The sequence below is a fragment of the Acinetobacter sp. SK-43 genome (genome assembly GCF_015351505.1).
GTDB lineage: Bacteria > Pseudomonadota > Gammaproteobacteria > Pseudomonadales > Moraxellaceae > Acinetobacter > Acinetobacter junii.
On record NZ_JADKPY010000077.1, the window covers coordinates 1 to 40443 of the forward strand.

Here is a 40443-nt window from a genome sequence, read left to right on the forward strand (position 1 = left end):
AATATAAATGCATAAGGCATTACTTTATCAGAAGTTCATTTCTTTTTTCTTTCTTTTTCTAAACCTTATAGTTTAGCTAGGAAATTACTTCATCAGCTAAACATAGTTACTTTAATCGAGCGAAACGATATATCGGTATACATTTCGTATGAAAATCAACAATCAATAAAATTCAGACTATTTAAAAGTATTACATTGATTGATATCACCTGTGGTGTATCCCAACTCAAACCATTGCATACGTTGTTCGCTTGTACCATGAGTAAAGCTATCTGGTACAACTTGACCTGTTGCTCTTCTTTGTAAGTAATCATCACCAATTTTTTCAGCAGCATCCATTGCCTCTGCGATATCACCCTGTTCGAGAAATTGTGTTCTTTGTTGATTTTGATTCGCCCAAATACCAGCGAAACAATCTGCTTGAAGTTCTAAGCGAACTGAAAGTTGATTTCCTTCTACTTGGCTGGATTGCGCACGAGCCTGCTGCACTTTTCCTGAGATACCAAGTAGGTTCTGAATATGATGTCCAACCTCATGTGCTATGACATAAGCTTGTGCAAAATCCCCAGCTTGATCTTGACGTGACAATTCTGTTTGATTTTGCTCACCAGAAATACCCATTTGTTGGCGCATATCTTTAAAGAAAGAAGTATCGATATAAACCTTTTGGTCTGCTGGGCAATAAAAGGGACCCATTGCCGATTGCGCAGTACCGCAACCTGACTTCACTACCCCACTAAATAAAACTAGTCGAGGTGGCTTATAAGTCATGCCTAATTGTTGAAAAATTGGCGTCCATGTATCTTCTGTATCAGCTAATACCGTACCCACAAACTCACTTGCTTCTTTTTGTTCTAAAGTCAGATTTTGCGGTGCTTCGGCTGTTGATGTTGTTTCAGTGGTAACAGCTTGTGTTGCTTGGTAAGCTTGCTGAGGATCAACACCAAAAAACTTCCAAGCAATAAATGCAACCACTAAACCGATGATACTAATACCACCAGCTTTAACACCGCCACCACCACGACGATCTTCCACATTGGTACTTACACGACGCCCTTTCCAACGCATGACTACCTCTCTTTATTATAATGATGACGGTTTCTTTTTATTTAGATGCTTTTGACCAAACTTTTTGTATTAGCCCGACAACAATTAATACAATAGCACCCGCGATAAATCCAATACCCAAGTTAATTAATGTTGGTGTTAATGCACCAATGATTGAACCAAAACTTGGGATTAACTCCAAATGATCAACAGTTTCTTCCGTAAAATGGTGTAATAAAGGAATCGTGTGTGTAATGATGCCACCACCGACTAAAAACATTGCTACTGTACCAACGACAGATAATGTTTTCATCAGAATCGGAGCAAAAGCCAGTAAACCACGACCTACTTTATTTTTAAATTCTGAAGCTTGTTGAGTTAAATACAACCCTAAATCATCAATTTTGACAATCATCGCTACAAAACCATAAACACCAATTGTCATGCCAATCGCAATAACACTCAATACAGATACTTTAGTCATAAATGCAGCTGTCGCAACAGTACCCAACGAAATCACAACAATTTCAGCAGATAGAATAAAATCTGTACGTATTGCACCTTTGACTTTTTCTTTTTCAAATTTTGCTAAATCAACCTCTATTGCTTCTAGATCAGCACTTGCTTCTTCAGCAGTTTTTGCTTTTTTGTGATGTAGCATGTGTACTACTTTTTCTACACCTTCATAACAAAGAAACAGACCACCAATCATCAATAATGGATTAATAAGCCAAGGTGCAACTACGCTAATTAACAATGCTAATGGAACAAGAATGAGTTTATTAACAAATGAGCCTTTTGCTACGCTCCATACAACTGGTAATTCTCGGTCAGAGCGAACACCACTCACCTGTTGAGCGTTTAAAGCTAAATCATCACCCAATACGCCAGCTGTTTTTTTTGCTGCCATTTTACTCATTACAGCAACGTCATCTAAAATCGTTGCAATATCATCAAGTAATAGTAATAAACCACTCGCCATTTTTATTTCCTAGTTTGTATTTATCTCGCTATTGTAGATTTACTCAATAAATTCACAACATTATTTTCATAAAAGTTTGTTCAATCGCTGACGAAATTTTTTTATTTCCCGTACAATAAGGTCAATTTTATATTTATGAAATCACTGAATCTTGGAACATATCATGAGTAATGCTGATCAACGTCCAATCATTTTGACTGGCGACCGCCCTACTGGACAACTTCATTTAGGTCATTTTGTCGGTTCATTGCGTTCTCGTGTTGGTTTACAAGACAGTCATCATCAACACTTATTACTTGCTGACGCTCAAGCTTTGACTGATAACGCAGATAATCCTGATAAAGTACGAAATAATATTCTTCAAGTTGCTTTAGATTATCTTGCCGTTGGAATTGATCCAACTAAAACAACGATTTGCGTTCAATCATGTTTACCAGCCCTTAATGAGCTGACCATGCTTTACCTCAACTTCGTTACGGTTGCTCGCTTAGAACGTAATCCAACAATTAAATCTGAAATTCAGATGCGCGGTTTTGAGCGTGATATTCCTGCTGGTTTTTTATGCTATCCAGTTGCTCAAGCAGCGGATATTACGGCATTTAAAGCAACGGTTGTACCAGTAGGTGAAGACCAAATTCCAATGATTGAACAAACCAATGAAATTGTTCGTCGTGTAAATCGTCAAATTGGACATGACCTCCTACCTGAATGCAAAGCATTATTATCGAACATGGGACGTTTACCTGGATTTGATGGTAAGGCAAAAATGTCAAAGTCTTTAGGTAATACTATTGTTTTAAATGCTTCTGATAAAGACATTAAAAAAGCTGTCAATGCGATGTACACCGATCCAAATCACTTGCGTATTGAAGATCCAGGTCAAGTTGAAGGAAATATCGTATTCACTTATTTAGATGCATTTGATCCAAACAAAGAAGAAGTTGAAGAATTAAAAGCACATTATCGTCGTGGTGGTTTAGGTGATGGTACAGTTAAAAAACGCTTAGAAGGTATTCTAAAGGAACTCATCACTCCAATACGTGAACGTCGTGCTGAACTTGAAAAAGATCCAGACTATATTATGGATATTCTTAAGCATGGTACTGACAAATGTCGAGATATCACGCAACAAACTTTAGATGAAGTAAAAAGTGGATTAGGTTTATTTAAATTCTAATTACAATACTTTTACCATAAAAACAGCCCATTTTTTGGGCTATTTTTATTTAAGCTTTTGATTTAAGTTTATTTTAGGAACTTTAACCCGAACCCAATAACTAACAAATTTTGTCACTTATTAACACTTGATAACACTCGTTAACACGAATACCTATGAACACAGTCAAGTTTTTTATTAGTATAGCCAAGTAGGTTAGATAACACTAATCTCATGACATTTCTCCTTTCAACCGAAACTGTTTTACAGATTCGTTGTTCAACGCAATGACAACCCCAATCATTGCGTTTTTTTTTGCTTTAAATATTTAGCTTGGAATTTGATTGAATTTTATGCTCGATACAATTAATCTTATAAATAATTAGTTTTTATAATTTTTTTAAAAAAATTTTTCCAAAAGAAAAAAGAGTATATACAAATGATATGGGATTTATTAATACACCCTTCCAACATTGTTTTTAGCGTTTCTTTATTGCTATGTCTATGTATAGGTGTATTGGAATTGATTTTATTAATGTTTGGGGGAAGCAGCAGCTTCATCGATCAATTTCTTCCCGATAGTTTGACTGACGTTGATCACGCTGATGTTTCAATGGATCATGCAGATAACCTTTTCACTCAGTTTTTAGAATGGCTGTATCTTGGAAAAGTACCTTTACTAGTTTGGTTGATTATTTTCCTAACTGTTTATGCACTCACTGGTTTAATTATTCAAGATGTTTTTTTCAATTTTACTGAACACTATCTATCTGCTTGGATCATTGCACCTGCCTGTCTTTTTCTATGTATGCCACTCGTTCGTGTTGCAGCAAAACTCATTTCCAAAATTATTCCTAAAGATGAAACAACTGCAATTCATAGTGATGATCTGATTGGTCGTACTGCCAAAATTATATTGGGTGAGGCAAAGCCTAATTCTCCTGCCCAAGCAAAAGTGAAAGATCAATTTGGACAAATGCACTATGTTTTAGTGGAACCAGAATTAGATGTTGTTTTTACTCAAGGTCAAGATGTGATTTTAACTCAAAGAACCAAAATTGGCTTTCAGGCTATTTCCGCTTAATTTTTCTTAATATAAATGATATGAGGGTGTTTTAATGTTCAATTCAGCATTGACTGAAATTTTAATTATTACAGGTGTAATTTTCGCAGCACTGATATTTATCGGTATCGTCATTGCTCGTTTATATACTCGTTCAAGCAAAGAAGTTTCATTCGTAAGAACTGGTTTCGGTGGAGAAAAAGTCATCTTGAATGGAGGTGCGATTGTGCTTCCTGTATTGCATGAAATCATCCCCGTCAATATGAACACATTGCGTCTAGAAGTAAAACGTGCAGCTGACCAAGCTTTGATTACACGTGACCGTATGCGTGTAGATGTAATGGCAGAATTCTACGTTCGCGTTAAACCTACAGGTGAATCCATTGCGACTGCAGCACAAACCTTAGGTCGGAAAACCATGTCTCCACAGGAGTTAAAAGATTTAGTCGAAGGTAAATTTGTCGACTCTTTACGTGCTGTAGCCGCGGAAATGGCAATGGAAGAACTACATGAGAAGCGTGTCGACTTTGTACAAAAAGTTCAACAGGTGGTTTCTGAAGATTTATCTAAAAACGGTTTAGAACTTGAAACCGTTTCATTGACAGGTTTAGATCAAACTGGTTTTGAATATTTCAATCCACAAAATGCTTTTGATGCTGAAGGCTTAACTAAACTTACAGAAACAATCGAAGACCGTCGTAAGAAGCGTAATGATATTGAACAGGATGCTGATTTAGCGATTCGTGCTAAAAATCTTGAAGCAGAGCGTGCGCGCCTTGAGATTTCTCGTGAAGAAGAATATGCAAAACTGCAACAAGAACGCGAAATTTCCATTCGTAAAGCAGAACAACATGCTGAAATTGCTTCTCAAGAAGCAGGTAAAAAGCGTGAAGCCGAAGAAGCTCGTATTGCTGCTGAACGTGAAGTTGAACTTAAACGTATCGCTTCTGCTCGTGATGTAGAAAACGAAAATATCCAAAAAGCTCAACTTATTCAAAAAGCACAAGTTGAACAGAAAAAAACTATCGAACTCGCAGAGCAAGATCGTGCAATTGCTATCGCTGAAAAATCACGTGCCGAATCTGAAGCTAAAGCTCAAGCTGACAAAGCCAGAGCTGAGGCTGTAAAAGCTGAAGAAGAAGTCGTCACGGTGCGAGAAACTCAAAGAGCAGAACGTCAAAAAGCTGTCGAGCTTGTAGCAGCCAAACAAACTGCTGAAAAAGAAGCGATTGCGATTACTGTGGCAGCTGATGCAGGTAAAAAAGCTGCAGCAGATGAAGCAGAAGCTGTTCGAATTGCTGCAGAAGCTGAAGCCGAAAAGATACGCTTAAAAGCAAAAGGTGAAGCTGATGCTAAGGTGCTTCTCGCACAAGCTCTCGAAAAGCAATATCAAGTAGATGCTGAAGGTACACGTGCAGTGAATGAGGCAGCCAATGTTCTTTCTGCAGAGCAAGTAGAGATGCAAGTTCGTTTAGCCTTACTCAAACATTTACCAGATATTATTCGTGAAAGCGTTAAACCAATGGAGAATATTGACGATATCAAGATTCTACAGGTGAATGGTTTAAATGGTTTTGCTGGTGGTCATGCATCTGGTGAAACCACTGAAAATGGTCAAACATCTTTGTCTGATCAGGTTGTGAATAGTGCCCTACGCTACCGTTCTCAAGCGCCTTTGATCGATAGCTTAATGAATGAATTAGGCCTACAAGGTGGTGATATTAACGGCCTTACCAACACTTTAAAATCTCAAAATAAATTAGATTGATAAGAACAGGTAAAAGATAAACGCGGTCTTGACCGCGTTTTTTATTGTTTTTCAGCCAGCTCAAAATTGGTTAACCTTCCTTCCTGATCATAATGCAGGGTGACATTCTTAGCATCTCTTAAGGCATTCATTTGTTCAGTATTTAACTCGAAACTCAGTGCTAATTGATCTACAGAAATATTTTTCGGAAAGGATCTTCTTTCTTTATTATAAAAACGAAACCAATTGTAGATCGCCCAAATAATTAAAGTCAGGATAAACAACATGATAGAAATAATTAAATAAAGGATATCAATCGATTGCTCTGGTATATTCATCACGAATAATTGTTCATATGCACTGAAACCTTGGAAAATCCATAATAATGCAGTGATTAATGGCATAAAAATCCATATCCAAAGCAACCAGCCTAAAAAAAACAATCCATATCCAGCCGTTTTGTTTCTGACATAACGAGGTTCATCAATGTACTCAGGAATTTCCAATTGTGTAAGGTCATAGACCATTTTAAAGTTTGACATGATCTTGCCCCTCTCTAAATCCACGATCAGGACTTACCCAACGTGCACGTTTTGGTTTTTTAAATATGGTTTTTGGCAATGCGATCGCGGTTGTGATGGTCATTAATACCCAGAAAAATAATGGATACCAGATAACCCAAAAATATGTCCGTAAGGTTCGACTATTGTCATATTGGCGATCGATCATCAAACTCACTAAAAACTGTATAAGGCAGGTCGTACCTAAAACAATCCCATACCAGTTAGGCAATACGGTAGTAACCGCCCATTGTTCAGGTAATTCTATAAATAATCCAATCACATAAAGAAGAATGATAGCAGTCATTACATAAACCCAAATCACGCTGATAATTGCTTCAAAAACGACTGGCCACATGCGTCTTAAACGCCATTTAAATAACTTCGGTACATAAGCAAATAAGACTTCGATACCACCTTGCGCCCAACGTAGGCGTTGTTGCCACAATCCTTTAAAGGTTTCAGGCATATAGATATAACAAAGTGCTTTTGGTACATACTGTAAGTCCCAATGATCGAACTGGAGCCGCCATGAGACATCAATATCTTCTGTGATCATGTCATCACGCCAATAACCAATTCGATCTAGTGCTGTTTTTCTAAAACCTGCAATCACCCCTGATACCGTAAAAATCCGCCCATAAGTACGTTGTGCACGTTTAATCAATCCAATGATTGAAGAGAACTCACCTACTTGAATTTTGCCCAATACACTGGAACGGTTAATAATGCGTGGATTACCTGTTACTGCACCGACTCTCGGATAGTGTGTTAGATGATTCATCATCCAAAAAACGGCATGAGGATGCAGTAAAGCATCGCCATCAATGCAAATTAGAAACTCATGCTGGCTGACCATCGCACCTGCTCTCAAGGCATATGCTTTGCCCTGATTTTCTGCCAAATGCACCACACGTAGTTTTGGATAGTGCAACGCAAGTTCATCTAAAATCTCTGCGGTTTTATCCGTACTTCCATCATTTATAGCAATCACCTCAAAATCAGGATATTGGCTTTGCATAGCGAACTTGATGGTTTCTCGAATTTGTTCTTCTTCATTAAAACAAGGAATGATAATGCTACAACTTTCTTGACTAGGTTCAGGGAAAACCGTTTGCCGAAATTCACGTTTGAAATAAAACCAAATTCCACCCGCCATCCAAAGCCAAGCCATTAATAAAGGAAATAAAAATGCAAATCCAAAAAATAAGTCGCTTAAAGAAATATCTGAAAAAAATTCCATAATTAGCGCCCTCCTTGTTTCAACACATAAGGATTGCGATAGCTGAGCGGACTACCATTTAAGCTCAACTCACGATAAAGATATTGATGAATCGTAGCCCCATAAGAAAGCTGATAATTATCTACACCAATTTTTTGAACACCTTGTCGTTTTAATTGCTGATAAATTTGCTGATATTTTTTCCAATCATATGAAGAAGCTTGATTATTGATCTGCAAACTAATGATCAAATGTTGTTTTTCACGTTCAGTTAAAGTCGATAAAACTTTATCTAGCTCATTTATATTATTTTTTGATTGATTCGAATCTAAAGCGATATACAGAAAATCAGCATGATCAGGAATCAACTGCAGTAACTTTTGTAGCCCACCCCACTGGGCTCCCTTGTAACTAAATTTTAGTGCTGTCTGATAATTTGTACTGACATTGACGTAATAATTTGCTTTCAATTTAGTCTTATTTTTGATCGCCAATACATCATCGATTTTCTTCTGACAAATGTGATCCCAATCTCGTTGACTAATTGCACAGTGTAATGTGTCATCTGTTTCAATCATCAAACCCGTGATGGAACTATTATTTTTGACTAAATCTGCAATTAACTCTGACAAGTCGTAACCTTGTTGAGTTTCTAAACTCAGAGGAAGTTCTGCATAAACTTTATTTGCAATCCGTGTACGTGCTTGCCAGACCACCCGATTTAATAAATCCGCTTTCATCGGTAAACTACGATTAGGAAAATAAGCAACATCAATTTTTCCATCATCATTCTGATCTTCAACAACGGTCAGCAATAAATTATTCGACTTAAAAGCTCCAACCTGATCCAATAATTGACCTAATCGCTGTTCAGAATTTCCATTATCTTTTACCAGTTCAGCTAAATTAAAACGCAGAAAACTCTTACGTTGCTTATAAGGTGCATGACGATCCAATACAAAATTTTGCATTTCAGCGTAAATTTGAGCTGGTATTGGATTATCAATGATCAAAGCACGTTGATAAGTCCCAAATAAATCTGCTGTGTTTAACTCACTACCTAGGCTAAATGACAACGGTAAACCCACCATACTCGCCAATTCCTCGGTTTCTTTGGTCACAGCTCCATATGGCCAAAAGATTGCGCGAGTATTAGTACCTAGCTCTTTATCTAAAATTTGCTTAGATTGTTGCAAGTCGTTCAAGACTCGACGTCTAAAGGCTTCATCAGTCTCATAACTTTCAGACTGCGGAAAATATTGCCGAGTAATTGCTGCAAACTCTAGATTTGTTTGAGGGTTTGCGGCAATACCGTAATGTAAATTGTCACTATGAGATCCAAACTCCACCAAGCCCGAAGCTTGCATTTCTCGCATTTGCTGCCATGTCATCAAATTACTTGTACCATATGCCTCAATAGCATCTTTGGTATTGCCGTTAATCCAACTGGTTGGTATTGCAAATACAGCAGGGATTTTATGTAGTTTTAATAATGGAAAAATATGTGTGTATGCACTCGATACACCATCATCAACGGTTAATAACAACGCTCTCTCAGGAAGAGCTTTTCCTGCATTACGCGCTTGCCAAACATCCTCTAATCGTATCGGTTGCCATTCATTATCTTTAATCCATTGTAACAATTGCGCAAAATTTTGACTGCTAATCGCATAATAATCACGATCACCTTTTGCTGCGACATCATCACGAACATCATGAAATGTCAGCGTCACAAATTGATTAGCTTTAGAGCTCGTTTGTGCGGATTCGGAAACTGCCTTATCGATAGGTTGTGCAAACAGATTGAATGACATTGCACTTATACACACCAATAAGCAGAAAGGAGATTTTATATTCATTAGAACCGTCCTTCGAAGCCCAAAATGGCATATGTTTTGTCTTCGTGCTCACCATCATAAGGATGGGATCCCCACCCTACGCCATAATTTAGATACCAAACACGTGAAATTCGCCAATCATGGCGATACAAAAAGTTATAAACGGGCTGATGAGCAAAATCTTTTTGCTTAAAAGTACCCAGAGTCAGCTCAAAATGCTGTTTAAAGTCACGCTCATATTCACGCCATGTCAACCAATCATGTTGCAGATTTAACTCGATGCTATGACTAGATACAGGGTTAAAATAATCAACTTGCACAGCTTTATTTCTTCCGTAATATCCAGTAACAGTCGCTTTGCTTGTGTGTTGTGGTGATTGAAAAAATTGCTGACTGAAATATGCCTGATACGCTTGTCGTAAATTTCCATCATCAATATCTATCGCTTGATATTGAATACCTGCTTTTCGAGACTCATTAGCTTGCCAATTCATCGCAGCTACATAAGATTGCCCTTTGTGCTTTTGGGCAATCGCTTGTAATGGTATATCAGCATCAGAATCGACTGAGAAGTTGTATGCCCAATGATCATTTAACCAATGCGACCAATCCAATCTAACACCAAGTCGATCTTGATCCATTCTTTCGGACAATAGAATATTGGCTGTTTTTCTATTTGAAGACCATTCCAGTCCCAGCCCTACCCGAGCATCGTCTAATTTCTTATTTTTATACCGTGCTTTTCGATATTGATGCTCAACAAAGATACGATAATAATCATTAAACCAAGGACTATTTAAACGCGTCCAGAAACTCTGTTCGTTTGATCCTCGTAAACTATTTAATAGACGATCATCGTTAGACTTATTCCTTGAAAAATAACTGTGATGTTCTACACTCCACCGATCACGATCCTTCAACTCTTTATAACTCAGTTGTACACCTGTATCGTCAGCAGCCGTTTGTAAAAGCTTTTTATTTAATTCTCTCCAATATGAAATATTTCCCAGAGCTTGCGCATTATTCATTTGGTTGATTTCCGTCATTTGGCTGACTTCATCCAAACCATTCCATTGTTCTAAACTTAGTTTCGCTGTTAATGGTTTTTGCCTCCAACGTTGAATCAAAGCCAGATTATTTTGATAACCAATATTACGTGGTGCGATTGAAACCAAATTTTCAAAATACTGTTCGGCTTTTTCTAGCTCATTCCGATAAGCAAGATTTAACCCTTTTAAACTTAAATATTGTTCCCAATCTTCATGAGTTGTACGATCTACACCTTTTACTTGGCTATATTGATAACGTCTTAATTGATGTTCCATTTCATCAATCAAGTTATTTGCTTCTTCAAATTTTTCTTGTTCTAAATACGCATAATATAAGGCTGAATAAACATCATAATCAGCATAGTTCTTTTCATTAAATAATGACAAATAAACTTGCTCTGCTTGTTCAGGTTGATTGGTCGCTAAATACGCATCTGCAATTGCATGACGTGTATAAGTTGGCCAAAGATCTAGTGGAATACTAATACTCTGTAAAGTAGTTAATATATCAGTGTAACGCTTACGTTTCGCTAAAGCATAGATGTAATCAGCATAAAAGCTTTTTTGCCAATGAGGATAACCATTTACTATGGGTTTATACGATTCCATTTCAGCAAGCACTTGGTCTAATTCAACATATGCATCTGCATATTTGCTTTCTTGTTGAGCAGTTTTATAAGCAAGTACTGCATTTTTGATTTGAGTGGCGAATTGACTGAGTTTAATTCTGATCACTAAATCAGGATGAGTATGAAATAAGACAGAACGCATTATATATTCATCTGCCACATTATAATTTCCGTTATCATTCAGTGCTAATAAATATTCCTCTTGAGAAAATTGATTTTTTTTCTTATCAAAAGCAGCATTTGCGGCTTGCAATGCTTGGATAGGGATTCCCACTAATCGATAGGTATACGATAACAGCACTAGTTCTTCTGCATTTAATTGCTGCATATCTACTTGTTTTAATATGGTTTGAGCTTCCTGATTTTGCTTTGTTTCAGCAGCTATCGTTGCTAACCATACGTTCCACCCCATTTGAGGATTATGAGCTCTAAACCCTGTAATCATCTTTTTAGCCAAAGAATATTGTCTGGCATCTCTTAAGGTTTTCACGACACTGGTCTGCGCATAAATTGGAAATACTTCTATTTGTATATTTTCTATACAGGTAATCAACTCAGTCGCATGAAGCGTATTTCTTCCATACGAAAGTACAAAATAATCCGCAATTAATTTTTGGTCTTTAGGATACAAAACTAATAATTTCTTTAAATCAAGTAACCCATGATCAACCTCTCCTTTCTGGATTAATTGAACAGCGTACTCCCTCTGTTGATCAATCGGATTTGAATAAACAGCGCTTCCACAACACAATAAAGCAAAAAGAGATACACAATGCACAGGAATAAATAATTTTATTTTAATCATATTATTCCTCATTATTTAATATTTATTATAAATAATAATTTAATAAAAAAATAACCACAACAATAAATTAAAAAATTTTACTCTAAATTAAATTTAAATATAAAATTATACCAAAGTTTAAAATAAAAATTAATATAAGCATATGTAATAATTAAACTTATTCAAAAACAATATAAAAATAAAATAAAATTTAATTTTCCATACGAAAAACTTAAAAAAACGAAAAACAATTTAGATAAACATTTTATTAAATAAAACTTAAAAAGAAAGAACGACCTGTATAATAAAGATCGTTCTGTATAAATTAAAAACAGATAATATTTAAAACTCATTTTTAATATTTTAATTAAGCTTTTTCAAAAAAATAAAACCTAAACATAATATGAAAAGTTATATTTTTATCTATTACAACCATTTAATTATATCCATCAGATTTATTTATATGATTTCTTCGGCATCTTGCACGTATTTTGTCACAATATTACACTCATAAAAAAACCCAATGTCACCATTGGGTTTTTTCAAGATAAATAAATCTAACGTATTACGCTAAACCTTTCTCTTTCAGCACTTGCATCATTGTTGAGCCAAGTTCAGCTGGGCTACGAGTGTAAGCCATACCTGCTTTTTCGAATGCAGCAAATTTCTCTTCTGCTGTACCTTTACCACCAGAGATAATCGCACCAGCATGACCCATACGTTTACCTTTAGGCGCAGTTACACCAGCGATGTAACCAACAACTGGCTTAGTTACATTCGATTGAATAAATTCAGCAGCTTCCTCTTCTGCAGTACCACCGATCTCACCAATCATGATGATTGCATCAGTATCAGGATCGTCTTGGAATAATTTCAATGCATCGATTTGGTTCATACCTGGGATTGGGTCACCACCGATACCGATACAAGTAGATTGACCTAAACCAAGCTTAGTTGTTTGAGCAACCGCTTCATAAGTCAATGTACCTGAACGCGAGATAATACCAATACGACCAGGTTGGTGGATGTGACCAGGCATAATACCGATCTTACATTCACCTGGAGTGATCACGCCTGGGCAGTTAGGACCAACTAAACGAGTACCATTACCGTTAGTTTCTAAATAGCGTTTTGCTTTAAGCATATCGATTGTTGGAACACCTTCAGTGATCACAACAATAAGACCAACGCCTGAATCAACCGCTTCAACAATAGAATCTAATACAAACGGAGCTGGAACATAAATAACAGATGCATCAGCACCAGTTTCACGTACAGCATCTTTCATTGTATTGAATACAGGAAGGTCAAGGTGTGTTGTTCCACCTTTACCTGGCGTAACACCACCAACAACTTTTGTACCGTAGTCTAAAGCTTGTGCAGAGTGGAAAGTACCGTTTTTACCAGTAAAACCTTGTACCAATACTTTAGTGTCTTTATTAATTAATACGCTCATGATTGATACTCCCCTTACGCTTTAACTGCAGCAACAATTTTTTCTGCAGCATCAGATAAACCGTTTGCAGAAATTAATTTCAAACCAGATTCATCAAGCAATTTCGCACCTAGCTCAGCATTGTTACCTTCTAAGCGAACAACAACTGGTACAGTTACGTTTACTTCTTGAACTGCTGCAATAATTGCTTCAGCAATCATGTCACAACGAACGATACCACCAAAGATGTTGATTAAAACACCTTGTACAGAAGTATCAGCAAGAATAATTTTGAATGCTTCGATTACACGCTCTTTAGTCGCACCGCCACCAACATCTAGGAAGTTAGCAGGTTGACCACCATAAAGCTTGATGATGTCCATCGTTGCCATTGCAAGACCAGCACCATTCACCATACAACCGATGTTACCTTCTAAAGCAACATAGTTAAGGTCAAATTCAGATGCTTTTAATTCACGCTCATTTTCTTGAGATTTATCACGCAAAGCTGCAACTTCTGGCAAACGATAAAGCGCGTTAGAGTCAATACCTACTTTCGCGTCTACACATAAAATTTCGCCATTTTCACGAACTGAAAGTGGGTTGATTTCAAATAAAGCAAAATCATTTTCTACAAATGCTTGGTAAGCAGCAGACATAATTTTAACAAATTGACCGATTTGTTTATCTTTCAAACCAAGAGCAAATGCAACTTCACGTGCTTGGAATGGTTGTAAACCTACTAATGGATCAACTTCAACTTTAATAATTTTTTCAGGTGTTTCTTCAGCAACTTTCTCGATTTCTACACCACCTTCGGTAGAAGCCATGAAAGTAATACGACGGCTAGAACGATCTACAACCGCGCCTAAGTAAAGCTCACGCTCAACTGGATAGACATCTTCTGCAACAATAATGCTGTTAACAGGCTGACCATTTGCATCTGTTTGATACGTTACAAGACGAGTACCAATAATATTGTTAGCAAATTCGATAACATCTTCTTTTGATTTTGCAACTTTTACGCCACCAGCCTTACCACGACCACCAGCATGTACTTGCGCTTTCATTACCGCGAATTTACCACCAAGCTGTTCAAACGCAGCTACTGCTTCATCTGCATTTGTTGCCAAAATACCTTCTTGTACTGGCATGCCATATTTTTTTAATAACGCTTTAGCTTGATACTCATGTAAGTTCATTTAATTACCTACTACGTTGTTTATTGTGACGCGACCTAGATATTCTTAACACTAGGACACTACATTATGAGACGACGACTGTCTTATAAACCAATCGTCTTCATTCAAAAAAGTGTGGCGAACCACACTTTTTGTTTTTATTTGCGCTTACGTTGAATCGCGTGGATTGCACGACCATCAACTGAAAGTGCAGCTTCATGTACAACTTCAGAGAACGTTGGATGACCAAAAGTCATCAACTGTAAATCTTCAACAGAAGAAACAAACTCAAGTGCGATCATACCCTGATGAACGATGTCTGATGCATTAGGACCGACAACGTGCATACCCAAAAGACGATCCGTTTTTGCGTCAGCAACAAATTTAACAAAACCAGCTGTATCACCAGCAGCTAATGCACGACCATTGACCGCAAACGGGAATTGGCCTGCTTTAACTTCGTGACCTTTTTCAGCAGCTTGTTCTTCAGTTAAACCAACCCAAGCAGCTTCTGGATGCGTGTAAATAACACTAATAATAGTGTCATAATTTACTTGAGCAGCATGACCATGGATACGCTCAACAGCCATCACGCCTTCTTCCATTGCTTTATGAGCAAGCATTGGACCACGAACTAAGTCACCGATTGCATAAACGCCTTCAACAGATGTTTGGCACTGATCATTTACATCAACTAAACCACGTTCAGTGAGTTTAATGCCTGAATCTTCTGCCAATAGACCTTCTGCATAAGCTTTACGACCTACACAAACGATTAATTTGTCAAATACTTGCTCTTTATCTTCACCAGCTTGGTTATATTTAACAGTCACTTCACGACCATTAACTTCTGTACCAGAAACTTTTGCACCAATACGAATATCTAAACCTTGTTTCTTCAAGATTTTTTGAAATTCTTTAGAAAGTGCTTTATCAGCCATTGGCAGGAAAGCATCTAATGCTTCAAATACAACAACTTCCGAACCAAGACGACGCCATACCGAGCCTAACTCTAAACCGATAACACCTGCACCAATAACACCAAGACGTTTTGGAACTTCTGGGAATTTCAATGCACCAGTTGAATCAACAATCAAATCTTCATCAACAGGAGCTACAGGGATATTTACAGGTACTGAACCAGTCGCAAGAATGACATACTTAGGTTCTAAAACTTGTACTTCACCTTCAAATGGCGTGAATTCAACTTTTTTACCAGCAAGTAATTTACCAGTACCTTGTAACCACTCGATACCATTACCTTTAAGTAATTGAGCAACACCACCAGTCAATTGATCAACAACTTTGTCTTTACGAGCTAACAAAGTATCCAAATCAAATTTAACTTCACCAGTCGTGATACCGTGTTCAGCAAGTTCATGAACTGTTGCTTCGTAACGATGAGAAGAGTCAAGCAACGCTTTAGAAGGGATACAACCTACGTTCAAACATGTACCACCCAAAGATGGTTTACCGTTATGAATACGTTTTTCGATACATGCAACTTTAAAACCTAGTTGCGCAGCACGGATTGCTGCTTCATAACCACCAGGTCCACCGCCAATAACAACAAGATCAAACTGTTGAGACATTTTTATCTCCAATCAATCTCCCTAAATCCCCTTTTGATTAAGGGGATTGAACTTTCTTAATTAAAGAAAAGTTAGGGATGATTTTTAAATAATAAGTTATAGGTCAAGAATAAGTTTAGCTGGCTCTTCTAACAATTCTTTAATTGTTACTAAGAAACCTACTGCTTCTTTACCATCAATTAGACGGTGGTCATATGAAAGCGCTAAGTACATCATTGGCAAGATTTCAACTTGTCCATTTACCGCCATAGGACGTTCTTGGATTTTATGCATACCAAGAATCGCTGTTTGTGGCTGGTTTAAAATAGGTGTTGAAAGTAATGAACCGAAAGTACCACCATTAGTAATAGTGAATGTACCACCAGTCATTTCTTCGATCGATAATTTTCCTTCACGTGCTTTAGCAGCATATGCAGCAATACCACCTTCTACTTCAGCATAGTTCATACGATCAGTATCACGAAGGATTGGCACAACTAAGCCACGATCAGAAGAAACTGCTACACCGATGTCATAGAAACCGTGATAAACAATATCATCACCATCAATCGACGCATTTACAGCTGGATAGCGTTTTAAAGCTTCTGTTGCTGCTTTAACAAAGAAAGACATGAAACCTAAACGAGCACCATGGCGTTTTTCGAAAGCATCTTTATATTGCTTACGCATTTCCATGATCGGCTTCATGTTAACTTCATTGAATGTTGTTAACATTGCAGTTTGTTGTGTAGCCGCCAATAAACGCTCAGCAACACGCTTACGTAAACGTGTCATTGGAACACGTTTCTCGATACGTTCACCTACAGCAACGCTTAACGGCTGAACTGAAGCAGCTGGTTTATGATTTGCAACGTCTTCTTTAGTGATACGACCACCACGACCAGTACCTTGTACGTCAGCAGCATTGATACCTGTTTCAGATAATGCTTTACGAACAGCAGGGGCTTGGTTTTGATCAACAGCTTGAGTTGATGCAGCCGCAGCTGGAGCAGATGCCACAGGAGCCGCAGCTACTGGTGCAGCAGCTTCAGGAGCAGCCGCAGATACAGCACCAGCTTCAAATTGAGCAATTACTTCATCAGAAAGAACTGTATCGCCTTCACCTTTGATGATCGCGACTAAGCTACCATCGGCTGGAGCAACCACTTCTAAAACAACTTTATCGGTTTCAATGTCACAGATCACTTCATCACGTGATACAGGTTCACCTACTTTTTTATGCCAAGTTGCGATCGTACCGTCAGCAACTGACTCTGGGAATACCGGTGCTTTAATTTCGGTTGCCATTATTTAGAATCTCCTGATTGTTCAGCTTCAATTGCAAGTGCGTCATTGACGAGCTGAGCTTGTTGTTTTGCATGCAAGTACGGTGAGCCACAAGCAGGTGCGGCAGATGCTTCACGTCCAGCATAGCTAATACGAATTTGTTTACCAGATTTAAGAACGTCTTCATACAAACGAGGAACGATAAATAACCAAGCGCCTTGGTTCTTAGGTTCTTCTTGCGCCCAAACAAGTTCCTGAATGTTTGGATATTGAGCCATAACTTCAGCTAGACGCTGTTCTGGATATGGATATAACTGTTCAATACGAACAATCGCAATATGGTTTAAACCAAGCTCACGACGTTTTTCGAGTAAATCGTAATAAACCTTACCACCACAAAGAACTAAACGAGTAACGTCAGCTTTGTTGATTTGATCGACTTCATCAATCACTGTTTGGAATGAACCATTTGCTAATTCATCTAAAGTTGAAGTCGCTAATTTATGACGTAGCAATGACTTTGGTGACATCACAATCATTGGCTTACGAATAGGACGAACCGCTTGACGACGTAAAGCATGGAAAATCTGTGCTGGTGTTGTAGGAGTCAATACTTGCATATTGTCTTCAGCACACAATTGTAAGAAACGCTCTAAACGTGCAGATGAATGCTCAGGACCCTGACCTTCATAACCATGTGGTAACAACATAGTTAAACCACATACGCGCTCCCACTTGGTTTCACCAGAAGCAATGAATTGGTCAATCACGACTTGCGCACAGTTTGCAAAGTCACCAAATTGTGCTTCCCAAACGATCAAGCTCTTCGGTAGAGTGGTTGCATAACCATATTCAAAAGCAAGTACAGCTTCTTCTGATAATAAAGAGTCATACACCGCAACACGTGGCTGATTTTCTTTAATGTGACACAATGGGATGTAAACAGAACCATCAACTTGGTTATGTAGTTTCGCATGGCGGTGAGAGAATGTACCACGACCAACGTCTTCACCCGTAATACGTACTAAAAAGCCATCGTCAAGCAAAGATGCATACGCTAATGTTTCAGCAGCACCCCAGTTCAGTGGCATTTCACCTGTTTGCATTTTAATACGATCATCAATAACTTTTTGTACTTGGCGTTGTAATACAAAACCTTCAGGTAATGTATTCATTGTTTTGCCAAGTTCTTTTAAGCGATCAATGTTAAAGCTCGTATCCCAAACATCTGTATATTCATGACCTAGATATGGTGTCCAATCCACAAACATTTTTTTGTTTGGTTCACGTACTAATGCATTAGCAACATGGTTGCCCGCTTCTAAATCAGAACGATAACCTTCAACCATTTGATCAGCGCTTGCACGATCAAGTACTTTCTCTTGAACCAATTGATCAGCATAAAGCGTACGTGTAGTCGCTTTTTTATTAATCACTTGATACATCAACGGTTGAGTTGCAGATGGTTCATCTGCTTCGTTATGACCACGACGACGGTAACAGAACAAATCGATCACAACGTCTTTGCGGAATTCATGACGGAAATCATGTGCAAGTTGTGTTGCAAAAATTACAGCTTCAGGATCATCACCATTCACATGGAAAATTGGTGACTGAATCATTTTTGCTACGTCAGTACAGTATTCTGTAGAACGTGTATCGCGCGGATCTGAAGTCGTGAAACCAACTTGGTTATTAATAACGATATGAACTGTACCGCCAACTGTATAACCACGTGTTTGTGACATTTGGAAGGTTTCTTGGTTAACACCTTGACCTGCAAATGCCGCATCACCGTGAACAATCACAGGAAGAACATCGTCACCACCAATATCTTTACGACGTACTTGACGAGCACGTACCGAACCTTCGACTACTGGTCCAACGATTTCTAAGTGCGATGGGTTAAACGCTAATGCTAAGTGAACCTCACCACCAGGCGTCATCACATTTGAAGAGAAACCTTGGTGATACTTAACATCACCAGAACCTTTTTTGTGTAGGCTCTTTCCTTCAAACTCACCAAATAAATCGGCTGGGTTTTTACCCATAATGTTGACTAAAACGTTGAGACGACCACGGTGTGGCATACCAATCACAACTTCTTTACAACCAACACTACCTGCACGCTGAATGATCTCATTCATCATTGGAATAAAAGACTCACCGCCTTCCACACCAAAACGCTTAGCACCTACGAATTTTGTACCTAAATACTTTTCTAAGCCTTCTGCTGCAGTCAAACGCTCTAAAAAGCCTTTTTTCTGATCAGCTGAGAAATTAAATTTCCCACGAGCACCTTCCAAACGCTGCTGAATCCAACGTTTTTCTTTAGTGTCGACGATATGCATGTATTCTGCACCGATTGAGGTACAGTAAATTGCTTCCATTGCCTCAATCATTTCCGACAATGTAGCTTCTGCTTTACCAATCGCGAGATTACCCGTATTAAATACAGTATCAAGATCAGATTTTGTTAAACCATGTGCAGATAAATCGAGGTCAGGAACGTCTTCACGTTTCGCAAGACCTAATGGATCGAGTTTAGCTTTTTGATGACCACGGTTACGATAAGCAGCAATGAGTTGTAGTACACCAATTTGACGACGCTCATGCTCTGTGCTCACAGCACTTTGAACTACAGGTTGAATTCGGCTTGAATTACGACCCAAAAGCAGGAATTGTTCACGCACACTACCGTGTGGTTGATCCCCTTTAGGATATTTGTCGAAATATTCACGCCAATCCTCTGACACTGAGGTTGGAGATGTTAGATACTGTTCGTAAAGCTCTTCAATATACGCTGCACTATCAGCGGAAAGTTCAGTGTCAAGACGCAGTGCGTCAGCAACTTCTTGCATTTTTGGACCCATTTCCTATTGCAAAAAATAATACAGGCTGCCTTTTAAGCAGACCCATGATTCATAGTATCGAATTGGTAACAAGACACTACTACCCAAGATCATCCAACCTTAGGACATTATCACTACACATCAGGAGTATTCCTTTTGATGTAACAAATCAGTCACGCACCCATAAACAAGGCGCGCAACTCATTCTTATACTCGACGACATCGAGCAATTTTTTGCAAATCATTTTAGAAAAATTAACTAAATTTTTAACTTTTCTAAATTGACTTTGACTGAATAATCTGCATAAATCTTTTGTGAATATCTCCTGTATAACTTAAGGAATATCCTAATTATTTGCTTTCAGTCGTTGGCAGAAATCCTAACATGTTATCAAGCTTGGATTGATTTTTTTGACACATACCATCCATAAATCAGCGAAATACACACATCAAATTATAATCTAATATAGCGCCCTTTCAAAAAAAGTTGCACTCTTATCGACCAAAGTTAAAGATTTTCTACAAATCTCGCACAAACTCTAAGCACAGTGCTCAAAAACGTATCAATGCAAAGCAATTGATCAACTTTTCTAATTCTTTTTATCTACATAAGTAATAAGCAGAACAACATCCTTGTAGCACAAAACATACTTTTATGATGCAAATAAAAAACGGAAGCTTTTTTCAAAACTTCCGTTTCTTCTACAGGAAAACCGAATTAACCAGCTTGATCCAATAGCATATTACGAATGTGGCCAATTGCCTTAGTTGGGTTTAACCCTTTTGGACATACAGACACACAGTTCATGATTCCTTTACAACGGAATAATGAGAATGGGTCATCCAAACGCGCCAAACGCTCTTGAGTAGCAGTATCACGCGAATCGATAATAAAACGATAAGCATTTAACAGTGCAGATGGTCCCAAGAACTTGTCAGGGTTCCACCAGAACGATGGGCATGAAGTTGAACAACATGCACATAGAATACATTCATACAAACCATCAAGATGTTCACGATCTGCTTGAGACTGCAAACGCTCTTTCGCAGGAGCTGGCTGATTGTTGATCAAGAATGGCTGAATTTTATTGTATTGATCGTAGAATTGATTCATATCTACAACCAAGTCTTTTACAACTGGTAAACCAGGTAAAGGACGAATTACAATTTTTTCAGGCAAGTCATTCAAGTTCCACAAACATGCCAAACCATTTTTACCATTAATGTTCACACCATCAGAACCACAAATACCTTCACGGCATGAACGGCGGAATGTTAATGTTTCATCCTGAACTTTTAATGCAAGTAACGCGTCAAGCAACATACGGTGCTTGTCAGTTAACTCTAACTTAAAAGTTTGCATGTATGGCGCTTTATCCTTATCAGGATCATAGCGGTAGATTTCGAATGTACGAGTACCTCTACTCATCTTTGTTCTCCCGATTAGAATGTACGTGGTTTAGGTTCAATAGCTTCAACCGTTAATGGATTGAAACGTACTGGTTTATATTCAAGACGATTGTCTGAAGAATACCATAACGTATGTTTCATCCACTCATCATCACGACGACCATAAGAGTAAGTCGGATGATCTGGAGCTAATTCATAATCAACAACGGTATGCGCACCACGACATTCTTTACGTGCAGCAGCAGAAATCAAGGTTGCTTTAGCAACTTCATACAAGTTTTCAACTTCTAATGCTTCAATACGTGCAGTATTGAATACTTTAGATTTGTCTTTTAAATGAATGTTACGAACACGTGATTCGATCGCAAGAATTTCTTTAACACCTTTATCAAGTAATGCTTGTGTACGGAATACACCAGCATGATCTTGAACGATGTCACGAATTACATCAGCAACTTCTTGCGCATTTTCGCCAGATGTAGATTCATCCAACTTACGTACACGTGCCAATGTGTTTTCTAACACATCGTTTGGTAATGGAGCATAATCATCACCATGGTGTTTAGTCACATAATCAATAATGTGTTCACCAGCAGCTTTACCAAATACAACAAGGTCAAGCAACGAGTTAGTACCTAAACGGTTTGCGCCATGAACAGATACACATGAGCACTCACCGATTGCATAGAAACCTTTAACTGGTTTCACATAATCACGTGTGCCTTTATATGTATATTGTTTTGTATCTTTATCATAGTGAGCAGAGAATTCACCCTCTTCAACACCATGAGGTACAACAACTTGACCATGGATATTCGTTGGAATACCACCCATTTGATAATGGATTGTTGGTACTACAGGAATTGGCTCTTTAGTACAGTCAACGTTCGCGAATTTCTTACCAATCTCAAATACTGATGGTAAACGCTTCATGATTGTATCAGCACCCAAGTGTGTCATATCTAATAGGATATAATCACCTTTTGGACCACAACCACGACCTTCTTTAATTTCCTGATCCATAGAACGAGATACGAAATCACGTGGAGCCAAGTCTTTTAAAGTCGGTGCATAACGTTCCATGAATGGTTCGCCGTCTTTGTTGCGAAGGATACCACCCTCACCACGACAACCCTCAGTTAACAATACACCAGCGCCCGCAACACCCGTTGGGTGGAATTGCCAGAATTCCATATCTTGTAATGGAATACCCGCACGAGCAGCCATACCCAAACCATCACCAGTATTGATGTAGGCGTTGGTAGATGCACGGTAAACACGGCCAGCACCACCTGTAGCAAATAATGTTGCTTTTGCTTGGAATACTGCGATGTTACCTGTTTCTTGATCAATTGCAGTTACACCAAGTACATCACCTTCTTCGTTACGAATTAGATCTAATGCAATCCATTCAACAAAGAATTGAGTACCCATTTTTACGTTGCTTTGATACAACGTGTGTAGTAGTGCATGACCAGTACGGTCAGCTGCAGCACAAGCACGTGGAACTGCTTTTTCACCGTAGTTTGCAGAGTGACCACCAAATGGACGCTGATAAATCGTACCATCTTCGTTACGGTCAAACGGCATACCTAAATGCTCTAACTCATAAACAACTTTCGGTGCTTCACGAGTCATAAACTCAATCGCATCTTGGTCGCCTAACCAGTCAGAACCTTTTACTGTGTCGTAGAAATGATAATGCCAGTTATCTTCTTGCATATTTCCTAACGATGCACCAATACCACCTTGAGCAGCAACTGTATGCGAACGTGTTGGGAATACTTTGGTTAATACAGCAACTTTCAAACCTGCTTGAGCAAGTTGGTAAGCAGCACGCATACCAGAACCACCACCACCAACGATAACTGAATCGAATGATAGTGTTTGAATATTTGAATAATTTTCTTTAGGGGTAGTTGCCATGATCTCTTCCTATCAATTTGCCCAGAAAATCTGGATACCCCAGATTGCGTATACGAACACTGAAATAATGACAGCAGAAGTTAACACAAGGCGTAAACCTGAAGCCGAAGGACCCATTTGACGTGTCGTTACATAATCTGTAAAGACTTGCCACATACCAATCCAAGCGTGCGCAACAAGCGATAACACAGCTAACAATGAGAAAATTTTCATTGGAAGCGTTAGCATAAAGCCAGCCCATTGCTCATAACCGAATCCACTATTGCATAGGATCCAGCCAAACATAACGACAGTATAAGCAGCTAAAACCACAGCTGATACACGTTGGATATACCAATCGCGAGAACCTGAACCCGTTAAACCTGTAGCACTTTTCATTAGAACATAATCCATACAAAAGCTGCGACAATACCGATCACAGATAAGATCAACGAAACTGTAGCTGCAATACGACCACTTTGTAATTCCTCAGCAAAACCAAGGTCAGCAAGTAGATGTTTAATACCTGCAATAAAATGGAAGATTAAGCCTGCTACAAATACCCATACGATGAAACGTACTAAGATATTTCCGAAAACGACATTTTTTACGTAGTCAAATCCTTCTGGTGAAGATAGAGATTTATCCAAAATCCACAAAAGAACAGCGACTAATAAGAAAACGATTACACCAGATAGACGGTGTAGAATTGATGCAATAGCCACGGGTGAGCGTAAATTTACCGCTAACACCTGACCCATGGACAAATTGACAGGTCTGTTGCTTTTCACAGCGGGCATCCTGTAGGTAGAAACTCCAACTGGAGTTTGTTTGAATTAATTCAAAGGAAAGCTGGCATTGTCAGGCAAGCACAGCACATGCCTAACCTATATAACGACAACGAATTATAAAACGTGAAATATCAAAATACAAACAATCAGCTTTCTCTTTAGTCGAAAAAAGCCTTAAATAAGAATCATTCACAAGAATAAGCAAGAAAAATCAATAAACCCACCACACAAAAATTACATATCATATTGATTTTTAAAAAAATTAAATCAAATACAATTTATTATTTTTATTTTTAAATTTCGAATATATTCCTTCAAAATCATTAAGAAATTATTAAAGCATCATACTAAAGTCATATATTTGGATCGATTATTTATATACTCAGAAATAATACCCCTCATTTTAATATTAAATATAACTAAGCAATAATCTATCAAGCAAAGATGATTTTAGTTAAAAATTAGTCATTTTTTAATCAGTTGATCGCACCATAATAGAACAAATAAAAATTCCTTTATTTTTCAATCAACATTTTTTTTAATGATAATTTAAATCTAAGGCATGAGAAATATAGGGTTTTGGCATTTTATTTCAAAATATTTTAGGAATCTATAAATCAAAAAGTGTTAAAAATTTACTTACAATTGTACTGATGCTTCATTTTTTTTCTGCACCTAAAACATGATTTGACATATTATACTCGACCGGTGCTGTGATTTTACTCAATTTTCCCGTTGATACTGAATGACTAATTGACTGTGATAACGTCATTTTTTATCCCTAAGTATAATTGACAAAATTTTAGTAGCCACTAATCTTATAGCAAATTTTGACACCGTCTGATTCGCACATGACAAGATTAGGATTTCGAGTCAGATAATCATTCACCAGGACAGGAGATCTATTGAATGTCTGCAGCAACTGGCAAAAAAGCCGTATTACAGCTTGATGGCAAAGAAATTGAATTACCAATTTACAGCGGCACATTGGGCCCAGATGTAATTGACGTTAAAGATGTATTAGCATCTGGTCACTTTACTTTCGATCCTGGTTTTATGGCGACAGCGGCTTGCGAATCTAAGATCACATTCATTGACGGTGACAAAGGTGTTTTATTACACCGTGGTTATCCAATTGATCAATTAGCGACTCAAGCAGACTACTTAGAAACTTGTTATTTATTATTAAATGGCGAGCTTCCAAATGCTGAACAAAAAACTGAATTTGACGCAAAAGTACGTAACCACACTATGGTTCACGACCAAGTAAGCCGTTTCTTCAATGGTTTCCGTCGTGATGCTCACCCTATGGCGATCATGGTTGGTGTAGTTGGTGCTTTATCTGCGTTCTATCACAACGGTTTAGACATCGAAGATGTTAACCACCGTGAAATCACTGCAATTCGTTTAATCGCGAAAATCCCTACGCTTGCAGCGTGGAGCTACAAGTACACTGTAGGTCAACCATTCATTTACCCTCGTAATGATTTAAGCTACGCAGAAAACTTCTTACACATGATGTTTGCTACGCCTGCTGATCGTGACTACAAAGTAAATCCTGTTCTTGCGCGCGCAATGGACCGTATTTTCACGCTTCATGCTGACCACGAACAAAATGCATCGACTTCTACAGTTCGTCTTGCTGGTTCTACTGGTGCAAACCCTTACGCATGTATCTCTGCTGGTATCTCTGCACTTTGGGGACCTGCTCACGGTGGTGCTAACGAAGCTGTACTTAAAATGTTAGATGAAATTGGTAGCGTTGAAAACGTTGCTGAATTCATGGAAAAAGTAAAACGTAAAGAAGTGAAGCTTATGGGCTTCGGTCACCGCGTTTATAAAAACTTTGACCCTCGCGCTAAAGTAATGAAGCAAACTTGTGACGAAGTTCTTGAAGCATTAGGCATCAACGATCCACAATTGCAGCTTGCTATGGAACTTGAGCGTATTGCATTGAACGACCCGTACTTCGTAGAGCGTAAGCTTTACCCGAACGTAGACTTCTACTCAGGTATCATCTTAAAAGCGATTGGTATCCCAACAGAAATGTTTACTGTAATTTTCGCTCTTGCACGTACTGTTGGTTGGATCAGCCACTGGTTAGAAATGCACAGCGGTCCTTACAAAATCGGTCGTCCGCGTCAGCTTTATACTGGCTCGACTCAACGCGATATTAAACGTTAATTTTCAACAGAATCTTAATGTTAAAAAAGCTGCCTGATGGCAGCTTTTTTATTAGATACTTAATTTATAAAATAAATTAACGTCCCCACTCTACGTCTTTCGCATAAGGTTCTACCATTTTGATACGCTTCACATTCTCTTTTTCAATTTTAGTTAGACGTGAATCCACATTGGTAAAACACGGCATGTACCAATCATAATCAGCAAATGTAGCAGCCCAACTTTTATTCTGAAATGCATACCCATGGCGTGCATAGATTTCATTACGCATATATTGCAACTCACCTAAAGCAACTTGTAGATCTGCATCTTTTAATAATTTACGCGATGCTTCTGGATAGTTACCTTCATCTTTTGCATAGCCACACTGCTGTGCTTTCAAGCTAAAAAACTTTGGTTTAACTGTTTTGCTACTGGGTAACCATTGTGCATCGATCACTGTAGCATTATTTTTATAATCTAAAAGGAACTGACCAAAGGTAGCACCTTGCCCTAATTCATTCAAAGTTACTTTATAAACTGAGCCACTTTTTTGAAGACTTCCCTTAAATTTAGTTTGCTTACCATTTAACAAACTATACCCTGTGAGTTGATCTCCTTTCTGTTGAAAGAACAAAGAAATTTTTTGTTCATCGTTATACAATCCTGTCCAAGATGAGGCGAGCTGTGGAGTTTGGGCAAAACTCAAGGTACAACATGTTAAAGCAGCTGTAAAAGTTAAAAACTTAACTAATTTATTCATATTTCTATGCTCATCAAATATAAAGTTATTGCATTTATTCTTAGTCAATCATGATAACAGTGATCAATGATATGTGGAAAATTCTAAATCCCCTTAATCGACTTATAACCACATTCATTTTCTTTTACTTATTTATATTGATGGTAGAAATTTGTATTCAATATTTTCCTTGGTCAAATCAATCTAATTTTTTAGTCCTAAAGCAAGATGTAGTCCTGACTCAGCCTTGGCGCATCGCCTTCCAAATTCATGTCTTAACGAGCAGTTTTGTTCTTTTAGCTGGCTTTACTCAATTTTCACAATATATTCGTAAAAAATTTAGTCTTGTGCATCGTTATGCAGGTTGGATTTATATTGTTTCGACTCTAGGTTTTGCACTACCGAGCGGTTTGATATTGGCGGTGTATGCCAATGGCGGCTTCAGCACCCAATTGTGTTTTATTTTGCTAGGACTTCTTTGGGAAATCAGCACTTTAATTGCGCTATATTTTGCAATTAAGAAACAATGGTTTCGACATCGTGACTGGATGATAAGAAGTTTTGCTTTAGCTTTATCTGCCTTGAGTTTAAGAACATGGAAACTCGTGTTATACGAACTACAACCGTACATTGACTGGCTCACACCAATCCACATATATCAACTAGAAGCATGGCTAGGCTGGACGATTAATTTATTGATCGCAGAAGTTATTATTTACTATATCAACCACAAAAGAGCTTAGATTTCATCTTCTTCTAATGTCCGTAACAAATTCGAACTAATCCCATCCGCACGAAGCCAAGCAAGTTCATAACTCGCTTTCGCTAAAGCCAATACCCGTCGCTCAAATTCATCCCATACAGGCTTCACTTGTGTATCCACAATGCCAAGACCACTTTCCTGCGCTAAGTACTTATTTTTTTCGCATATCTTTAATGCATGATAAAGCTTGCGACCTTTCGTTGCCGTATCTAATACTCGAATCCGCTTATTATGAATAAAGTCCTCTACCTGTTGCATATTTGCATGAGGTAACAAAGGCACAAGAATTTGATCAAGTTGTGCATCTAAACGTTGCCAAACTGTGAGTCGCTGTTCGGGTGTATATGTATTCCAATGAATCACTTCATGATTAAAACGGCGACATCCTCGGCACACCAAATCACCAAATACCGTTGAACAACGCCCTGCACATGGGGTCAATGATGGGATTCGACGATCATTACTCAAAACACATTCCTCTAAAACCATATCAATTTTATGGTTTTCTCGCTTATTTTCAAATTTCACGCTAAAATACGCGCCTTGATTTTCCTATCTTAATACATTTGGAGTTATCCATGAACGCTACTGTAGAACAGCTTGCACCTGTAGAACAGCAAGCGACCAATAATTGGGTTGTTGCGGCACTATATCAATTTAAAGAAGTTTCAGATGCAGCGGATCTGCAACAGCGTCTTTTAACACTAGTGAATAGCATCAATTTATGTGGAACTCTGATTGTTGCACCAGAAGGAATCAACGGTACTGTCGCTGGTGATCGCACAGCAATTGATACTGTACATCAATTTTTGCTGAACGAAGGTTTCAACGAAATGGAATATAAAGAGTCTTTTAGCTCTGATAAACCATTCCGCAAAATGAAAATTAAACTCAAAAAAGAGATCGTAACTTTAGGTGTAGAAGTTAAACCCCGTGATCTAGTCGGTCATTACCTCGACCCTAAAGAGTGGAATGAGTTAATTAGCCGTGATGATGTAATTTTAATCGACACACGTAATGACTATGAATATAAGGCAGGCACGTTTAAGGGTGCAATTGATCCTAAAACTGAAACTTTCCGTGAGTTCCCTGAATACGTAAAGCAAAACTTAGAACAACACAAAGATAAGAAAATCGCCATGTTCTGTACAGGTGGTATTCGTTGTGAAAAATCAACATCATTACTTTTACAAGAAGGATTTAATGAGGTATATCACCTTAAAGGCGGTATTCTTAAATATCTTGAAGAAACCCCAGCAGAAGAAAGTTTATGGGAAGGTGAATGTTTCGTATTTGATGGCCGCACCGCAGTAACACATGGTGTTGAAGAAGGCGAAAATATTAAATGTCATGCATGTGGCTGGCCTCTTACTAAACAAGAAGCTGAATTACCTAGCTATGAACATGGAGTTTCTTGTGTTTTCTGTATTGATAAAACTACAGAAAAACAAAAAGAAGGTTTCCGCATGCGCCAATCACAAATTGCAGCAGCAAAACGCAAACGCCTATAATTTATTGTTATGCTCAAAAGCCGTAGTTTTCTACGGCTTTTTTATACGAGAAAATAATAACCATTCATATATTGTGTACTTAAGAAAGCATCACTATCCTCTAATCAATGAAAATACGTAGCAAGGTACTATGGGACTAGAAGACTGGGTCTTATCTGTGATGGAAAAGCTGGGATATTTGGGTATTGCATTCTTAATGTTTTTAGACAATATTTTTCCACCAATACCATCTGAAATTATTATGCCCTCTGCTGGTTATACAGCCTCTAAAGGTGATTTGACTTTAATTGGTGTCATTATTGCGGGCAGTACAGGATCTTTACTTGCTGCGATGGTGCTATATTGGATTGGTCGAAAAATTCCTGAGCAACGATTATTCATCTTTATTGAGCATTATGGAAAATTTCTAAGAATAAAGGTAAGTGATCTTGAAAAAGCATTAACTTGGTTTAATAAACATGGACATAAGATTGTTTTCTTTGGTCGTATGATTCCAGCTGTACGCTCTCTCATAAGTATTCCTGCGGGTATGAGTAAAATGCCTTTTGGTAAATTTATGACCTACAGCGCTTTAGGAACGATTATATGGACTACTTTTTTAGCCTACTTAGGTTATCACTTTAGCGAAAATCAAGCTTTGATGACACTGATTATGCAACGTGTCGGTTATATTATTTTAGCTCTGGCTTTACTGTATATCATTTGGATTATTGCGAGAAGGTTCAAAAAAAATCATAAAGATAAACACTGAGACTTAATTTTCAATTATTTTTATCTGAGACAAATTATGAAACATGAATTTTGGCATGACAAATGGCAAAAAAATGAAATTGGGTTTCATCTCAATCAACCTCATTCACTATTAGTTAAATATATTGACTCCTTAAATCTAGAGAAAAACAATCGTATTTTCCTTCCATTGTGTGGGAAAAGCTTAGATATTCATTGGTTGTTAGCACAAGGTTATCATCTGATTGGAATTGATCTTAGTCCGATTGCAATCGAAGAATTAATGGCCGAACTTGCTATTCCATTTACTGAAAGAAAACTGGAAAAATTAACTCATTATCACCATCCGCAAATTGATCTATTTGTTGGTGATTTTTTTGAATTGACTTCAAGCAATATTGGTAAAATTGATGCGATTTATGATCGAGCTGCTTTAGTCGCTTTACCTGAAGAAATGCGAACCGATTATGCACAACATTTGATGCAAATTAGCAATCAGGCAACTCAATTACTCATTAGTTTTGAATATGATCAAAGCGTGATGGCGGGTCCTCCTTTCTCTATTTCCCCTCAACAGCTTAAAGACTATTATTCAAAGCAGTACCAACTGCAATTACTTGATAGTCATACAGAATTACTCAAAGGAAAGGTTGATGCTGAAGAAAAGGTTTGGCTATTAAAGCCTTACTAAATACATATCAACTTATTAAAACCACAGTAAAAGCTGTGGTTTTAATTACTTATTATTTATAATTCACGTTCAAGTTATTTAAAAAATAAAATTAACATATAGATTTAAATTACTTATAGACCCAAAATCAAATCATAAAGAGAAATCATAATGAAATATTATCTATAGATATTTACAGGTATTTATACACTCACACTACTTATTTTTGGATTATTGGCCTACTTTATAGATCTATCAAGTTCTACTACTGTGCCGACATTAATTGCGGCAGGATTCTTTACATCATGGATCTTTGTAAAACGCGAACAAAGAGTCCCTAATCCTCAAGAACGTAAGCATCTAATTTTAGGATCAATTGCGAGTAACTTAATTATCAGTGCAATCCTCGTCGTGATCGCATTATTCTTTATTGCACCTATTCAAACATCTATTGAGATTATTAAACACATTCCTATATGGCTTTGGATTTTGGTGACTGTATTTTTAATATTAGTTGAATATTTTATTTTTCATCTCAGCTATGGCTGGTATGCAAAGCAATGCCTAAAAGGACTTGAGAATAAAAAACATCTTAATTGAGATGTTTAGAACCAAGAATTAATTAGTTGCTGGGCTTATTAGGTGTCAGTTTAATCTTTTCTCAAATATAAAACATTCAATCTAATCGATCAAAATATAAATTTAAAGATATAAAAAACGCCCATTATTGGACGTTTTTTTATATCAAATTTCATCAACTTAATAAGCTGATAAATACAACATATTATGCTGGAGTATGATACATGAGATAGATTTCGTTCAGATTATCTGGAATTTCTTCTGCCAACTCATCCATCAATTGACCATTACGACGGAAAGACTCCATCTGAGGATCTTCTTCATCAATACCGCTGAAGACCATGATTGGTAAAGTTAAATCTACAAGTTGCTCTTCAAACTCAGGTGTAAACCAAGCATCCTCGTTCAAGAACATTGCATCAACGAAACCTACACTCCAATCACCCAGACTTGATTCAACGTCTGCTTCTTCGATTTCAAAAGGAAATTCGATTCCGTTTTCGTTTGCCAAGTCTTGTCTTAGAGACTCTAACCATAACTTAACTTGCTCAACGATTTCGCTAGGAAGTTTCTTTTGATTATTATCAAAAAGTTCTTCTAACCAACGATCAAACTTTGGACCTACGGCTATTGCACACAGAAAACCATGAGTCGCTGCAAAATCCAGACCGTATTCGTTTTGATCACCGTCAAGATAATTACTCAATAAGTCTAAATCTAACGTACTCATTCTTTATCCAAATTTTAAAAATATTTCGTCAACAGCATAACATTTTAAGACTTAAAGTCTCAGAAATTTTGCTCAGTCTTCGTCGTCAAGATCATCGTCGTCGAAATCATAATCAAAATCTTTTAATTCTCGTTCTAAACGACGTTGAGCCAATAGATCATCAATCAAACGGCGCTTTTCTAATGATTCTTTGGCGCTGATTTTTCCTGATGACTCATCAAAACCAACATCATCATCGCCGTAGTTATCATCATCTAATTCAAAATCTGTAGAAGACACTAACACTACCTCTAACAATGAAAAATATAAATGGGTCTAGCCGCTATTTATCTTTCTTCAAATACCTTGTCAAGTTTTATTTAATTTTTTCGCTATAAATCGGTGATTTGTACTTTTTTTCAGCGCTTTTTTTGTGTATTTATAGATGGAGGGCAACAACAATGAAATATAATCACTTTCAATGGACTTGCTGCTTGAAAAAATAATACTCAACCCCATATCCAACAAACTACCGTGAAATCAAACCTATTTTTTTATTTAAGACAAACGGATCAAATCCAAAACATTCGACGTGAATTGTGCTATCATGCACGGTTTTTCACCGCCACAGATTCAACAAAGAGTAAGCAAAGATGAGCGATATGCATTCCCCTACTTCTCAAGTAGCGGCTCTGATTAGCCGAGGCAAAGAACAAGGTTACTTAACTTACGCTGAGGTTAACGATCATCTCCCGGACTCGATTACAGAAAGCGAACAGATTGAAGACATCATTCAGATGCTTCAAGACGTTGGTATTCCTGTGCATGAACGTGCGCCAGAAACTGACGATGCGATGTTTGGCGAATCGACTGAGGCTGCTGATGAAGTTGCAGAAGAAGAAGCTGCTGCAGTATTGGCTTCAGTTGAAAGTGAGCCTGGTCGTACGACTGACCCTGTTCGTATGTATATGCGCGAAATGGGTACAGTTGAACTTCTTACTCGCGAAGGCGAAATCAGTATTGCAAAACGTATCGAAGAAGGTATCCGTGATGTTTTACACTCGATCGCTTACTGGCCAAATGCTGTTGAAGTCGTTTTACAAGAATATAATGATTTTTTAACTGGCGAGCGTCGTCTTGCCGATATTCTTTCTGGCTATTTAGATCCAGAAACAGATGATGATATTCCAGAAGTACTGGAAGAAGAAGCTGTGCTTGAGGATGCTGAAACTCCAGCAGCACCAGCAAAAGATGTAAAACTCGACGATGATGATGAAGATGAAGAGTCTGAAGGTGATGATGATTCTGAAGGTGATTCAGGTCCTGATCCAGAAGTCGCAAAAGTTCGTTTTACAGAATTAGAATCTGCTTGGAATGACACAAAAGCGATTATTGAAAAACACGGTCGTAGCAGTGAAGAAGCGAAAGCAGCGCTTGAATCTCTAGCAGCTGTGTTCATGATGTTCAAATTTACTCCACGTTTATTTGACATTATTTCAGAAATGATTCGTGGCACACATGATCAAATTCGTGCAAATGAACGTGAGATCATGCGTTATGCCGTACGTCGTGGTCGTATGGATCGCAATCAGTTCCGTACAACGTTCCCAGAGCAAGAATCAAATCCGGCTTGGTTAGATGAACAGATTGCTAAGGCACCTGCTGAAATCAAACCACACCTTGAAAAAGTTCGCCCAGATGTACTTGCATTCCAACAAAAGATTGCTGACATCGAAAAAGAACTAGATCTAAACGTTAAAGAAATTAAAGATATTTCTAAACGTATGGCCGTAGGTGAAGCAAAAGCCCGTCGTGCTAAAAAAGAAATGGTTGAAGCCAACTTACGTTTGGTAATTTCGATTGCGAAAAAATACACGAACCGTGGCTTACAATTCCTTGATCTTATTCAAGAAGGTAACATCGGTTTGATGAAAGCCGTAGATAAGTTTGAATACCGTCGTGGTTATAAATTCTCGACTTACGCTACGTGGTGGATTCGTCAGGCAATTACTCGCTCTATTGCCGATCAAGCGCGTACTATTCGTATCCCAGTACACATGATTGAGACGATCAACAAGATCAACCGTGTATCTCGTCAACTTCTTCAAGAAATGGGTCGCGAACCAACACCTGAAGAATTAGGCGAACGTTTAGAAATGGACGAAGTTAAAGTTCGTAAAGTACTTAAAATCGCCAAAGAACCGATTTCGATGGAAACACCAATCGGTGATGATGAAGATTCGCATCTTGGTGACTTCATCGAGGATTCAAACATCACTTCACCAGTGGATGCTGCGACCTCGGAAGGCTTAAAAGAAGCGACTCGTGAAGTACTTGAAAACTTAACTGAACGTGAAGCAAAAGTTTTGAAGATGCGTTTTGGTATTGATATGCCAACTGACCATACTTTAGAAGAAGTAGGTAAGCAGTTTGATGTAACGCGTGAGCGTATCCGTCAGATTGAAGCGAAAGCGTTACGTAAACTTCGCCACCCTTCTCGTTCTGAACACTTACGCTCATTCCTGGAAAACGACTAATATTGAGTGTGTTTTACTCAAAAATCAAAGCTCTAGCAGTGCATTCTGTAGGCTTTGATTTAGGGGTTGAAGTCTAGTGCTTTGTCCCCATTATTGTATTAGATCATAAGCGCCTGCACTGATGCAGGCGTTTCAAATTAAGAGGTTGCTCATGTTAGACCGCACTCCTTCTCGTGAATTGCAAGAACATCTTTGGGTTTTCCCAATGGACTATCCAATCAAATTGATTGGTAATGCAGGGGATGAACTTCGAGTGGCTGTTGTTGATATTTTGCAGAAGCACTTCCCTGAGTTTGATGGTGAAACAGTTACTGTTCAAGCTTCTCGCACAGGTAAATATCATTCTTTAACTGCGCAATTACGCTTTGAGGAATTAGAACAAGTTCATGCACTATATGCTGATCTTGCTGCCTGTCCATTAATTAAGACAGCGCTATAATCAAGGAATCCAAAATACGAAAGTGTTTTGGATTTTTTATGTATGCAAATAAAATCTCTGATCAGTTAAACCATTCATAACACTTCTATATTATTCTTTCTTTTTCGATTTATGATTGCGAAATAGCTGATGAAAACGCAACGAATTTTACTATCATTATTTACGGTATTTATCCCATCTATCAGTGATGCGAAAACAGCAACTTTTTCTTGGCAAAATGAGCTGTGTGAATATAAAGGAGTTTATGACACCAATAAATTCACAGTTAAACAATTAAATGACACGATTAAAATGATGCAATCACGTCATTCGACACAATTAAATAGTAAATCTTATGCCTTCCACCCAGATGACATTGCTAAGATCAATTTAATTGCAATTCAAGAAGAATACAAAGTACAGAAGAAAGCATTAAATAATCTACACCCCTTGCCTATTAAAGAATTTCAGCAACTCAAAAATGATCTTATTCAAAATCTAGATCAGGAATACCAACATAATTATTTGACAGCTCTCGCATTTACACAGCCTACGAAGTTACTCACTTCGACTTTTGCACCACAATGTTTAAACCAAGCCAAGGCTTTAAATGCACAAGATAAGCTATCACTGATTAACAATGCCAAACTTTCTCTGCAACGTGAAAATCAATTAGAGTTAAAATTAGGTAATGATCCACAATTTCTCATGAAACGCAGCAAAGATTTTGATATTAAATTAAAAAGCAAAAACGCAGTTCAATATGCCCAAATTCAACTCATTCGTGAGTGGTCGAATTGTGCAAATCCACATGAAACGACAAACGATCAGTTAGAGCAGATTTTCCGCAAAAAAGTATTTATTCAATCAAAGGAAGTTTATTGTGACGAACCTTGATAAACCATCCTTAATCATTCGATGTTTTCAGGATCTACAAGATTACACGACAAGATTTGAAGCGATGAAAGATTTTACAACTCATCGTGATGAAACAACACCTGATGAGCTTTGGCTACTCCAACATCAAGATGTTCTAACTCAAGGACAAGCAGGTAAACCAGAACATATTCTCATGCATACTCAACTTCCTGTTGTGCATACAGATCGTGGTGGTCAAGTGACGTGGCATGGTAAAGGACAATTGGTTGCCTACTTCCTGTTTGATCTTAATCGTTTGAAATGGCATGTCAGAACTTTAGTTAGCTTCGCTGAACAAGCGATGATCGATTTACTCAAGAAATACGATATCAATGCTTATGCCAAACCAGATGCCCCAGGAGTCTATGTTGATGGACGTAAGATTGGGTCTTTAGGTTTTAAAATTAGAAAAGGAAGGAGTTATCACGGGCTTGCGCTAAATATTGATTGTGACCTAAGTGGTTTTCAAACCATTAATCCTTGTGGATACGCAGGTTTAGAAATGGTACGCTTACAAGACTTGCTTGAAGATTATCCAAATTTCGAGCAGCTCTGTAATGATTTCGTTGAATATTTTAAAAATGCAGATTTGTTTAATGACCTTGAAGTCAAATCTGAATAAATTACTTTTAAAATCTAGAGAAATAAATTAGAGTAAATACTCTAAATTTGCTTTTGCATAATTTTAACAAGGGATACGCAAGTGATTTCGACCAAAGCAGTGAAGCCCACTTTGCAATTTGCCTACGTAAAACTCATGATGGACGTTGTTGGTCGTGGTTTAGTAATGGCAAGCCAAGTGGACAGTGAAGTTCAAGAGGAAGTTTCTAAATTTCCTGTGGGCTTTATACTCTCGATGAATGTTTTTCCTAATGGTCCTGCATTTATCGCTCGGGTAACAGAAGAAAAACAATTAGAGCTATTACCAAATTATAAAGGTAAGCCTGATTTAACCATTACATTTAAGCATCTGACTCATGCCTTCTTAGTTTTTTCTTTCCAAGAAAGCACAGCTCAAGCCTTCGCAAATGACCGAATGATTGCGGATGGTGATGTATCAAGTGCCATTCGCCTTGTCCGTTGCTTAAATAAAATGGAAGCACTGATCTTACCTAAGTTAATTGCTTCACTCGCAGTAAAACGCTACCCAGCTGAATTGACATTAAAAGAAAAATTCACGGGTGCTAAAAATATTTACCTTAAAGTCGCTAAATCATATTTCCAACGGAGTGCTTAACATGGCTAAGCCTTATTACGAATTTTTCTGCCCTGTAAAAGTAATTGCTGGTAATGCCGCGTTAGAGCATATCCCTTTTGAACTTGCAACTTTAGGTGCAAAACGCCCAATGATCATTACTGACAAGGGTGTTCGTGCAAATGGCTTATTGAATCCAATTGAAGCTGCTTTCAGTACGACTGATGCTGTTATTGGTGCAATTTTTGATGATGTACCACCAGATTCAAGCTTAGAAGTTGTTCGTTTAGCAGCAGAACTTTATCGCAAACAAAAATGTGATGCGATTATTGCAATTGGTGGTGGTTCAGTTATTGATACCTCTAAAGCAACTAACATTCTGGTATCTGAGGGTAGTAATGATTTACTACAGTACTCAGGTGCACATAACCTATCAAAACCATTGAAACCTTTCTTCGTGATTCCAACCACATCTGGCACGGGTTCAGAAGTAACAATGGTTGCTGTTGTTTCAGACTTAGAAAAGAACGTAAAAATCCCATTTACGTCATATTATCTAATGCCACATGCTGCGATCCTTGATCCACGTATGACTCAGACCTTACCACCGCATCTTACAGCTATGACTGCAATGGATGCGATGACACATGCTGTTGAGGCCTATACGTGCTTGGCTGCTAACCCTTTAAGTGATGCTTATGCAAGTGCTGCTATCAAAAAAATCAGCGAAAACTTGTTTAAAGTTCTAGATAATCCTAGTGAACCACAAGGTCGTTTAGAGCTTGCACAAGCATCAACAATGGCTGGTATTGCATTCTCGAACTCAATGGTTGGTTTAGTTCACTCTTTAGGTCATGCTTTAGGTGCAGTAGCTCATCTGCCTCACGGTCTATGCATGAACTTGTTCTTGCCATATGTGCTTGAATACAATAAAGAAGTAAATGGCAATAAGATTGGTGAATTATTGCTTCCATTAGCAGGCGCTGACATTTATGCTCAAACCCCTGCAAATCAACGTGCAGATAAAGCGATTGCTACAATCCTAACGATGCGTGATCGTTTATTCAGCTTAACTAAGTTACCTCGCAATTTGCGTGAAACTGGTAAAGTCACTGAAGCTCAACTTGATGATGTTGCAGAAAAAGCGCTGAATGATGGTTCAATCATTTTCAATCCAAAAGAAGCAAGCTTAAAAGATCTACGTGCTATCTTGCAAAAAGCTTGGTAATTAATTGATTTAGATCATAAATCATGCAGAAAAAGCCCTGATCATATAAAGTGATCGGGGCTTTTAAAATTTAGGTGAACTTTTATTCATCTTTTTTTCTCCACAATTGGCAAAAAAATTGCTAAAAAAAGCATAAAAGTACTGACAATGAATACCAATTTAGGATAGATTGGCGGACTTCTTTTTTCTGTAGGGGGGATCATTTCGTCTCAAATGATCCTTAAACCATAGCTGATCCTTGATCAACGATTATGAGGATAACGCCGTTGACAAATATCTCTGGGACTCAATCGGCAGCTAAACTGCAAAAAACGCTAGGTCTCTGGCACATTATCATTATTGGTTTAGCTTATATTCAACCTATGACTTTGTTTGACACTTTTGGTCTAGTATCAGAAGAAAGTCATCATCATGTTCCTACCTCATATATAGTGGCCTTAATTGCAATTTTGTTCACATCTTTGAGCTATGGTCACATGATTCGCCGCTATCCATCGTCTGGTTCGGCATATACCTACGCGCAAAAATCCATTCATCCCAATGTTGGTTTTATGGTAGGTTGGTCATCTTGGTTAGATTATTTACTCTCACCAATGGTCAATATCATCCTTGCAGTGATTTATCTTGAAGCCTTATTTCCAAGTGTAAATCATTGGGTTTGGGTTATTGTTTTGACTGCATTCATGACTGGCGTAAACTTACGTGGCGCCAAGTTTGTTGCTAATTTCAACAGCATGATTGTTTTAGTCCAGCTGATTGTAATTGCTGTATTTACCTATTTAGTTTATAGCAAATTACAAATGGGACTTAACGCAGAAGGACCAATAACAGCAGAAACTCGCTATCAGCTTTGGAGTCTTGAACCATTTTGGAACGAGTTAACCTCAGTTGGCGCATTAATTACTGGTGCAACCTTACTTTGTTTCTCGTTTACAGGGTTTGACTCTTTAAGTTCACTTGCAGAAGAAACCAAAGATACCGAAAAAACGCTTCCAAAAGCTATTTTCTTGACTGCTCTATTTGCAGGGATCGTGTTTATCATCAGCACATATTTCATGCAAATTTACTTTCCAAATGATCCTAAAACTTACTTCCAAGATGTCGCAGCAACACAGCCTGACATTTTACTCCTAGTTGGTGGCTCATTGTTCCAGTCTTATGTTCTTGCTTTTGCAATCGTGACAGTAATGGCATCTGGTATTTCTGCACATGCAGGGGTATCGCGGTTGATGTATGTGATGGGTCGTGATGGCGTGATTAATAAAAAAATCTTTGGTCATATTAGTCCAAAGAACTTTACACCGTCATACAACATCATGATCGTAGGTGCAGTCGCGCTATGTGCTGGATTTATGAACCTTGATACCGTTATTTCATTGATCAGCTTTGGTGCTTTAACTGCATTCACGTTTGTCAATTTATCGGTTATTTCTCGTTATGCATTACGTGATGGGCGAACTAAAAATCTTAAAGATATTTTAAACTTCGTTGTGATTCCTTTAATGGGATTCATCAGTATCTTTGCATTGTGGTTAGAAATTGAAGATACCTCACTAAAATATGGCTTATGGTGGGCTATGTTTGGTGTGTTATACCTTGGTTATAAAACTAAAGGCTTCAAATATTCTGCACCTCAGCATAATGAGTTTGATGATAAACTTTAATCAACATCATAAAAAAAGGCGCTTTATGCCACTACTGTCCCATAGTTTGCTCTAAATAAAAAAACCTGAGTCTAAATAGTTAAAATATGAGTGCAAACAAACACTTTA

At 37.8% G+C, this 40443-nt stretch carries 35 protein-coding genes; 16 read left to right on the plus strand and 19 right to left on the minus strand.

What is annotated here, in order from left to right; translation table 11 throughout:
* Positions 1–177 precede the first annotated feature (177 nt).
* Both IRT38_RS14450 and IRT38_RS14455 read right to left on the minus strand, forming a co-directional pair.
* On the minus strand, positions 178–1068 hold the full coding sequence (locus IRT38_RS14450) for a neutral zinc metallopeptidase (RefSeq protein ID WP_194598084.1): 891 nt from the start codon (positions 1066–1068) through the stop codon (positions 178–180).
* Between the two features lie 37 nt (positions 1069–1105).
* A complete protein-coding gene (locus IRT38_RS14455) occupies positions 1106–2029 on the minus strand; it encodes a DUF808 domain-containing protein (protein ID WP_125298176.1) in 924 nt (307 codons plus the stop codon).
* Positions 2030–2192: 163 nt separating this feature from the next.
* Here IRT38_RS14455 and trpS point away from each other — a divergent pair, with 163 nt between their 5' ends.
* The 3 genes from trpS (at position 2193) to IRT38_RS14470 (ending at position 6016) form a co-directional block, all read left to right on the plus strand.
* Positions 2193–3206 carry a tryptophan--tRNA ligase gene (trpS, locus tag IRT38_RS14460; RefSeq protein ID WP_004908319.1) on the plus strand — a complete coding sequence of 338 codons (1014 nt, stop codon included), beginning with the start codon at positions 2193–2195 and terminating at the stop codon, positions 3204–3206.
* 418 nt (positions 3207–3624) lie between these two features.
* Positions 3625–4269, plus strand: coding sequence for a YqiJ family protein (locus tag IRT38_RS14465; protein ID WP_194598085.1), 645 nt, complete (start codon positions 3625–3627; stop codon positions 4267–4269).
* Between the two features lie 34 nt (positions 4270–4303).
* Positions 4304–6016 carry a flotillin family protein gene (locus IRT38_RS14470; RefSeq protein WP_125272758.1) on the plus strand — a complete coding sequence of 571 codons (1713 nt, stop codon included), beginning with the start codon at positions 4304–4306 and terminating at the stop codon, positions 6014–6016.
* Between the two features lie 41 nt (positions 6017–6057).
* Here IRT38_RS14470 and pgaD read toward each other — a convergent pair whose 3' ends face one another.
* From pgaD to sdhC, 13 genes are all read right to left on the minus strand, one after another.
* Entirely contained in the window at positions 6058–6537 is a 480-nt protein-coding gene (pgaD, locus tag IRT38_RS14475; RefSeq protein ID WP_194598086.1) for a poly-beta-1,6-N-acetyl-D-glucosamine biosynthesis protein PgaD, read from the minus strand.
* The gene (gene pgaC, locus IRT38_RS14480) at positions 6524–7798 is read right to left on the minus strand and encodes a poly-beta-1,6-N-acetyl-D-glucosamine synthase (protein ID WP_005402204.1); all 1275 of its coding nucleotides are present in this window, start codon (positions 7796–7798) and stop codon (positions 6524–6526) included. The genes pgaD and pgaC overlap by 14 nt, the downstream gene beginning before the upstream one ends.
* 2 nt (positions 7799–7800) lie before the next feature.
* Complete coding sequence (pgaB, locus tag IRT38_RS14485) at positions 7801–9636, minus strand: poly-beta-1,6-N-acetyl-D-glucosamine N-deacetylase PgaB (RefSeq protein WP_194598087.1); 1836 nt, start codon at positions 9634–9636, stop codon at positions 7801–7803.
* Positions 9636–12098 (minus strand): poly-beta-1,6 N-acetyl-D-glucosamine export porin PgaA, encoded by a 2463-nt coding sequence (pgaA, locus tag IRT38_RS14490; protein ID WP_194598088.1) that lies wholly within the window; start codon positions 12096–12098, stop codon positions 9636–9638. Before pgaA ends, pgaB begins: the two co-directional genes overlap by 1 nt.
* A gap of 544 nt (positions 12099–12642) precedes the next feature.
* On the minus strand, positions 12643–13533 hold the full coding sequence (gene sucD / locus IRT38_RS14495; RefSeq protein WP_004908342.1) for a succinate--CoA ligase subunit alpha: 891 nt from the start codon (positions 13531–13533) through the stop codon (positions 12643–12645).
* 14 nt (positions 13534–13547) lie between these two features.
* Positions 13548–14714, minus strand: coding sequence for an ADP-forming succinate--CoA ligase subunit beta (gene sucC / locus IRT38_RS14500; RefSeq protein WP_004908344.1), 1167 nt, complete (start codon positions 14712–14714; stop codon positions 13548–13550).
* Between the two features lie 137 nt (positions 14715–14851).
* On the minus strand, positions 14852–16285 hold the full coding sequence (gene lpdA, locus IRT38_RS14505) for a dihydrolipoyl dehydrogenase (protein WP_099949023.1): 1434 nt from the start codon (positions 16283–16285) through the stop codon (positions 14852–14854).
* Between the two features lie 96 nt (positions 16286–16381).
* Complete coding sequence (gene odhB, locus IRT38_RS14510) at positions 16382–17572, minus strand: 2-oxoglutarate dehydrogenase complex dihydrolipoyllysine-residue succinyltransferase (RefSeq protein ID WP_004963584.1); 1191 nt, start codon at positions 17570–17572, stop codon at positions 16382–16384.
* Positions 17572–20412, minus strand: coding sequence for a 2-oxoglutarate dehydrogenase E1 component (locus tag IRT38_RS14515; RefSeq protein WP_004908351.1), 2841 nt, complete (start codon positions 20410–20412; stop codon positions 17572–17574). Before IRT38_RS14515 ends, odhB begins: the two co-directional genes overlap by 1 nt.
* A gap of 709 nt (positions 20413–21121) precedes the next feature.
* A complete protein-coding gene (locus IRT38_RS14520) occupies positions 21122–21832 on the minus strand; it encodes a succinate dehydrogenase iron-sulfur subunit (RefSeq protein ID WP_004908354.1) in 711 nt (236 codons plus the stop codon).
* Between the two features lie 14 nt (positions 21833–21846).
* Positions 21847–23742 carry a succinate dehydrogenase flavoprotein subunit gene (gene sdhA / locus IRT38_RS14525; RefSeq protein WP_026057405.1) on the minus strand — a complete coding sequence of 632 codons (1896 nt, stop codon included), beginning with the start codon at positions 23740–23742 and terminating at the stop codon, positions 21847–21849.
* A 9-nt stretch (positions 23743–23751) separates the two neighbouring features.
* Positions 23752–24117, minus strand: a complete 366-nt coding sequence (sdhD, locus tag IRT38_RS14530; RefSeq protein WP_004908359.1) for a succinate dehydrogenase, hydrophobic membrane anchor protein — start codon at positions 24115–24117, stop codon at positions 23752–23754.
* A complete protein-coding gene (gene sdhC / locus IRT38_RS14535; protein WP_005402201.1) occupies positions 24117–24518 on the minus strand; it encodes a succinate dehydrogenase, cytochrome b556 subunit in 402 nt (133 codons plus the stop codon). Before sdhC ends, sdhD begins: the two co-directional genes overlap by 1 nt.
* Before the next feature lie 900 nt (positions 24519–25418).
* On the opposite strand from sdhC, the gene gltA reads away from it, so the two are divergent.
* Complete coding sequence (gltA, locus tag IRT38_RS14540) at positions 25419–26693, plus strand: citrate synthase (protein ID WP_004908368.1); 1275 nt, start codon at positions 25419–25421, stop codon at positions 26691–26693.
* Between the two features lie 76 nt (positions 26694–26769).
* Here the strand turns inward: gltA and IRT38_RS14545 are convergent, their stop codons facing one another.
* Positions 26770–27435 (minus strand): YARHG domain-containing protein, encoded by a 666-nt coding sequence (locus IRT38_RS14545; RefSeq protein WP_194598089.1) that lies wholly within the window; start codon positions 27433–27435, stop codon positions 26770–26772.
* Positions 27436–27506: 71 nt separating this feature from the next.
* Here IRT38_RS14545 and IRT38_RS14550 point away from each other — a divergent pair, with 71 nt between their 5' ends.
* Positions 27507–28157: a DUF2306 domain-containing protein gene (locus tag IRT38_RS14550; protein ID WP_194598090.1), complete on the plus strand. Its 651-nt coding sequence runs from the start codon at positions 27507–27509 to the stop codon at positions 28155–28157.
* Here the strand turns inward: IRT38_RS14550 and IRT38_RS14555 are convergent.
* On the minus strand, positions 28154–28645 hold the full coding sequence (locus tag IRT38_RS14555) for a DUF1289 domain-containing protein (protein ID WP_125318626.1): 492 nt from the start codon (positions 28643–28645) through the stop codon (positions 28154–28156). The two genes, IRT38_RS14550 and IRT38_RS14555, sit on opposite strands and share 4 nt — an antisense overlap.
* A gap of 110 nt (positions 28646–28755) precedes the next feature.
* Between IRT38_RS14555 and IRT38_RS14560 the strand changes: the two genes are divergently transcribed.
* The 4 genes from IRT38_RS14560 to IRT38_RS14575 all read left to right on the plus strand — a co-directional run bounded on the left by IRT38_RS14560 (position 28756) and on the right by IRT38_RS14575 (position 31687).
* A complete protein-coding gene (locus IRT38_RS14560; RefSeq protein WP_194598091.1) occupies positions 28756–29688 on the plus strand; it encodes a rhodanese-related sulfurtransferase in 933 nt (310 codons plus the stop codon).
* 130 nt (positions 29689–29818) lie between these two features.
* Positions 29819–30439: a DedA family protein gene (locus IRT38_RS14565; protein WP_112987685.1), complete on the plus strand. Its 621-nt coding sequence runs from the start codon at positions 29819–29821 to the stop codon at positions 30437–30439.
* Positions 30440–30475: 36 nt separating this feature from the next.
* Positions 30476–31108, plus strand: coding sequence for a thiopurine S-methyltransferase (gene tmpT, locus IRT38_RS14570; protein ID WP_194598092.1), 633 nt, complete (start codon positions 30476–30478; stop codon positions 31106–31108).
* A gap of 180 nt (positions 31109–31288) precedes the next feature.
* Positions 31289–31687, plus strand: a complete 399-nt coding sequence (locus IRT38_RS14575; RefSeq protein ID WP_227592177.1) for an ABZJ_00895 family protein — start codon at positions 31289–31291, stop codon at positions 31685–31687.
* Between the two features lie 184 nt (positions 31688–31871).
* Here the strand turns inward: IRT38_RS14575 and IRT38_RS14580 are convergent, their stop codons facing one another.
* A complete protein-coding gene (locus IRT38_RS14580; RefSeq protein ID WP_194598093.1) occupies positions 31872–32396 on the minus strand; it encodes a YecA family protein in 525 nt (174 codons plus the stop codon).
* A gap of 72 nt (positions 32397–32468) precedes the next feature.
* Positions 32469–32675, minus strand: a complete 207-nt coding sequence (locus IRT38_RS14585) for a PA3496 family putative envelope integrity protein (RefSeq protein WP_004908399.1) — start codon at positions 32673–32675, stop codon at positions 32469–32471.
* A 353-nt stretch (positions 32676–33028) separates the two neighbouring features.
* On the opposite strand from IRT38_RS14585, the gene rpoD reads away from it, so the two are divergent.
* The 7 genes from rpoD (at position 33029) to IRT38_RS14620 (ending at position 40335) form a co-directional block, all read left to right on the plus strand.
* On the plus strand, positions 33029–34912 hold the full coding sequence (rpoD, locus tag IRT38_RS14590; RefSeq protein ID WP_004908401.1) for an RNA polymerase sigma factor RpoD: 1884 nt from the start codon (positions 33029–33031) through the stop codon (positions 34910–34912).
* A gap of 151 nt (positions 34913–35063) precedes the next feature.
* The gene (locus IRT38_RS14595) at positions 35064–35351 is read left to right on the plus strand and encodes a YbeD family protein (protein WP_004950773.1); all 288 of its coding nucleotides are present in this window, start codon (positions 35064–35066) and stop codon (positions 35349–35351) included.
* Between the two features lie 129 nt (positions 35352–35480).
* The gene (locus IRT38_RS14600) at positions 35481–36227 is read left to right on the plus strand and encodes a hypothetical protein (RefSeq protein ID WP_129263707.1); all 747 of its coding nucleotides are present in this window, start codon (positions 35481–35483) and stop codon (positions 36225–36227) included.
* Positions 36214–36870 (plus strand): lipoyl(octanoyl) transferase LipB, encoded by a 657-nt coding sequence (gene lipB / locus IRT38_RS14605; RefSeq protein WP_004963621.1) that lies wholly within the window; start codon positions 36214–36216, stop codon positions 36868–36870. Before IRT38_RS14600 ends, lipB begins: the two co-directional genes overlap by 14 nt.
* Positions 36871–36951: 81 nt before the next feature.
* The gene (locus tag IRT38_RS14610) at positions 36952–37485 is read left to right on the plus strand and encodes a hypothetical protein (RefSeq protein WP_004908410.1); all 534 of its coding nucleotides are present in this window, start codon (positions 36952–36954) and stop codon (positions 37483–37485) included.
* Between the two features lies 1 nt (position 37486).
* The gene (locus tag IRT38_RS14615; RefSeq protein ID WP_194598094.1) at positions 37487–38671 is read left to right on the plus strand and encodes an iron-containing alcohol dehydrogenase; all 1185 of its coding nucleotides are present in this window, start codon (positions 37487–37489) and stop codon (positions 38669–38671) included.
* A 251-nt stretch (positions 38672–38922) separates the two neighbouring features.
* Positions 38923–40335: an APC family permease gene (locus IRT38_RS14620; RefSeq protein ID WP_171065662.1), complete on the plus strand. Its 1413-nt coding sequence runs from the start codon at positions 38923–38925 to the stop codon at positions 40333–40335.
* Positions 40336–40443 lie beyond the last annotated feature (108 nt).

What these genes read in the sequence shown, in the direction of transcription:
- IRT38_RS14450 (WP_194598084.1), bottom strand. Translation starts at nt 1,068, where the DNA reads ATGCGTTGGAAAGGGCGTCGTGTAAGTACCAATGTGGAAGATCGTCGT.
- IRT38_RS14455 (WP_125298176.1), bottom strand. Translation starts at nt 2,029, where the DNA reads ATGGCGAGTGGTTTATTACTATTACTTGATGATATTGCAACGATTTTA.
- trpS (WP_004908319.1), top strand. Translation starts at nt 2,193, where the DNA reads ATGAGTAATGCTGATCAACGTCCAATCATTTTGACTGGCGACCGCCCT.
- IRT38_RS14465 (WP_194598085.1), top strand. Translation starts at nt 3,625, where the DNA reads ATGATATGGGATTTATTAATACACCCTTCCAACATTGTTTTTAGCGTT.
- IRT38_RS14470 (WP_125272758.1), top strand. Translation starts at nt 4,304, where the DNA reads ATGTTCAATTCAGCATTGACTGAAATTTTAATTATTACAGGTGTAATT.
- pgaD (WP_194598086.1), bottom strand. Translation starts at nt 6,537, where the DNA reads ATGTCAAACTTTAAAATGGTCTATGACCTTACACAATTGGAAATTCCT.
- pgaC (WP_005402204.1), bottom strand. Translation starts at nt 7,798, where the DNA reads ATGGAATTTTTTTCAGATATTTCTTTAAGCGACTTATTTTTTGGATTT.
- pgaB (WP_194598087.1), bottom strand. Translation starts at nt 9,636, where the DNA reads ATGAATATAAAATCTCCTTTCTGCTTATTGGTGTGTATAAGTGCAATG.
- pgaA (WP_194598088.1), bottom strand. Translation starts at nt 12,098, where the DNA reads ATGATTAAAATAAAATTATTTATTCCTGTGCATTGTGTATCTCTTTTT.
- sucD (WP_004908342.1), bottom strand. Translation starts at nt 13,533, where the DNA reads ATGAGCGTATTAATTAATAAAGACACTAAAGTATTGGTACAAGGTTTT.
- sucC (WP_004908344.1), bottom strand. Translation starts at nt 14,714, where the DNA reads ATGAACTTACATGAGTATCAAGCTAAAGCGTTATTAAAAAAATATGGC.
- lpdA (WP_099949023.1), bottom strand. Translation starts at nt 16,285, where the DNA reads ATGTCTCAACAGTTTGATCTTGTTGTTATTGGCGGTGGACCTGGTGGT.
- odhB (WP_004963584.1), bottom strand. Translation starts at nt 17,572, where the DNA reads ATGGCAACCGAAATTAAAGCACCGGTATTCCCAGAGTCAGTTGCTGAC.
- IRT38_RS14515 (WP_004908351.1), bottom strand. Translation starts at nt 20,412, where the DNA reads ATGCAAGAAGTTGCTGACGCACTGCGTCTTGACACTGAACTTTCCGCT.
- IRT38_RS14520 (WP_004908354.1), bottom strand. Translation starts at nt 21,832, where the DNA reads ATGAGTAGAGGTACTCGTACATTCGAAATCTACCGCTATGATCCTGAT.
- sdhD (WP_004908359.1), bottom strand. Translation starts at nt 24,117, where the DNA reads ATGAAAAGTGCTACAGGTTTAACGGGTTCAGGTTCTCGCGATTGGTAT.
- sdhC (WP_005402201.1), bottom strand. Translation starts at nt 24,518, where the DNA reads ATGCCCGCTGTGAAAAGCAACAGACCTGTCAATTTGTCCATGGGTCAG.
- gltA (WP_004908368.1), top strand. Translation starts at nt 25,419, where the DNA reads ATGTCTGCAGCAACTGGCAAAAAAGCCGTATTACAGCTTGATGGCAAA.
- IRT38_RS14545 (WP_194598089.1), bottom strand. Translation starts at nt 27,435, where the DNA reads ATGAATAAATTAGTTAAGTTTTTAACTTTTACAGCTGCTTTAACATGT.
- IRT38_RS14550 (WP_194598090.1), top strand. Translation starts at nt 27,507, where the DNA reads ATGTGGAAAATTCTAAATCCCCTTAATCGACTTATAACCACATTCATT.
- IRT38_RS14560 (WP_194598091.1), top strand. Translation starts at nt 28,756, where the DNA reads ATGAACGCTACTGTAGAACAGCTTGCACCTGTAGAACAGCAAGCGACC.
- IRT38_RS14565 (WP_112987685.1), top strand. Translation starts at nt 29,819, where the DNA reads ATGGGACTAGAAGACTGGGTCTTATCTGTGATGGAAAAGCTGGGATAT.
- tmpT (WP_194598092.1), top strand. Translation starts at nt 30,476, where the DNA reads ATGAAACATGAATTTTGGCATGACAAATGGCAAAAAAATGAAATTGGG.
- IRT38_RS14580 (WP_194598093.1), bottom strand. Translation starts at nt 32,396, where the DNA reads ATGAGTACGTTAGATTTAGACTTATTGAGTAATTATCTTGACGGTGAT.
- rpoD (WP_004908401.1), top strand. Translation starts at nt 33,029, where the DNA reads ATGAGCGATATGCATTCCCCTACTTCTCAAGTAGCGGCTCTGATTAGC.
- IRT38_RS14595 (WP_004950773.1), top strand. Translation starts at nt 35,064, where the DNA reads ATGTTAGACCGCACTCCTTCTCGTGAATTGCAAGAACATCTTTGGGTT.
- IRT38_RS14600 (WP_129263707.1), top strand. Translation starts at nt 35,481, where the DNA reads ATGAAAACGCAACGAATTTTACTATCATTATTTACGGTATTTATCCCA.
- IRT38_RS14615 (WP_194598094.1), top strand. Translation starts at nt 37,487, where the DNA reads ATGGCTAAGCCTTATTACGAATTTTTCTGCCCTGTAAAAGTAATTGCT.
- IRT38_RS14620 (WP_171065662.1), top strand. Translation starts at nt 38,923, where the DNA reads ATGAGGATAACGCCGTTGACAAATATCTCTGGGACTCAATCGGCAGCT.